The organism is Acidovorax sp. KNOB132 (assembly GCF_057541515.1).
In genome coordinates, this window is the sequence record NZ_BAAJYT010000015.1 from 1 (window position 1) to 50,277 (window position 50,277).

The 50,277-nt window shown below is 63.5% G+C and carries 44 protein-coding genes, 2 tRNA genes and 5 pseudogenes; 30 read left to right on the forward strand and 21 right to left on the reverse strand.

The window, feature by feature from the left end:
• A partial coding sequence (gene putA, locus AC27IO_RS04400; RefSeq protein ID WP_498737504.1) for a trifunctional transcriptional regulator/proline dehydrogenase/L-glutamate gamma-semialdehyde dehydrogenase occupies window positions 1-3,198 on the reverse strand: 3,198 nt, incomplete at its 3' end.
• Window positions 3,199-3,302: 104 nt separating this feature from the next.
• Here putA and AC27IO_RS04405 point away from each other — a divergent pair.
• From AC27IO_RS04405 to rlmD, 3 genes are all read left to right on the forward strand, one after another.
• The gene (locus AC27IO_RS04405) at window positions 3,303-3,779 is read left to right on the forward strand and encodes an Lrp/AsnC ligand binding domain-containing protein (RefSeq protein WP_284430801.1); all 477 of its coding nucleotides are present in this window, start codon (window positions 3,303-3,305) and stop codon (window positions 3,777-3,779) included.
• 111 nt (window positions 3,780-3,890) lie between these two features.
• Window positions 3,891-4,205, forward strand: coding sequence for a hypothetical protein (locus tag AC27IO_RS04410; protein ID WP_498737506.1), 315 nt, complete (start codon window positions 3,891-3,893; stop codon window positions 4,203-4,205).
• Between the two features lie 43 nt (window positions 4,206-4,248).
• Window positions 4,249-5,688, forward strand: a complete 1,440-nt coding sequence (gene rlmD, locus AC27IO_RS04415) for a 23S rRNA (uracil(1939)-C(5))-methyltransferase RlmD (RefSeq protein ID WP_498737508.1) — start codon at window positions 4,249-4,251, stop codon at window positions 5,686-5,688.
• Between the two features lie 34 nt (window positions 5,689-5,722).
• Here rlmD and AC27IO_RS04420 read toward each other — a convergent pair whose 3' ends face one another.
• Window positions 5,723-6,103, reverse strand: a complete 381-nt coding sequence (locus AC27IO_RS04420) for a hypothetical protein (RefSeq protein ID WP_487087859.1) — start codon at window positions 6,101-6,103, stop codon at window positions 5,723-5,725.
• 156 nt (window positions 6,104-6,259) lie between these two features.
• A complete protein-coding gene (locus AC27IO_RS04425; RefSeq protein WP_498737510.1) occupies window positions 6,260-6,952 on the reverse strand; it encodes a Bax inhibitor-1/YccA family protein in 693 nt (230 codons plus the stop codon).
• A gap of 222 nt (window positions 6,953-7,174) precedes the next feature.
• Between AC27IO_RS04425 and AC27IO_RS04430 the strand changes: the two genes are divergently transcribed.
• Complete coding sequence (locus AC27IO_RS04430) at window positions 7,175-7,582, forward strand: GlcG/HbpS family heme-binding protein (protein ID WP_498737512.1); 408 nt, start codon at window positions 7,175-7,177, stop codon at window positions 7,580-7,582.
• A 212-nt stretch (window positions 7,583-7,794) separates the two neighbouring features.
• Here AC27IO_RS04430 and hemP read toward each other — a convergent pair.
• The 8 genes and pseudogenes from hemP to AC27IO_RS04470 all read right to left on the reverse strand — a co-directional run.
• A pseudogene (gene hemP, locus AC27IO_RS04435) lies at window positions 7,795-7,920 on the reverse strand (hemin uptake protein HemP); the annotation flags it as partial.
• A gap of 184 nt (window positions 7,921-8,104) precedes the next feature.
• Window positions 8,105-8,512, reverse strand: coding sequence for an ExbD/TolR family protein (locus AC27IO_RS04440; RefSeq protein WP_284430805.1), 408 nt, complete (start codon window positions 8,510-8,512; stop codon window positions 8,105-8,107).
• A gap of 3 nt (window positions 8,513-8,515) precedes the next feature.
• Window positions 8,516-9,232: a MotA/TolQ/ExbB proton channel family protein gene (locus AC27IO_RS04445; RefSeq protein WP_092745016.1), complete on the reverse strand. Its 717-nt coding sequence runs from the start codon at window positions 9,230-9,232 to the stop codon at window positions 8,516-8,518.
• Between the two features lie 15 nt (window positions 9,233-9,247).
• Window positions 9,248-9,949, reverse strand: coding sequence for an energy transducer TonB (locus tag AC27IO_RS04450; RefSeq protein ID WP_498737515.1), 702 nt, complete (start codon window positions 9,947-9,949; stop codon window positions 9,248-9,250).
• A 97-nt stretch (window positions 9,950-10,046) separates the two neighbouring features.
• On the reverse strand, window positions 10,047-10,319 hold the full coding sequence (locus AC27IO_RS04455; RefSeq protein WP_317358716.1) for a (2Fe-2S)-binding protein: 273 nt from the start codon (window positions 10,317-10,319) through the stop codon (window positions 10,047-10,049).
• Between the two features lie 38 nt (window positions 10,320-10,357).
• Window positions 10,358-10,498 (reverse strand): hypothetical protein, encoded by a 141-nt coding sequence (locus AC27IO_RS04460; protein WP_498737517.1) that lies wholly within the window; start codon window positions 10,496-10,498, stop codon window positions 10,358-10,360.
• A gap of 34 nt (window positions 10,499-10,532) precedes the next feature.
• Entirely contained in the window at window positions 10,533-10,841 is a 309-nt protein-coding gene (locus tag AC27IO_RS04465) for an SWIB/MDM2 domain-containing protein (RefSeq protein WP_272552302.1), read from the reverse strand.
• A gap of 71 nt (window positions 10,842-10,912) precedes the next feature.
• Complete coding sequence (locus tag AC27IO_RS04470; protein WP_498737520.1) at window positions 10,913-12,067, reverse strand: EamA family transporter; 1,155 nt, start codon at window positions 12,065-12,067, stop codon at window positions 10,913-10,915.
• 15 nt (window positions 12,068-12,082) lie between these two features.
• Between AC27IO_RS04470 and AC27IO_RS04475 the strand changes: the two genes are divergently transcribed.
• Window positions 12,083-12,574 carry an Lrp/AsnC family transcriptional regulator gene (locus AC27IO_RS04475; RefSeq protein WP_498737522.1) on the forward strand — a complete coding sequence of 164 codons (492 nt, stop codon included), beginning with the start codon at window positions 12,083-12,085 and terminating at the stop codon, window positions 12,572-12,574.
• Between the two features lie 21 nt (window positions 12,575-12,595).
• Here the strand turns inward: AC27IO_RS04475 and AC27IO_RS04480 are convergent, their stop codons facing one another.
• Entirely contained in the window at window positions 12,596-13,576 is a 981-nt protein-coding gene (locus AC27IO_RS04480; RefSeq protein ID WP_498737524.1) for a DMT family transporter, read from the reverse strand.
• Between the two features lie 49 nt (window positions 13,577-13,625).
• Here AC27IO_RS04480 and AC27IO_RS04485 point away from each other — a divergent pair, with 49 nt between their 5' ends.
• The 15 genes and pseudogenes from AC27IO_RS04485 (at window position 13,626) to AC27IO_RS04555 (ending at window position 27,532) form a co-directional block, all read left to right on the forward strand.
• Window positions 13,626-14,054 (forward strand): gamma-glutamylcyclotransferase family protein, encoded by a 429-nt coding sequence (locus AC27IO_RS04485; RefSeq protein ID WP_284430812.1) that lies wholly within the window; start codon window positions 13,626-13,628, stop codon window positions 14,052-14,054.
• A gap of 249 nt (window positions 14,055-14,303) precedes the next feature.
• Window positions 14,304-15,624: pseudogene (gene aceA / locus AC27IO_RS04490) on the forward strand (isocitrate lyase).
• A 268-nt stretch (window positions 15,625-15,892) separates the two neighbouring features.
• Window positions 15,893-17,812: a threonine--tRNA ligase gene (gene thrS / locus AC27IO_RS04495; protein WP_317358736.1), complete on the forward strand. Its 1,920-nt coding sequence runs from the start codon at window positions 15,893-15,895 to the stop codon at window positions 17,810-17,812.
• 137 nt (window positions 17,813-17,949) lie between these two features.
• A pseudogene (gene infC, locus AC27IO_RS04500) lies at window positions 17,950-18,490 on the forward strand (translation initiation factor IF-3).
• Window positions 18,491-18,678: 188 nt separating this feature from the next.
• Window positions 18,679-18,882: a 50S ribosomal protein L35 gene (gene rpmI, locus AC27IO_RS04505; RefSeq protein ID WP_092745026.1), complete on the forward strand. Its 204-nt coding sequence runs from the start codon at window positions 18,679-18,681 to the stop codon at window positions 18,880-18,882.
• Window positions 18,883-18,906: 24 nt separating this feature from the next.
• Window positions 18,907-19,269, forward strand: coding sequence for a 50S ribosomal protein L20 (gene rplT, locus AC27IO_RS04510; RefSeq protein ID WP_092745027.1), 363 nt, complete (start codon window positions 18,907-18,909; stop codon window positions 19,267-19,269).
• Between the two features lie 111 nt (window positions 19,270-19,380).
• Window positions 19,381-20,434 (forward strand): annotated as a pseudogene (gene pheS / locus AC27IO_RS04515) (phenylalanine--tRNA ligase subunit alpha).
• 74 nt (window positions 20,435-20,508) lie between these two features.
• Entirely contained in the window at window positions 20,509-22,950 is a 2,442-nt protein-coding gene (gene pheT / locus AC27IO_RS04520) for a phenylalanine--tRNA ligase subunit beta (protein ID WP_498737527.1), read from the forward strand.
• A complete protein-coding gene (locus AC27IO_RS04525) occupies window positions 22,950-23,306 on the forward strand; it encodes an integration host factor subunit alpha (RefSeq protein WP_272563834.1) in 357 nt (118 codons plus the stop codon). The genes pheT and AC27IO_RS04525 overlap by 1 nt, the downstream gene beginning before the upstream one ends.
• A gap of 98 nt (window positions 23,307-23,404) precedes the next feature.
• Window positions 23,405-23,824, forward strand: coding sequence for a MerR family transcriptional regulator (locus AC27IO_RS04530; protein WP_284430816.1), 420 nt, complete (start codon window positions 23,405-23,407; stop codon window positions 23,822-23,824).
• A 29-nt stretch (window positions 23,825-23,853) separates the two neighbouring features.
• Window positions 23,854-23,930, forward strand: a tRNA-Pro gene (locus AC27IO_RS04535).
• Window positions 23,931-24,277: 347 nt separating this feature from the next.
• Complete coding sequence (locus AC27IO_RS04540) at window positions 24,278-25,450, forward strand: sedoheptulose 7-phosphate cyclase (RefSeq protein WP_498737529.1); 1,173 nt, start codon at window positions 24,278-24,280, stop codon at window positions 25,448-25,450.
• Window positions 25,437-25,871, forward strand: a complete 435-nt coding sequence (locus tag AC27IO_RS04545; protein ID WP_284430818.1) for a GlcG/HbpS family heme-binding protein — start codon at window positions 25,437-25,439, stop codon at window positions 25,869-25,871. Before AC27IO_RS04540 ends, AC27IO_RS04545 begins: the two co-directional genes overlap by 14 nt.
• Window positions 25,868-26,623, forward strand: coding sequence for an SDR family NAD(P)-dependent oxidoreductase (locus AC27IO_RS04550; protein ID WP_498737532.1), 756 nt, complete (start codon window positions 25,868-25,870; stop codon window positions 26,621-26,623). The genes AC27IO_RS04545 and AC27IO_RS04550 overlap by 4 nt, the downstream gene beginning before the upstream one ends.
• Window positions 26,624-26,632: 9 nt before the next feature.
• Complete coding sequence (locus tag AC27IO_RS04555) at window positions 26,633-27,532, forward strand: DMT family transporter (RefSeq protein ID WP_284430820.1); 900 nt, start codon at window positions 26,633-26,635, stop codon at window positions 27,530-27,532.
• On the opposite strand, the gene AC27IO_RS04560 is transcribed toward AC27IO_RS04555, so the two are convergent.
• Window positions 27,529-28,350 (reverse strand): LysR substrate-binding domain-containing protein, encoded by an 822-nt coding sequence (locus AC27IO_RS04560; RefSeq protein ID WP_498737534.1) that lies wholly within the window; start codon window positions 28,348-28,350, stop codon window positions 27,529-27,531. The genes AC27IO_RS04555 and AC27IO_RS04560 overlap by 4 nt on opposite strands.
• Here AC27IO_RS04560 and AC27IO_RS04565 point away from each other — a divergent pair.
• The gene (locus AC27IO_RS04565) at window positions 28,337-29,317 is read left to right on the forward strand and encodes an ROK family protein (RefSeq protein ID WP_498737536.1); all 981 of its coding nucleotides are present in this window, start codon (window positions 28,337-28,339) and stop codon (window positions 29,315-29,317) included. The genes AC27IO_RS04560 and AC27IO_RS04565 overlap by 14 nt on opposite strands.
• Before the next feature lies 1 nt (window position 29,318).
• Window positions 29,319-30,236, forward strand: coding sequence for a carbohydrate kinase family protein (locus AC27IO_RS04570; protein ID WP_498737538.1), 918 nt, complete (start codon window positions 29,319-29,321; stop codon window positions 30,234-30,236).
• 95 nt (window positions 30,237-30,331) lie between these two features.
• Here the strand turns inward: AC27IO_RS04570 and AC27IO_RS04575 are convergent.
• The 3 genes and pseudogenes from AC27IO_RS04575 to AC27IO_RS04585 form a co-directional block, all read right to left on the reverse strand.
• A tRNA-Ser gene (locus tag AC27IO_RS04575) sits at window positions 30,332-30,421 on the reverse strand.
• A 60-nt stretch (window positions 30,422-30,481) separates the two neighbouring features.
• Window positions 30,482-31,402, reverse strand: a complete 921-nt coding sequence (locus AC27IO_RS04580; RefSeq protein WP_272563823.1) for an SPFH domain-containing protein — start codon at window positions 31,400-31,402, stop codon at window positions 30,482-30,484.
• A gap of 74 nt (window positions 31,403-31,476) precedes the next feature.
• Window positions 31,477-31,902 (reverse strand): annotated as a pseudogene (locus tag AC27IO_RS04585) (NfeD family protein).
• Window positions 31,903-32,036: 134 nt separating this feature from the next.
• On the opposite strand from AC27IO_RS04585, the gene AC27IO_RS04590 reads away from it, so the two are divergent.
• Complete coding sequence (locus AC27IO_RS04590) at window positions 32,037-34,418, forward strand: arginine/lysine/ornithine decarboxylase (protein WP_272563822.1); 2,382 nt, start codon at window positions 32,037-32,039, stop codon at window positions 34,416-34,418.
• 175 nt (window positions 34,419-34,593) lie between these two features.
• Window positions 34,594-35,154 carry a fasciclin domain-containing protein gene (locus tag AC27IO_RS04595; RefSeq protein WP_284406391.1) on the forward strand — a complete coding sequence of 187 codons (561 nt, stop codon included), beginning with the start codon at window positions 34,594-34,596 and terminating at the stop codon, window positions 35,152-35,154.
• Between the two features lie 139 nt (window positions 35,155-35,293).
• Here AC27IO_RS04595 and AC27IO_RS04600 read toward each other — a convergent pair whose 3' ends face one another.
• Complete coding sequence (locus AC27IO_RS04600) at window positions 35,294-36,169, reverse strand: DNA ligase (RefSeq protein WP_498737541.1); 876 nt, start codon at window positions 36,167-36,169, stop codon at window positions 35,294-35,296.
• Between the two features lie 75 nt (window positions 36,170-36,244).
• Window positions 36,245-37,042, reverse strand: a complete 798-nt coding sequence (gene fabI / locus AC27IO_RS04605; RefSeq protein ID WP_498737542.1) for an enoyl-ACP reductase FabI — start codon at window positions 37,040-37,042, stop codon at window positions 36,245-36,247.
• Between the two features lie 125 nt (window positions 37,043-37,167).
• Between fabI and AC27IO_RS04610 the strand changes: the two genes are divergently transcribed.
• From AC27IO_RS04610 to AC27IO_RS04625, 4 genes are all read left to right on the forward strand, one after another.
• A complete protein-coding gene (locus AC27IO_RS04610) occupies window positions 37,168-39,000 on the forward strand; it encodes an extracellular solute-binding protein (protein WP_498737543.1) in 1,833 nt (610 codons plus the stop codon).
• A gap of 61 nt (window positions 39,001-39,061) precedes the next feature.
• Entirely contained in the window at window positions 39,062-40,096 is a 1,035-nt protein-coding gene (locus AC27IO_RS04615) for a microcin C ABC transporter permease YejB (protein ID WP_498737545.1), read from the forward strand.
• The gene (locus AC27IO_RS04620; protein ID WP_372588246.1) at window positions 40,080-41,177 is read left to right on the forward strand and encodes an ABC transporter permease; all 1,098 of its coding nucleotides are present in this window, start codon (window positions 40,080-40,082) and stop codon (window positions 41,175-41,177) included. The genes AC27IO_RS04615 and AC27IO_RS04620 overlap by 17 nt, the downstream gene beginning before the upstream one ends.
• Entirely contained in the window at window positions 41,174-42,877 is a 1,704-nt protein-coding gene (locus AC27IO_RS04625; protein WP_498737547.1) for an ABC transporter ATP-binding protein, read from the forward strand. Before AC27IO_RS04620 ends, AC27IO_RS04625 begins: the two co-directional genes overlap by 4 nt.
• Before the next feature lie 138 nt (window positions 42,878-43,015).
• Here the strand turns inward: AC27IO_RS04625 and AC27IO_RS04630 are convergent, their stop codons facing one another.
• The 3 genes from AC27IO_RS04630 to AC27IO_RS04640 are packed head-to-tail and all read right to left on the reverse strand — an operon-like array spanning window position 43,016 to window position 46,816.
• Window positions 43,016-43,399, reverse strand: coding sequence for a FlxA-like family protein (locus AC27IO_RS04630; protein WP_284430827.1), 384 nt, complete (start codon window positions 43,397-43,399; stop codon window positions 43,016-43,018).
• 57 nt (window positions 43,400-43,456) lie between these two features.
• Window positions 43,457-45,715 (reverse strand): diguanylate cyclase domain-containing protein, encoded by a 2,259-nt coding sequence (locus tag AC27IO_RS04635; RefSeq protein ID WP_498737549.1) that lies wholly within the window; start codon window positions 45,713-45,715, stop codon window positions 43,457-43,459.
• 42 nt (window positions 45,716-45,757) lie between these two features.
• Window positions 45,758-46,816, reverse strand: a complete 1,059-nt coding sequence (locus AC27IO_RS04640; RefSeq protein WP_284430829.1) for an AI-2E family transporter — start codon at window positions 46,814-46,816, stop codon at window positions 45,758-45,760.
• A gap of 232 nt (window positions 46,817-47,048) precedes the next feature.
• On the opposite strand from AC27IO_RS04640, the gene AC27IO_RS04645 reads away from it, so the two are divergent.
• Window positions 47,049-49,928, forward strand: a complete 2,880-nt coding sequence (locus tag AC27IO_RS04645) for a 2-oxoglutarate dehydrogenase E1 component (protein ID WP_284430830.1) — start codon at window positions 47,049-47,051, stop codon at window positions 49,926-49,928.
• Window positions 49,929-49,980: 52 nt separating this feature from the next.
• Window positions 49,981-50,277: biotin/lipoyl-containing protein (locus tag AC27IO_RS04650; RefSeq protein ID WP_498737552.1), on the forward strand; the 297-nt coding region annotated here is incomplete at its 3' end.

The following is a 50,277-nucleotide window of genomic DNA, read 5'->3' on the forward strand; positions in this document are numbered from 1 at the left end:
AGCGGCGTCCGGTGGGGCGGCGGCCGTGCTGCCGATCGCGGCACGCGCGGCGTCGGCCGGGTGCTGGGACAGCAGGCGCAGCAGGTACAGCGGCCCGCCGGCCTTGGGACCCGTGCCCGACAGCCCCTCGCCACCGAAAGGCTGTACGCCCACGACGGCGCCCACCATGTTGCGGTTCACATAGACATTGCCCGCGTGCGCGCGGCGCACCACGCGCTCCACCGTCTCGTCGATGCGCGTGTGCAGTCCCTGCGTGAGGCCGTAGCCCGTCGCGTTGATCTGGTCGAGCAGGGTGTCCAGCCCATCGCTGGCGTAGCGCACCACGTGCAGCACGGGGCCGAACACTTCGCGCTTGAGCTCGCCGATGCTGGACAGCTCGATCAGCGTCGGGACGACGAAGGTGCCGCGCGCCAGCACTTCGGCATCCACCGTTGGGCGGAATACGGCGCGCCCCTGGGCGCGCAGCGTGGCCACATGCTGCTCGATGACGGCGCGGGCCTCTTCGTCGATCACCGGGCCCACGTCCACCGCCAGCAGGCCGGGATCGCCCACGGTCAGTTCGGCCATGGCGCCCTTGAGCATGGTGATCACGCGGTCGGCTGCATCGGTCTGCACGCACAGCACGCGCAGGGCGGAGCAGCGCTGGCCGGCGCTGTCAAAGGCCGAGGCCACCACGTCGCCCACCACCTGCTCCACCAGCGCGGAGGAGTCCACGATCATCGCGTTCTGCCCGCCGGTTTCGGCAATCAGCGGAATCGGGCGGCCCTGCGCGTCGAGCCGTCCGGCCACGCTGCGCTGCAGGATGCGCGCGACTTCGGTGGAACCAGTGAACATCACGCCCATCACACGGGCATCGCCCACCAGCCGGGCGCCCACCGTCTCGCCACGCCCTGGCAGCAGTTGCACCGCACCGTGCGGCACACCTGCTTCATGCAGCAGGCGCACGGCTTCGGCTGCGATCAGCGGGGTTTGCTCCGCCGGTTTGGCCAGCACGGTGTTGCCGGCGGCCAGGGCGGCGGCCACCTGTCCCATGAAGATGGCGAGCGGAAAATTCCATGGGCTGATGCAGACCACGGGGCCGAGCGGGCGGTGGGTTTCGTTGTCGAAATGGCCCTCGGTCTGCACGGCGTAGTAGCGCAGGAAGTCCACCGCCTCGCGCACTTCGGCCACCGCGTTGGCGCAGGTCTTGCCGGCCTCGCGCATCAGCAGGCTCATCAGCTGGGGCAGACCCGCCTCCAGCAGTCCGGCGGTGCGCCGCAGCGCAGCGGCCCGTGCGCCGGGCGCCAGGGCGGCCCAGGCGGGGCCGGCATCGCAGGCAGCCTGCAGCGCGCAGTCCACATCGGCCTCGGTCGCCTCCTGCACGTGGCCCACGACATCGGTGGGGTCTGCAGGGTTGCGCACGGCCAGCGTCGTGCCTGCATCGGCCACTGGCCCGTCGATGAGGGGCTCGGCCTGCCAGAACTGCTGCCTTTCAGCGGCCAGCGCATTCGACAGCCGGGCCAGCACGGATTCGTTGGACAGGTCCACCCCCGCCGAATTGGCGCGGCGGGCCCCGTACAGGTCCTTGGGCAGCGGAATGCGGGGATGGGGCAGGGCGGTGGTGCCTTCCGCCGCCGCGGCGGCATCCACCGTGGCGACAGGGTCGCTCACGAGCGATTCCAGCGCCAGCGTGGTGTCGGCCACGCGGTTCACGAACGAGGTGTTGGCACCGTTTTCCAACAATCGGCGCACGAGGTAGGCGAGCAAGGTTTCGTGCGTGCCCACCGGCGCGTAGATGCGGCAGGGGCGGCCCAGCTTGCCGTCCGATGGTGCGCCCACCACCTGCTCGTACAGCGGCTCGCCCATGCCGTGCAGGCACTGGAACTCGTACTGTCCGGGCTGGTAGCCGGGGCCCGCGAGCTGGTAAATGGCGGCCAGCGTCTGCGCGTTGTGCGTGGCGAACTGGGGGTACACCATGTCGGTGGCGGCGAGCAGCTTGCGTGCGCAGGCGATGTAGGAGACGTCGGTGTGGGCCTTGCGGGTGTACACCGGGTAGTCGGACAGGCCGTCCAGTTGAGCGCGCTTGATCTCGCTGTCCCAGTAGGCGCCCTTGACCAGGCGGATCATCAGGCGGTGCCCGGTGTTGCGGGCCAGGTCGATCACCCAGTCGATCACGTGCGGACAGCGCTTCTGGTAGGCCTGGATGACGAAGCCGATGCCGTTCCAGCCCGCCAGCGACGGGGCGCGGCACAGCCGCTCCAGCAGGTCGAGCGACAGCTCCAGCCGGTCGGCCTCTTCGGCGTCGATGTTCAGTCCGATGTCGTACTGGCGGGCCAGCTCGACCAGTTGCAGTACCTTGGGGTACAGCTCGTCCATCACGCGGGCATATTGCGCCCGGCTGTATCGCGGATGCAGCGCCGACAGCTTGATCGAGATGCCGGGCCCGTCGTACACCCCGCGGCCGGCGGATGCCTTGCCGATGGCATGGATCGCCTCCACGTAGGAACGCAGGTAGCGCGCCGCATCGTCGGCGGTCAGCGCGGCCTCGCCCAGCATGTCGTAGGAGTAGCGAAAGCCCTGTGCCTCCATCGCGCGGGCGTTGGACAGCGCCTGTTCGATCGTTTCGCCCGTGACGAACTGCTCGCCCATCATGCGCATCGCCATATCCACGCCCTTGCGGATGAGGGGCTCGCCGCCCTTGGCGGTCAGGCGACGCAGCGCGGAGGTCAGGCCGCGCTCGCTGTGCGTGGCCACGAGCTTACCGGTGAGCAGCAGCCCCCAGGTGGCGGCATTCACGAACAGCGAGGGGCTTTTGCCCAGGTGGGGCTCCCAGTCGCCCGAGCGGATCTTGTCGCGGATCAACGCGTCGCGCGTTGCGCTGTCGGGAATGCGCAGCAGGGCCTCGGCCAGGCACATGAGTGCAACCCCTTCTTGTGAAGACAGGGCGAACTCCTGCAGCAAGCCCTGCACGATGCCCGCCCGTCCGCCAGCGCTCTTGCGATGGCGCAACGTGTCGGCCAGGCGCAGGGCCAGCGCCTGGATGTCTCCGGACACGCTGCCCGGCAGGCGCGCCAGATCCAGCAAGGGAGCCAGTGCCTGCGGCTCGGGCCGCCGGTATGCGGCGGTGATGGCGTGGCGCAACGGATGGCTGTCCGGTGGGCGGGGCGCAAAGGCGAAATCGTTGGTTTCGGGTGCGGCAGAGTCGGCGGAGAGGGACATGGCGGCGTAGGAGAACCAGTGAGCTGGAGGTCTGTGCATCATGCAAGCGATTAATTTGAATTACTTTCCAAAAAAACCCGATAGAACAGAATAAAAATCCAAAGATGCAAGACTCCGAACCTTCCCTGGATCGCATCGATCGCCGCATCCTCAAAACGCTGCAGGAAGACGGACGCATCGCGAACCTCAAACTGGCCGAGCGCGTGGCCCTGTCGCCCACGGCCGTGCTGTCCCGCGTGCAGCGTCTCACCCGCGACGGATACATCTTGGGTTACGAGGCGCGGCTCAATCCGCTCAAGCTCGGGGCCGGGCTGCTGGTGTTCGTAGAGGTGTTGCTGGATCGCACGACCCCCAATGTGTTCGACCAGTTCAAGGCGGCGGTGCAGGTGCACCCCGAGATCCTGGAGTGCCACATGGTGGCGGGCGGGTTCGACTACCTGCTCAAAACCCGCTCGGCCGACATGACGGCCTACCGCGAATTTGCCGGCCATGTGCTCTGGCAACTGCCCGGCGTGCGCGAGACGCGAACCTACGCCGTCATGGAGGAGGTCAAGCACTCCACCCACCTGAATCTGGGCTGAACGGGGCGCCGTCTGTCGCACCAGGGCTCCCATCGCTGATCCGCCGTGGCATGAAGTCCGCAATAATCGGCGCATTCATCTGCGATAACGCACCGAGGAAGGGATCCCACCATGCCAGCCATCCGCTATGCCGCCGCCGCGCTCCTGGCCGGCTTTTTCTCCCAGGGCGCGTCTGCCGCCTGCTACCTCGTCTATGGCGCCGACCAGCAGGTGATTTACCGCTCGCAACGGCCTCCGGTGGACCTGGCCCGCCAGGTGCACGAAACGCTTCCCCGCGTGGTTCCCGGCGGCACGCTGGTGTTCACGCTGGACAACTACGGCTGCGAATTGGAGATCAACCGGCTTCCCGTGTCTGCATCCATGGGCGGCGCTTCGGTGCAAGCGCTGCCCGCCACGCCGCGCCGCGCGCGCGCCGACCGCAGCTGACGCCTCGCGCCGGGAAGGGCGGCCGGCCTGAGACAATCGGGGGATGAGCGATCCCACAGAAACACCGATCCCCACGAACGAATGGCCGCAAGGCTGGCTGGAAGTCACGTCCATGGACATGGACGCCCAGGGCGTGGCCCGCAAGCCCGACGGCAAGGTCGTCTTCATCGACGGCGCCTTGCCCCTGGAACTCGTCACGGCCAATACCCACCGCAAGAAGAACAACTGGGAGCAGGCCAGCCTCACGGCAATCCACCGCGAATCGTCGCAACGCGTACGCCCGGGCTGCCCGCATTTCGGCCTGCATGCCGGGGCCTGCGGCGGCTGCAAGATGCAGCACCTGCACGTGGCCGCCCAGGTGGCCGTGAAGCAGCGGGTGCTGGAGGACAACCTGTGGCACCTGGGCAAGGTCAAGGCCGAGACCATCATGCGGCCCATCGAAGGCCCGGCCTGGGGATACCGCTACCGTGCGCGCCTCTCGGTCCGTTACGTGATCAAGAAAGGCCAGGTGCTCGTCGGCTTCCACGAGCGCAAGAGCCGCTACGTCGCCGACATGGAGGTCTGCCCCGTGCTGCCGCCCCATGTGAGCGCCATGCTGGTGCCATTGCGCGCCCTGATTGCCTCCATGGAGGCCCGCGACACCTGCCCCCAGATCGAGCTGGCCTGCGGCGACCACGTCACCGCCCTCGTCCTGCGGCACCTGGAACCCCTGAGCGAGGACGACCTGGCCAAGCTGCGTGCCTTTGCGGCCGAGCAGGGCGTGCAGTGGTGGCTGCAGCCCAAGGGGCCCGATACCGTGAAGCTGCTGGATGCCGAGGGCGAGCAGCTGTCCTATGCACTGCCTGACTTCGGCATCACCATGCCGTTCAAGCCCACGGATTTCACCCAGGTGAATCCGCACATCAACCGCGTCCTGGTGTCGCGTGCCTTGCGCCTGCTGGACGCGCGCAAGGAGGAGCGGGTGATCGACTGGTTCTGCGGCCTGGGCAACTTCACGCTGCCCATCGCCACGCAGGCGCGCGAAGTGCTGGGCATCGAAGGCAGCGAGGCCCTCGTGGCCCGTTCGGGCGAGAACTACCGTTACAACCAGGCCCAGGCCGCCGAAGGACAGCCCCTGGCCCCGACGGACTTCGTCGCGAGGAACCTGTTCGAAATGACCCCGGAGATGTTGGTGGCCGATGGCGTGGCGGACAAGTGGCTGGTCGACCCACCCCGCGAAGGGGCCTTCGCCCTTGCCAAAGCCCTGGCGGACATCCACCAGGCACGCCTGGGTGCCGAAGAGGCGCCTGCGCTGCCGGCAGGGGCAGAAGGGTGGGTTCCACCCCAGCGCATCGTGTACGTGAGCTGCAATCCGGCCACGCTGGCACGCGATGCGGGGTTGCTGGTGCACCAGGCGGGCTATCGGTGCGTGGCCGCGGGCGTGGTCAACATGTTTCCCCACACGGCACACGTGGAGAGCATGGCGGTGTTCGAGCGCGCCTGACGGTGCCGTCGATGTGGGCTGACCAGTGTGGCGGTCAGCTGCGGTTGCGGGAGGCGGCGCCGGACTCGCCGGACTCGCCGGCTTCACCGCCGCGGCTGGCGCGATCGGGCTTGGCCTCCAGCTTGCCCAGCACCGAGGGCGAGCCCTCGAGCTTGTTGTCACGCATGTATTGATCCATGTCTTTCCAGCCGGCAAAGACCGAGGCCTTGGCGGCCTTGGGGTTCAGCGTGAAGCAATCCTCCAGGCCGCGCAGCGCATGCCGGCAGGCGCCGCCGATCGCCTTGGCTTCGGCCTCCTTCTGAACCACTCGGGGATCGGGTCCCAGGCCCGGAATCTCGCAGCCGGACAAAAGCACCAATGCCAGGGATGCAGCGGCGTAGCGCGGACGGAGGAGGGGGGCTGGAAAATGAGCCATGTGGTTTGATTATCGGCACGGCGCCTGGAGGATTGAGGGCGAGGCCCTGCTTTTCCGTGGAATATTCCCGAACGCATTGATGCAACACCCCCCGCACCATGAAAAAAGGCCTCTTGCGAGGCCTTTTTTACGTCAACGTTCAATCAGAGCAGCGCATCAATCACGCTCGCCACCCGCGATGCCCAGGAGCGCCAGCAGGCTTTGGAACACGTTGAAGATGTCCAGGTACAGGGCCAGCGTGGCACTGATGTAGTTGGTCTCGCCACCGTCCAGGATCTGCTTGAGGTCATACAGCATGTAGGCGCTGAAGATGCCGATGGCGGCGACCGAGATTGCCATCATGCCGGCCGAAGAGCCGACGAACACGTTGATGACGGCGCCGACCATGAGCACCATCGCACCCACGAACAGCCATTTGCCCATGCCTGACAGATCGCGCTTGATCACGCTGGCCAGGGTGGCCATCACGAAGAACACGCCTGCCGTGCCGGCAAAGGCGGTCATGATCAGATCGGTACCGTTCTTGAAGCCCAGCACCATGCCGATCAGGCGAGACAGCATCAGCCCCATGAAGAACGTGAAGGCCAGCAGCACGGGAACGCCCGCAGCAGAGTGCTTGGTCTTCTCGATCGCATACATGAAGGCGAAAGCGCCACCCAGGAACACGATCAGCCCGACACCGCCACGCAGCGACTGGGTGATGCCGGTTGCGACGCCGACCCACGCGCCCAGCACCGTCGGCAGCATGCTCAGCGCAAGCAGCCAATAGGTATTGCGCAGCACTTTCTGCCGCTGCTCCTGCGAGACCCCATATCCCGCTGAGCCCAGGGTGGTGACTTGGTCGTTCATCTTCTATCTCTCCTTTGAGGCCTGCACAGCGCAGACGTACAAATTCTAGGTGGTGCCGATCTCGGCGCTTTCAAATACCCTCTCTCGATCCCGTACTTTAAGGATGCAGTCTTTTGCCTTGGGCCCGCAGAGCGCCGCCATGGGGAGCCGGTATGCTCGTGGACTTCGTTGGGCCATCGGCCCTGCCTTCCCTGATTTGAACTGGACTGGACTGCTACCGCCATGAAAAACAAACCCGAACTCGAAGCCGCCGATGTCAAGAAGATCGCTGCGGCGGCCGAGGCCGAAGCCCTCAGGAACCAATGGGCGGTCACGATTGCCATCGTGGACGATGGTGGGCATCTGCTGTCCCTTCAGCGCCTGGATGGGGCCGCTCCGGTGTCATCCCACATCGCTCCCGGGAAGGCCCGCACGGCCGCGCTGGGGCGCCGTGAAAGCAAGGTCTACGAAGACATCGTCAACGGTGGCCGTACCGCGTTCCTGAGCGCTCCATTCATCGACGGCCTGCTGGAAGGCGGCGTGCCCATCATGAAGGACGGCCAGTGCCTGGGTGCAGTGGGGGTGAGTGGCGTGAAATCTACGGAAGACGCGCAAATCGCCAAGGCAGGCATCGCCGCATTGGGCCTTTGAATCGGCGGTGGTCGGGATGCCCAGCCAATGCCGTAGTGGACATGACGCGCGGCAGACACCGGATCCGCATGGCATATAAAAAAACCGGCCTGTAGGGCCGGTTTTGTTTTTGGGGTGGTGAGAAAAAAAGCCTGGCTACGCGGGCAACCCGTTGGCTGGCAAATACGACCCTTCAGGCACTGAGGTGCCCTGGAGTCGCCCCACGATGAAACCTATTTGGTCAGAATCAGTTTGCCCAGTTTGGTGGCCTGCAGGCGGTAGACCGAACCGTTGTGGCAGATGGCCACGGTCTTCTGGCCTTTGAGCAACTCCCGGCTATCGACGGCCGGTGCGGAGCTTGCCAGATGCGCGGCGCCGGACGGCTCGCGCTCCTGAAAGACGGCGGAGCCAAAAAAAAGACGAAGAAGGCAGGGCGTTGAGACTGGCGTGCATGAGAAATCCTCTGTGCTGTGCGATTGAGTTAATGATAACCATTCTCAATTGTTAGTCAAGTGACGCGCTCGCCTATCTTGTAAATATTTATCACTGGGGCTCGGTCACGAACCCGATCTTGCGCACGCCCGCCCGCTGGGCGGCAGACATGGCCTGTGCCACGCGCTCATAGCGCACCTCCTTGTCGCCACGGATGTGCAGATCGGGTTGCGGATCCTTGACCGCTTCGGCCTTGAGGCGGGGTTCGAGCTCGTCGTCGCTGATCGTCAGTTCGTTCCAGTGGTATTTGCCATCGGCGGTGACACTCAGGCGGATGGTCTCGGGCTTGACGTCTTCGCGCTGATTGGAGGCACGTGGCAAGTCCACCGGCACGGCGTGCTTCATCACTGGCACCGTGATGATGAAGATGATGAGCAGCACCAGCATGACGTCCACCAGCGGCGTCATGTTGATTTCGTTCATCACCTCGTCGGAGTCGTCCTGGGTTCCGAAAGACATGTTTCAGCCCTTCTTGATCGGCAGCACCTTGGCTTGTTCGCCAGGGGCGCTGACGCGTGCGCCTGTCACGAAGTAGGCGTGCAGGTCATGCGCGAAGCTGTTCAGGTTGTTCAGGATGGACTTGTTTCCCCGCACCAGCGCGTTGTAGCCCAGCACGGCAGGAATCGCCACGGCCAAGCCGAGGGCCGTCATGATCAGTGCCTCGCCGATCGGGCCGGCCACCTTGTCGATGGTCGATTGGCCCGAAGTGCCGATCGCCACCAGCGCGTGGTAGATGCCCCAGACGGTGCCGAACAGGCCGATGAACGGAGCGGTCGAGCCGACCGAGGCCAGCACCGCCAGGCCCGATTGCACGCGGGCCGTGAACTCGTCGATGCAGTTGCGCAGGCTGCGCGTGACCCAGTCGCTTACATCCAGGCTGTCATGCAGATGCGCCTTGGTATTGCGGTGGTGCGCCGTGGCTTCGCGCCCTTCCAGGGCCAGATGGCGGAAGGGGTTGGCAGGGTCGTCGCCGAGCTTGCTCAGGCCGGCGGCGAAGTCTTCGCTATGCCAGAAATCGCGTGCACCACGCGCATGTTTCTTGAAGCGGAAGATGTCCATCGCCTTGATCAGGATGACGATCCAGGAGGCCAGAGACATGCCGAGCAACAGCACGGCAACAGCGCGGGTGACAAAGTCACCCTGGATCCAAACGTTGGCAATGCCGAAATGCGATTCCATGAAAACTCCTGAAAATTATTCGAGAACAAAATTGACGGGGACCAGGTTCCACATGGTCTCGGGCTCGCCGTTGCGTTTGCCCGGCACGAAGCGCCAGCGCATCACGGCTTCCTGTGCCTGGCGGTCCAGCCGGTCGAAGCCGCTGGACTTGTTGATTTCCACCTTCTGCGGAAGCCCGTCCGTGCCGATGAGCACGCGCAACACGACCTTGCCTTGTTCACCCAGCCGCTTGCTGATGGCGGGGTAGGTCGGTCTGGGATTGTTCAGGTAGGCCGCATCGCTGGAAGGCAACTCGATCTTGGGAGGGGCTGGCGGCGCGGGAGGAGCGGGCGGCGGTGCAGGGGGCGCCATGGGTGCCGCGATGGGGGGCGCAGGCGGCTGGGGTTCGGTAATCCCGGTGGGCGCATTGGGCGCAGGCGTGGGGTCGGGAATGGCCACCGGCATAGGCGCCGGACGCGGGGCAGGCGCTTTGGGGGCTGGTTTTGGCGGAGGCGGCGGCGCCGGCTTGGGTGGCGGTGGAACCGGTGGAGCAGGGGGCGTTGGCGGCGTGATGAATTCGCTCAGTACCTCGGCAGGCACGATGACCTCTGCGGCCTTGCGCAGCAGGCCCGACTGCAGTGCCCACAATCCGGCCACATGCAGCAGCACGACGGAGCCTGCGATCACGGCGTTGCGGCTCACACCCCGTGAGGAGCCATATCGATCAAATTGGGACATAAAAATGATAGCTGCCAACGCCCACAGGACAAGCGCCAGAGGCCTAGAAGGCCAAGTTACTTACGGAAGATCCACCACACGGAGCCGATGACGAGAATCAGGCTGCCTGCGAGGGTTGAGAGCAGTTCCATGCTTTGCTTTCCAGGATGGAGTTGGCAAGCTGGATCGTCTGCGAGGCGATCTCTTTGTGCAGCGCGGCGACCGGATGCGAAACGCTGCATTGGGCCACGACATCCCGTGCGCAGCTTTCGCAACGGCCGCATTGGGTGGCCACGCCCAGCTCGAACTGGATCTCGTCGAAACTCATGCCAGCATGTGCATGGCGTGCAATTTCGCGGTCAGAAACCCGGTGGCAGACACAAACGATCATGGTGCAGGCAGTGTTGGCTGGCTGTTGACAATGGGGTATTATAAATGCGAATTCATCGCATTTGCAATCCTTTGGTTTCTTGCTTGTTGAAAAGCAGTGGATTGACACACCGGCAGCACATGGGTTCCCGGTGGCCCAGGCGAAAAAAAGCCGGCAGTGGTGCCGGCTTCGTTTTTCATTCGCCGCCTGCTGAACGTGCAGACGATGGAATGCTTACTTCACGTGTTTGCCGATCAGGCCAGCCATTTCGAACATGGAAACCTGGGGCTTGCCGAACACTTCCTTGAGCTTGGCGTCGGCATTGATCATGCGCTTGTTGCTGGCGTCTTGCAGGTCGTTGGCCTTGATGTAGACCCACAGCTTGCTGATGATCTCGGTACGGGGCAAGGGCGTGGAGCCCACGACGGCAGCCAGGGCAGGGCTGGGCGTAAGGGCTTTCATGAAAGCGGCGTTCGGGGTGCGCTTCTTCGCGGGAGCTGCGGCCTTGGCTTCGGAGGCCGGCGCTTTCTTTGCAGTTGCCATGTTGGGTTTTCCTTGTTGGAAGTGAAATATCGTCACCAGCGAAAACCTGCTTCTCCACTGGCCCGCAGATGCTACTGGGAAAAAAACGCGTTTCCAAGCGAGGCAGGGCTTTTTTTTGCCTCCATTTGTTGCTTGGGTACCGCGCAAGCGCCACGGTGCTGGCGCCCGTCACCGCCATTGCAATGGGATGCGCACGATCTTCGGTGGCGCATCGGCTGCGATCTCAGCGCGATCGCCGCGAGACAAAAAATGGCTGCGACCGCGGACAGGATCAACGCGCAGGCGCCCCATTCGCCGGCGGTCAGATGCTCGCCAGCGATGGCGCTGCCGAGCAGCAAGGCGATGAGCGGGTTGACGAAGGCATAACTCGATGCCAGTGCCGGCGTCGCATGGCGCAGCAGATAAAGGTAGGCGCTGAATCCCACCAGCGAGCCCAGCGTCACCAGGTAGAGCCATGCCAGCAAGGCTTCGGGTCGCGGCGGCCACGCGGGCTTCTCGCCCAGCGCCAGGGAGACGGCCATCAGCACAGCGCCTCCGCACAGCATTTCGCTGGCGAAACCACTGGCTCCGTCGGCCAGCGGAAAGCGCGTGGTGGACAGCACAGACCCCAAAGACCAGCACAAGGTCGCCGCGAGGATGCAGACCATGCTGAGAGGGGATGCGGAAAAGCTGGCACCTTGCACCAGTACCAACACACCCAGGGCCCCCAGCAGCATGCCCACCGTCTCGCCACGGGTCGGACGCCTTCCCCACAATAGTCCCCATGCGGCGATCATCATCGGCACCACGGCCACGCAGGCCGCGATGAGGCCGGAGCCGACGTGCACGCTGGCGGTGGCCGTTAGCCCCATCCCGCCGCCCAGCATCAGAGCGCCGACGATGAGGGCATGCATCCATTGCCGCTTCGTCGGCAGCTTCGGTGCGCTGCCGCTTTGGGGCTTGCGCCACGCCACCCATGCCATCAGCAGTGTGCCTGCAGCGAGAAAGCGGGTTCCCATCTGGAAAAACGGTGGAAAGCTTTGGAGGGCCACCTGGATGGCCAGATAGGTCGAGCCCCAGATGAGGTAGCAGGCCAAAAGGGCCAGGAGCAGCACCGTGGGGAGGCTGTGTGCAGCAGGGCTGGCGGGGGAGGTGGAAAGTGAAGTCATGCCGCAAATGCTATGCAGGCTGAGCGTGCTTTTCCATGGCATTTGAAAGGCTGGAAATATAGATTGCCTTTGTTTCAATGGTTAAATAACGCCATGACCGAAGTTTTTCAATTGGATGCTCACGACGGCAGAATCCTCGCTGAATTGCAGCAGGATGCCCGCATTTCGATGGCCGAACTGGGCCGCCGGGTGCACCTCAGCCAGCCTGCAGTGACCGAGCGGGTTCGCAAACTGGAAGCCTCGGGGGTGATCCGGGGCTACGGCGTTCGTCTGGATTACGCCCGCTTGGGCTATGGCATTCGCGCCATCATCCGCGTAGGCCGGGCGGAATATGCCCGGGTGGTTCGACTGATCGAAGAGACGCCCGAGGTCTTGAATGCCTACAACGTCACGGGGGAAGACAGCTGGGTCCTGGAAATCGCAGTGATCGATGTCAGCCACCTGGATGCCGTGGTCACGGGGTTCTGCCTGCTGGCGGAAACCTCCACGTGCATCGTGCTCAACGCCCCTCGCGAGCATGCGCAGGTGTTGCCGGCGCGGCGCGATAGCATCAAGCCCCCCATCCGCAAAGTGACGGGACGTTAACCCCTGGAGCAGAAGGCGGAATCAATGCCGAGGTGATTGCGAGTCCATCGCTTTGGCATTGGCTTCGGATGAACGCTGGCGCACTGAAGATTTTTCAGGAAGCGTGGCCAGGACGACGCTGGCGATCGCAATACCGAAAGCGATCAGTTGAACCGGTGCAAGACGCTCTCCGAGCACCAGCACCCCCACCAACGCCGCGCTGATGGGAAGCATCACCGTAAAGACGCCGCCTTGTGCGGCAGGCACCGCCTTGAGCCCCGTCATCCAAAGCCACACGGTCCACATGCTCGCGGCCAGTGCGTAGAAGACGAGCAACGTCCAAAGACCGGGTGTGAGGCTAGCAAAGTCAAAATGCCATGCTGCGTACAGTCCCATGGGGGTTGCCAGCGCGAATCCCCAAAGGTTGATCAACGAAGTGATTCGGCGCGGCCCCAGCGTGCCCGTCAGTTTCTTGCCGATGACCGAATAGGCCGCCTCGCACAGAACGGCGCCCAGCAAGAGCAATTGCCCAAGCCAAACCAGATTGGGAGCGTTTTCGCCCTCATGCCGGGAATTTGATTGGGTGTGATGCTCTGAATTTGATAGCGAAAAGAGCGCGATGCCGACGACGGCGCACCCGACCGCGATCCAGGTCCTCATAGAGACCTTTTCCTTCAGGAAGAACCAGCTCATGACTGCCACTGCGGCAGGTATTCCGGCCATCGTCACCCCTGCCGATACGGCGCTGGTGAGACTCACACCCGAGATCATGCAAAGGGTGAAGAGGAAGTTGCCCAGAAAAGACTCGAGAAACAGCAGGCGCCGCACCTGCGGTGTCATCGGGCCCTCATCCGCCGGTTTCTTGAGCCAGTGGAGCATTCCCAATCCCCCAATGCCGAACCGCATCCAGGCCAGTAGGAAGACCGGCAGCGCGGCCGCCAGTGGCTTGGACAAGGCGACATAGCTGCCCACGAGCGACATGCTCAATGCAAGGCAGAGATAGGCGATGGGGCGGCTTGGCATGTTCGCGTGTTGGCTAGACTTTGCGGGTAGTACCCTGGAGCGCGCCATCATGCCCGACGAAACCCTTCATCCTTTTTCACGCTACGTTTTTGTCTATGGCACCTTGCGCCGTGGCGGCAGCAATGACATCACCCGTTTGACGCCCCGCGCGACCTTCCTGGGGGAGGCCACCGTCTGCGGAACGCTGTACGACCTCGGTGCCTATCCCGGCATTGCGCTGCATTTGGCGGACGTGCGGGAGCCGGGCGATTTTTCGGTGCACGGGGAGGTCTATGCGATTTCGCCCGAACTGGAGATCCAGTTGGACGAAATCGAGGGGCTGCTGCCCGAACCCAATGGCGAGTACGAAAAACGGGAGATCTCGGTCTCCGTCGGAGGGCAGGAGCTGGAATGCCTGGTGTATGAAATCAATTCCGAATACTTGCAGAACGCCACCCGGATCGTGCATGGCGACTGGATGACCGATCGCCGAACCTGATTTTTTGTATCGCAAAATTTGATTTTCACATTGCAAAAATACATGATGCTGCGCTGCGGAAAAATTTCTTGATATGAGAAATTAAATTTCGCAATAAAAGATGGTGTGAATAAGTTGTTGATTTAAAACAATAAATTTTATCTCTTATATAAGACATAAGAGCTTGATTAAGTCTTGTACAAGACTTAAAGTGATCTCCAAGGGCGGCCTCTTGCAGCCCGGCTCATCAACCAACCCACGGAGTGACTTATGCCGCAATCCTTCAATGAACAGCTCAGCCGCGAACAGCAAATTGCCGCCCTCGAAAAAAGACTGGGCACAGAACCCGCGTTGGAAGGGCATCAAGCGCGGCTACAGCGCTGCGGATGTTGTTCGTCTTCGGGGCTCCTTCCAGGTGGAATACACGCTGGCACGGCGTGGCGCTGAAAAACTGTGGGGTTTGGTCAACAACGAACCTTATGTGAACTGCCTGGGCGCGCTCACGGGAGGCCAGGCCATGCAGCAAGTCAAGGCCGGCATCAAGGCGATCTACCTGTCGGGCTGGCAGGTCGCGGCAGACAACAATGAATACGCGGCGATGTACCCCGACCAGTCGCTGTATCCCGTCGATTCGGTGCCGAAGGTGGTGGAGCGCATCAACAACGCTTTCACCCGCGCCGATGAAATTCAGTGGTCCAAAGGGGCCAATCCTGGCGACGCAGGCTTTGTCGACTACTACGCGCCCATCGTGGCCGACGCGGAGGCAGGCTTCGGTGGCGTGTTGAACGCTTACGAGTTGATGAAGGCCATGATCCGCGCGGGGGCCGGCGGTGTGCATTTCGAAGATCAGTTGGCGTCTGTGAAGAAGTGTGGCCACATGGGCGGCAAGGTGCTGGTTCCCACCCAGGAGGCAGTGCAGAAGTTGATTGCTGCACGCATGGCTGCAGATGTCTACGGCGTGCCGACCCTGGTGATCGCGCGGACCGATGCGGAGGCCGCCGATCTGATCACCAGCGATTACGACGCCAATGACAAGCCGTTTCTGACAGGTGAGCGCACGGCCGAAGGTTTCTACAAGACCAAGAAGGGCTTGGATCAGGCCATCAGTCGCGCGGTTGCGTATGCGGATTACGCGGATCTGGTGTGGTGCGAGACGGGCACTCCGGACCTGGAGTTCGCGAAGAAGTTTGCGGATGCCGTGCATGCCAAGCATCCCGGCAAACTGTTGGCTTACAACTGTTCGCCATCATTCAACTGGAAGAAGAACCTCGACGATGCCACCATCGCCAAGTTCCAGCGCGAATTGGGCGCCATGGGCTACAAGTACCAGTTCATCACGCTGGCCGGCATCCACAGCATGTGGTTCAACATGTTCGATCTGGCGCAGGATTATGTGAAACGCGGCATGTCGGCCTATGTCGAGAAGGTGCAGGAGCCTGAATTCGCGGCACGCGAGCGTGGCTACACCTTCGTGTCGCACCAGCAAGAAGTGGGCACCGGTTACTTCGACGACGTGACCACGGTGATCCAAGGTGGCAAATCCAGCGTGACGGCACTCACGGGTTCGACCGAAGAAGAGCAGTTCCACTGACCTAGCGCTGTCGATGGGTCTGGGGCGTCAAGGCCCCAGGCTTTTTCCATTGGGGGCAGGTTAGAATCCCGCGACCACCCATCAGCACAAGAGCGAGAAAGGCACATCTGGTTATGACACCGCGAACTACAACGGAGATGTTGACCGGCCTTTAAGGCTGCCTGTTCGCGCCTGCACAGATTTGCACTCTTCTTCCAAAAGCGCGGACTTCGTTCCGCGCTTTTTGCTTTGTGGCACCGCGCGCCACCCCCTCGACAAGGATTCTTCAATGATTCAGATCACGCTTCCCGACAATTCCCAACGCGAATATCCTGGCCCGGTGACGGTGGCAGAGGTGGCCCAGTCCATCGGTCCAGGACTGGCCAAGATGACGGTGGCAGGCAAAGTGGATGGGCGCCTGGTGGATGCCAGCGATGTGATCGACCACGATGCCCGCCTGCAAATCATCACGCCGCGCGATGAGGAAGGCGTGGAGATCATCCGCCACTCCTGCGCTCACTTGGTCGGCCACGCCGTGAAGCAACTCTATCCGACGGCCCGGATGGTCATTGGCCCCGTCATCGACGAAGGCTTTTACTACGACATCGCCTATGAGCGCCCCTTCACGCCCGACGACATCGCTGCCATCGAGCAGCGCATGAAGGAGCTGATTGCGCAGGACTACGACGTGATCAAGAAGATGACCCCGCGGGACGAGGTGATCGAGGTGTTCAAGGCGCGTGGGGAAGACTACAAGCTGCGCCTTGTGGAGGACATGCCCGAAGAGAAGGCCATGGGTCTGTACTACCACCAGGAGTACGTGGACATGTGCCGTGGCCCCCACGTGCCCAACACGCGATTCCTGAAAGTCTTCAAGCTGACCCGGGTGTCCGGTGCGTACTGGCGTGGCGATGCCAAGAACGAGCAATTGCAACGCGTCTACGGTACCGCGTGGGCCGACAAGAAAGACTTGGACGCGTACGTCAAGCGCATCGAAGAGGCCGAAAAGCGCGATCACCGTCGCCTCGGCAGAGAGCTGGACCTGTTCCACATTGACGAGCACTCGCCCGGTACCGTTTTCTGGCACCCCAAAGGTTGGACGATCTGGCAGGGCGTCGAACAGTACATGCGTCAGGTGTATCGCGACAACGGCTATCAGGAGGTGAAAGGCCCGCAAATCCTGGACAAGCACCTGTGGGAAAAAACGGGGCACTGGGACAAGTACCGCGAGAACATGTTCACCACGGAGAGCGAAAAGCACGACTACGCGCTCAAGCCGATGAACTGCCCCGGGCACATCCTGATCTTCAACCAAGGCGTGAAGAGCTATCGCGATCTGCCTTTGCGCTTCGGCGAGTTCGGTCAGTGCCATCGCAATGAGCCGACGGGCGGCTTGCATGGAATCATGCGGGTGCGTGCGTTCACCCAGGATGATGGACACATCTTCTGCACCGAAGAACAGATCCAGCAGGAGTGCATCAACTTCACGACGCTGCTGCAAAAGGTCTATAAAGACTTCGGCTTCACCGACATCATCTACAAAGTCGCCACGCGTCCCGAAAAGCGCATCGGCTCCGAAGAAAGCTGGGACAAGGCAGAGAGTGCACTGATTGAAAGCCTGAAAGCCTCTGGTTGCGACTATCAAATCGCCGTTGGTGACGGCGCTTTCTACGGCCCCAAGCTGGAGTACACCTTGCGCGATGCCATTGGCCGTCACTGGCAATGCGGCACCATTCAGGTCGATCCTTCCATGCCTGAGCGGCTGGGTGCCGAATACGTGGGAGAAGATGGTGCCCGGCATCGCCCCATCGTTTTGCACCGTGCCATCGTTGGCAGCCTGGAACGCTTCATCGGAATTCTGATCGAACAGCACGCAGGCGCATTGCCAGTCTGGTTGGCTCCAGTGCAGGTGGCCGTGCTGAACATCACGGGTGCACAGGACGATTACTGTCGTGAAATCGCCGCAAAGCTTCAAAAAGCACTGCCGAATCAAGACCTTAGGGTGGCGCTTGACCTGCGTAACGAAAAGATTACGTATAAAATACGAGAGCATTCGTTGCAAAAGCTGCCTTACATCATCGTCGCCGGTGAGAAAGAAAAGGCAGCAGGAGCTGTCGCAGTGCGCGCCCGGGGCAATCGAGACCTCGGTGTGATGTCCCTCGAAGCGTTCGTAGCGCTCATCGCCCAGGACATCGCTTCTAAAGCTTGATTTGGTGTCAAACTTGGCTTTAGCCCGCGTGAGCTGTGCGGTACTCGCTACGTTATCCGTAGCATTTTGATTGAAGGAAAATAGCCATCGCTACTGAATTTCGTGATCGTCGCCAGCGCGAAGAGCGCAAGCACCGCCTGAACCGTGAAATCATGGCCCCTGAGGTTCGCCTCTCTGGCCCTGAGAACGAGCCGCTCGGGGTCGTGAGCCTCATGGAAGCCCTCCGCATGGCGGGCGAGCTGGATGTGGACTTGGTGGAGATTGCCGCCACGGCCAACCCTCCCGTGTGTCGCCTGATGGACTATGGCAAGTTCAAGTATCAGGAGCAAAAAACGCGCGGCAGAGGCCAAGGCCAAGCAGACGGTCATCGAGATCAAGGAAATCAAATTCCGTCCCGGTACGGATGATGGTGACTACAACATCAAAATGCGCAACATTCGCCGCTTCCTGGCGGAGGGTGACAAATGCAAGATCACCTTGCGCTTTCGCGGCCGGGAGATCACCCATCAGGAATTGGGCTTGGCCTTGCTCAATCGCATTCGCGATGATTTGGGTGACACCATCCTGATCGAGCAGTTTCCCAAGCTCGAAGGCCGGCAAATGATCATGATGATCGCGCCGGGCAAGAAAAAGCCCGCTGGCAAACCTGCAGCGGAAGGCGCTACCACCACTGCTTGAGGTGGCTGGTGGGCCAAGTGGTTAAGTGAATTGACCGGGCCAGCCTCAAGGCTGGCTCGGGCATAGGGGCCGCGCAAGCGGCACCGAACGGCAGGCCAAGGCTTGTCGTCAAAAAAGTGACTCGGGGCCAACAAGGTTGCGGATCGGTTCGCAAACGCCTCGCGAGCACAAACAAAAGGAGCATTCACATGCCCAAAATGAAGACCAAGAGCAGCGCGAAAAAGCGTTTCCGCGTTCGTCCCGGTGGCACCGTCAAGCGCGGTCAAGCCTTCAAGCGTCACATCTTGACGAAGAAGACCACCAAGAATAAGCGCCATCTGCGTGGTGCAGTTTCTGTGCATGAGACCAATATGGGCTCCATTGCACAAATGCTGCCTGGTGCTGGCCTTTAACAACGACGAACAAGGAGTACTCACATGCCTCGCGTCAAACGTGGTGTAACGGCCCGTGCCCGTCACAAGAAAGTTCTGGCCCTTGCAAAGGGTTTCCGTGGTCGCCGCGGTAATGTTTTCCGTATCGCCAAACAGGCGGTAATGAAGGCTGGGCAGTATGCCTACCGTGACCGCCGCACCAAGAAGCGCGTGTTCCGCCAACTGTGGATCGCCCGTATCAACGCCGCTTCGCGCGAATTGGGTCTGACCTACAGCCAATTCACGAACGGCCTGAAGAAGGCTGCCATTGAGATCGACCGCAAGATGCTGGCCGACCTCGCGGTGCACGACAAGGCTGCCTTCGGCAGCATCGTGGAGCAAGTCAAGGCCAAGCTGGCTGCTGCTTGAGTTCACGACTGGTAGCTATCTTATTGATAGCTGCTTGCGCAATAAACGCAAGGGCTAGGGCTTGAAAAGGCACTAGCCCTTGTTCATTTCCAAGAGACGATGAGAGCTGGTATGAACGAGTTGGACTCCCTGGTCGAAAGCGCGCGGAACCTGTTCGCGCAAGCCGTCACCCCTGCCGATCTGGAAAATGCCAAGGCGCAGTTTCTGGGCAAGTCGGGGCGAGTGACCGAGCTCATGAAAGGCATGGCCCAGCTGTCTGTTGAGGAAAAGAAATCTCGCGGTGCCGCCATCAATGTTGCCAAGCAGGCCATTGAAGCGTCCCTGAACGCAAGCCGAAAAGCGTTGGCAGATGCCGAGCTGGAAGCACAATTGCAGGCGGAATCGTTGGATGTCACCTTGCCCGGTCGTCAACGGGGGCAAGGTGGGTTGCATCCCGTGTCCTTGACCTTGGAGCGCATCGAGGGCATTTTCGGCTCGATGGGTTTTGACGTGGCCGAGGGGCCCGAGATTGAGTCCGACTGGTTCAATTTCACGGCGTTGAATACGCCTGAAGACCATCCGGCGCGCTCCATGCACGACACGTTCTATGTCGAGGGCGGCACAGCCACCGCTCCGAACTTGTTGCGCACCCATACCAGCCCCATGCAGATCCGCCATGCCGTTCAGCATGTCAAAAAAACACCGCGCCTTGATCGACTCGGGCCAGGCCATGCCGGAGATCCGCGTCATTGCCCCGGGCCGTACATACCGGGTGGACAGCGATGCCACGCACTCACCCATGTTCCACCAATGCGAAGGCCTGTGGATCGGCGAGAACGTGAGCTTCAAGGATCTGAAGGTCGTCTTCACCGACTTCTGCCGTACTTTCTTTGAAAGCGATGATTTGGTCTTGCGCTTTCGGCCCAGCTTTTTCCCTTTCACCGAGCCCAGTGCCGAAATAGACATCCAGTTCCAGACGGGCCCTTTGGCCGGGCGTTGGCTTGAAGTGGCGGGCTCCGGACAGGTGCATCCGAACGTGGTCCGGAACATGGGCCTCGATCCAGAAAAATACATCGGCTTTGCGTTCGGCATGGGCCCTGACCGGCTGACGATGCTGCGCTATGGGGTCAATGATTTGCGCCTCTTCTTTGATGGCGACATTCGTTTTCTTTCGCAGTTCCAGTAAACCGCACGCCGCGTTCCACACAGGCGGCCCACCTAACGAGGGCTGCTGCGCTCAAGAATCACCGAAGACTGAATATGCAATTTCCAGAATCCTGGCTGCGCGAGTTCTGCAATCCTCCACTTTCGACCAAAGAATTGGCCGAGACACTGACCATGGCAGGGCTCGAAGTGGAAGAGCTGCAGCCTGTGGCGCCTCCTTTCACGAAGATCGTGGTGGGAGAAATCAAGGAGGCGGTGCAGCATCCAAATGCTGATCGCCTGCGCGTTTGCCAGGTCGATACGGGGCAGGGTGCTTTGCTCAACATCGTGTGTGGTGCGCCCAATGCACGCGTCGGTATCAAAGTGCCTTGCGCGCTTGTCGGTGCGGAGTTGCCTCCCGGGGAGGATGGCAAACCGTTCTTGATCAAGGTGGGCAAGCTTCGCGGTGTGGAAAGCCAGGGCATGCTGTGCTCCGCCAGGGAGTTGAAGCTCTCGGAAGACCATGGAGGCCTTTTGGAATTGGCGGCCGATGCTCCGCTCGGGCAAGACATTCGGACTCATTTGAACCTGGATGACACCCTGTTCACCCTCAAGCTCACGCCCAATCTGGCACATGCCTTGAGCGTTTACGGCATCGCGCGTGAAGTCTCTGCCCTGACTGGAGCGCCGCTGAAGCCGCTGCAGTTTCCGGCGGTACCGGTGGGTCATGGCGACGTTTTGCCAGTCAAGATCAGCGCCTCGGATCTGTGTGGGCGATTCTCGGGACGTATCGTTCGCAACATCAACACGCAGGCTGCGACTCCGCAGTGGATGCTGGACCGGCTCGCACGTTGCGGGCAGCGAAGCGTCTCCCCGTTGGTCGATATTTCCAACTATGTGATGTTCGAGCTGGGCCGCCCCTCTCACATTTTCGATCTGGACAAAATTCACGGCCCCCTGGATGTGCGTTGGGCGCGTGCGGGCGAAGAACTCAAATTGCTGAATGGCAACACCGTCGCCCTCGATGAAAAGGTGGGCGTCATTGCGGATGCAAGCCAGGTCGAATCGTTGGCGGGCATCATGGGGGGCGATGCCACGGCCGTGTCGAACGACACCCGCCATATCTACATCGAAGCGGCTTTCTGGTGGCCCAAGGCCGTGGCTGGCCGCTCGCGCCGCTATAACTTCTCGACCGATGCCGGACATCGTTTCGAACGTGGCGTGGATCCGAGCCAGACCGTGGAACACATTGAGCGCATCACCCAGTTGGTGATTGACATCTGCGGCACGCCTGAGACCGTTTGCGGGCCGATGGACGACCAGTGTCCGAACGTGCCTGAAGCCAAACCCGTCACGCTCCGCGTTGCCAGAGCCGTCAAGGTGATCGGCATGCCATTGACGCAAGAGCAGTGTGCCGATGCGCTGAAGCGCCTGGGCCTGCCGGTGACTTCCGGCGAGGGCACATTGACGGTGCTGCCGCCGCCCTATCGATTCGATCTCGCGATCGAGGAAGATCTCATCGAGGAAGTGGCTCGCATGGTGGGCTACCAGCAATTGCCTACCACGCCGCCGCTGGCGCCCATCACGCCCAAGCTGCGTGCCGAAGAACGTCGGGGGCCTTTTGCCGTGCGTCGTGCATTGGCGGGACTTGGATACCAGGAAACCATCAATTTCAGCTTTGTGGAAGAGCATTGGGAGCACGAACTGGCGGGCAATCCACAGCCCATCCGGTTGTTGAATCCCATTGCCAGCCAGATGAGCGTGATGCGCTCTTCGCTGTTGGGCTCCTTGCTGCAGGTCTTGAAGTTCAACCTGGATCGCAAGGCGTCGCGCGTGCGGGTTTTCGAGTTGGGCCGGGTCTTTCTGCGCGATGCGTCCGTTGCGGAGTCTGATACCACGGTAGAAGGTTTTCATCAGCCCATGCGCGTGGCTGGTCTTGCATACGGCGCATCCGACGTCCTCCAATGGGGACGCAAAGAGCAAGGGGTGGATTTCTTCGATGCCAAAGGCGATGTCGAGGCGCTGCTTGCTCCCCTGAAGCCCGTTTTTGAGCCTGCAACGCACCCTGCCATGCACCCTGGCCGTTGTGCCCGCGTGCTGCTGAATGGCCAAGCCATTGGGTTCATTGGAGAGCTGCATCCTCGGTGGCGCCAGTCCTGGGAGCTTCCCCAGGCCCCAGTCATGTTTGAGCTGGAACTCGATGCGGTCATGCAGCGGCAGGTCCCTCATTTTCATGCAGTGGCCAAGCATCAAGCGGTTGAGCGGGATCTGGCCGTAGTGGTTGCCGAGCGGATCACGCACGCCGATGTGATGGCAGCCATTCAGGCTGCCGTGCCTCCCACACGGCTTCGCGCGGCGGTGCTGTTTGATGTGTTCCGGCCCAAGCCTTTGCGTGATGGCGAAGCCTCTGTTGGTGGTCTCGCCAGCGGTGAAAAGAGCTTGGCCGTGCGCCTGACGCTGGGGGCTGATGGCGCCACGCTGACGGATGCTGAAATCGAAGCGACGATTCAGTCGGTGGTCGAACAACTGTCGAGCCGTACCGGTGCGAGGTTGCGGTGATGACGATGCTGAACGGGAGCGCTGACGTGATGGAATTTGCGGTAGAAAGCCTGGAAACCCCTGCGTTGACGAAGGCGCAGCTGGCGGACCTTCTGTTCGACCACATTGGTCTGAATAAACGCGAATCGAAAGACATGATCGATGCTTTTTTCGATCTGATTGCGCAGCGCCTGGTGGACGGTCAAGACGTGAAGCTGTCGGGCTTCGGTAACTTTCAGATCCGTACCAAAGCCCCGAGGCCGGGGCGAAATCCCCGCACGGGCGAGGCGATTCCGATTCAGGCCCGCCGTGTCGTGACTTTCCATGCCAGCAGCAAGCTCAAGGAGCAGATCCAGAACGCGGGCGCTGCTGGCTGAAGCGCTGTCTCTTTCCCGCCTGCCACTGAACGGAAGTGGCTGGCGCCTTTGTTCCGGCTGCAGTACGCTGCTTGTTTATTCGCTAGAAACCGCGTCCCATGGGCACACCGCTTCCTCCCATCCCGGCCAAACGGTATTTCACCATTGGAGAGGTGGCCGCGCTCTGTGGCGTCAAACCGCACGTACTGCGCTATTGGGAGCAGGAGTTCACGCAGCTTCGGCCCATGAAGCGCAGGGGAAATCGCCGCTACTACCAGCACCACGAGGTGCTCATGATCCGTCGTATCCGGGACCTTCTGTACGAGCAAGGCTTCACGATCAGCGGAGCGCGCAATCGCCTGCAAGAGGGCGATTCGTTGTCGCCGGAGTTGGATGGCAGCTCCTCTTTTGCTCTGCAAGCGTCACATGGGGCCGACTTGTCGAGCCCATCGGCGACTTTGTCCTCGATTGCGCTTTTGGATACACAGATCCTGCGGCGGGAATTATTTGAAATTCGTGCGCTGCTTTCCTTGAACTGAGTTTTTTGTGCATATAATCTAAGTCTTGTCGGCGTGTAGCGCAGCCTGGTAGCGCACTTGCATGGGGTGCAAGGGGTCGCGAGTTCGAATCCCGCCACGCCGACCATTTATAAAAAAAATCAACGGGCTATCGCCAAAAGCGGTAGCCCGTTTTTTCTTTGTCTTGCAGCATGCACTGGCTGCATGGGCTTTGCGGGATCTCACAGCCCCAAAGCCCACCTCTCCATTTTTCCTTTGCACCTGCGTTCACCGTTTCTGATTCAGTAGCCGCTGGAGCGCTCTATGGCCTCATGCGGGCAAAGGGCACGCCAGGAAGCCTGCCTGGGCTTTGAGCCGCTCCCATACCTTTGCGAAGGATTCATCAACCAAGCCGTAGAAAGCTCGCGAAACGTTCAGCAATGCCGGCGTCGCTTCGCAATACGCTTGGCCCCCTACAAAAAAGGGAGGGCATGGATGAACGATCGGGTGATATGGCCGGCGAGCATGGGCGCGCTGAACCGTTTCGAGGCGCATGGCTGGAGGGTGCACGCGACACAGGAGGTTTCATACGAAGTGCGACAGATCGATGGCATCTTCAGGCTCGATGCCCTCGAATTGATCACCTGCGGCAGGGCACAGCCTGGTTTGCGCCAAGCCCTCGTGATCGATGCGCACGTGGACCAACTTTATGGCGAAGAGATGCGCGCCTACTATGCTCACCATGGAGTAGACGTTTCCATCCTGAGCCTTTCCGTTTCGGAAGAAACGAAAGACTTGGAGACGGCCATGACAATCGCTCGCCACCTCGAATCGGCAGGGGTGCTGCGCCGTTCTGAGCCCGTGGTTGCCATTGGCGGTGGTGTGTTGCTGGACCTCGTCGGTTTTGCGGCGGGGCTGTATCGGCGAGGAATTCCCTACGTCAAGGTTCCTACCAACGCGATGGCGCTGTGGGATGCCGCGGTCGGTATCAAGACCGCCGTGAATGCAATGGATCGTCGCAACCGCCTGGGTTCATACCATGCGCCTACCGTTGCCTTGCTGGATCGCAGCTTTTTGTCGACGGTGGAGTCCCGCGAGCTCTCCAATGGGATGGGAGAGTTGCTCAAGCTCGCGGTGATCAAGAGCCCTCGGTTGTTCGACCTGCTGGAGCGGCACTCCGGGATGCTGCTGCTGACCCGCTTTCAGGATGCGATCGTCGCTCCAGAGGTCATCGGTCTGGCGGTGGAGGGCATGCTGGAAGAGTTGGCTCCCAACCTGTGGGAGCTCACGCTGGACCGATGCGTCGATTTCGGACACTCGTTTGCTCCGCTGATCGAGATGAAAGCGCTGCCAGAATTGCTGCATGGCGAGGCGGTCGCTTTGGATGTGCTGTTTTCTTGCCGCCTGGCACGGGCGAGAGGGCTCCTTGCAGACCAGGATGTACGTCGGGTCGTGCGTGTCATGAAGTCCATGCAATTGCCTTTGCGGCATCGCTTTTTCGAGCAGCCTGGCCTGCTGCAGGAGGCGCTGGCCGACACGATGCGTCATCGCGATGGCCGGCAGCGACTGCCACTGCCCGACGGGATCGGCGCATGCCGCTTTGTGAATGATGTGGACGCCGATGCCATCCGCATTGCTGCCGAGGAGATGGCGCATGCAGATGCCTGAAACCGGTCTTTCGCGGCTGAGCGCCAGTCAGGCGCAGCAATTGGTGCAGAGCGCGCTGATCACAGGCCTGGACGAAGGCCTGGCCGTTTCGGCGGCGGCAGTGGACAGCTCGGGACACCTTCTGGCGTTTGCCCGTGCGGACGATGCCTTTCTGGGATCGATCGACGCGTCGATTGCGAAGGCGCGGACAGCGGTTTATTTCCGCAGGGACACCGCCGCGATGCAGCAGGCGCTGGAACAGGGCAAGACCGCCTATCTCGCCCTGGCCGACGTCCTGCCCCTGGAAGGCGGTGTTCCGCTGCTGGTGGGAGGAACCTTGGTGGGCGGACTCGGAATCAGCGGTGCCGCGTCTGCCCAGGATGGCGTGCTGGCCAGGGCCATCGCATCGTTGCTGAACTCGTTGTCAGGTTGGACCCCATGAACGCTTTCAAGGACAGGGTGGTGCTGGTGACAGGCGGAGGCACGGGCATCGGGAGGGCGACGGCGCTTGCTTTCGCCAAGCAGGGCGCCCAGGTGGCCATCGCGGGCCGCACGGTGTCTTCTTGCGGTGAGACCGCCAAGATGATTCTGGACGCCGGCGGCATCGGCTTCGCGGTGGCCTGCGATGTCGGCAGCGAGAACGACGTGATGAACCTGATGGACGAAGTCGAGCGCCGTCTTGGCGTGGTGGATATCGCCTTCCTCAATGCGGGAGTTGGAACGGCATCGGCCATCGTCGACCAAGACATCGACGCGTTTGAAGCAGTGATGCGCACCAATTGCACCGGGCTCATGCTGTGCATGAAGCATTTGCTCAGACCGATGTACGAGCGGCGCTCGGGCTGCATCGTCAACAACCTTTCCGTGCATGCCCATCGCACGATTCTGGAAGGCACGGGCGCGTACACCGCTTCCAAACATGCAGCGCTTGCGCTGACGAAGGCGGCCGCAGTCGAGGCGGCGCCTTATGGCGTGCGCGTGAATGCCGTGTCCCCCGGGCCGATCTCCACGGAGATGCTGGCCCGCTCCAGTGCTGTCTCCGGCGGGCTGGAGGGATGGGCCGAGCGCCTGCCCATGAAGCGCGTCGGCGAGTCGCATGAGGTCGCACAAGCCGTGCTTTGGCTCAGCAGTCCCCAGGCATCATTTTTGACGGGCGCAGTGGTTCCCGTGGACGGCGGCTTTCTCGCACTTTGATGCCCGAACATGACATGGATTGCCTTGGGCCTGCTGGCCGGGTTGGTGCTGGGAACCTACGACTTTTTGACCAAACTCGCCCTCAGGGAAAAAACGGTCCTGGAGGTGGTGCTGTGGTCGTCCGTTCTCGGGGCGCTGATCTGGGCCCCTTTCTTTTTCCTTCCGGCTGCCTGGGCCGACACACTGCAGCCCCTGGGCTTGCACCCTGCAGCGTTGACCCGGGCCGAGCAGCTGGCGTTGCTGCCCAAATCGGCAATGATGGTGGTCACGTGGATTCTTTCGTATTACTCGGTCAAATCCTTGCCGTTATCGATCTCCGCGGGAGTGCGCGCTTCCGGGCCGCTTTGGACGGCGGTCGGCGCCATCGTTTTCCTGTCCGAGCAACTCAACTGGTGGCAATGGATGGGGCTCGCTGTCTCCATGGGTTCCTACTATCTGTTCTCCCTGATCGGGCAAAAAGAGGGCATCCGGTTTCAGCGCAACGGGTGGGTGTTTTGCATGCTCGCGGCCACGTTGCTGTCTTCGGCCAACGCCCTCTACGACAAGCACATTCTGGCAACCCTGCATTTGGATCTGGCCGCCGTCCAGGCGTACTCGGCCATTCAGCGGGGCGGCATGGCGCTGCTTTTACTGCCTTGGGTTTTCGGGGCCATGGAATGCCGAAGCCTGCTGTCCCGAAATTGGGCGGTCCCTGCGATTGCCGCCGCATACGTATTGGCCGAGTTCATTTATCTCACGGCCGTGCAGGCCGAGGGTGCGCTGATCTCGGTGATATCGGTGCTTCGGCGCACCAATCTCATCATGGTGTTCGCCTTGAGCGCGCTGTTCTTTGCAGAGCGATTCATCCGCCAAAAAATGCTGGCGATTTCAGGTGTGTTGATCGGCATCGTGCTCACCATCGTTCATTAGCCGTCTTGCACCAGAGCACGGATCCAATGGATCACCGTGCTGCCGTGGCGAGAGATCAGGGCCCGCTCCGATGCGAGCAGGAAATAAGCTTGCTCCGACGGAATGGCGATGTCGGAAACCCGCACCAAACTGCCGTTTTGCAGAAGGCCTTTCACCAGAGAACGCCGACCCAGTGCGATCCCTTGCAGATTGAGGGCTGCATCCAGCATGAAGCCCGTGTCGGAATAGGTCAGCGTGCGCTGCGCCGGCGAAATCTGTATGCCGGCCTTCTTCAGCCAGGGTTCCCAGGGCTGCCTGCTATGGGACAGGAACACCGCGCGTTTGAACAGAGCCTCGATGCCGGGTGCATTGCACCGTTTCAGATAGGCGGGAGCTGCCACTGGAAACCACTCGTCCTCCAGCAGCGGTTCGCAATGGTGGGCCTGGGGGCGGGCTTTGGCGAACCGGATGGCAATGTCTGCCTCTCCCTGATCGACGTCCACCTTGCATGTCGTTGGCGACACCTCGATGGAGACGGCCGGGTGCAGGCGCTGGAATTCGGTGAGGGCTGGAACCAGCCGAAAGCGCGCAAAAGAAGGCAACACGCTGATCCGGATCACGCTGCGCTCCTGTGTGAAGCCGGAGAAGGCCTCCTCCAGCGTCTCCAATGCGTCTTTCATCTGCTGGTGCAAATACTCGCCTTCAGGGGTCATTGCGACCGAGCGGGTCGTTCGTGTGAACAGGCTATTGCCCAGCAATCGCTCCAGTTCACGAATCCGATGGCTGACGGAACTGTGGGAAATATTCAGCTCGTCTGCCGCTTTGTTGAAGCTGCGCATGCGTGCCACAGCGTCGAACGCAAGAATCAAATGGATGGGGGGTATCTTTCGCATGGACGCGGATAAGGAAAATTCGAAGGAAAGATTCCATATCGGGATCGATCTGGGCGGGACGAAAATCGAAGGCATCGTACTCGACCATCAATATCGAGAATGTCGGCGAATCCGAATGGAGACCCGGGCCAGCGATGGCTATCTTCAGGTGCTGCAGCGCATTATTGAAATGCACTGCCAATTGGCCACTGTGGTTTTGGGGGCAGAAACGACATTGGGAATCTGCACCCCTGGGTCCATTTCGAAAACCACCGGTTTGCTGAAAAATTGCAATGCAACCGAGCTGAACGGCCATCCTCTGCAGGCGGATCTGCGCCAGCGGCTGGGCCGCCCCTTCAACATGGAAAACGATGCCAACTGCTTCGCGATGGCCGAAGCCCGTCATGGCGCAGGCAGCGGGCACGGTTGCGTGCTCGGGCTGGTGCTCGGCACGGGGGTGGGTGCAGGCATCGTGGTGAATGGTCGTTTGTGGGGCGGGCGCCATGGCATCGCCGGTGAATGGGGCCATATGTCCATTGATCCGGACGGGCCTGCCTGCTACTGCGGCCGCCAGGGATGTGTCGAGCGCTACCTGAGCGGAACCGCGCTGGAGGCCCGCTACCAGCAGTCCACCGGGAAGTCTGCCGATGCGGCCCGCATCGTTGAAATGGCGCGCCATGGCGATGGCGCGGCCGTCGAATTGCTGGACCGATTTCTCAGCCAATTTGCCGGCGCGGTCGCCAATGTGGTCGCCGTGCTGGACCCGGATGTGATCGTCATCGGCGGGGGGCTTGCCAGCATGGATGAACTGTATGAGGAGGGCGCTCTTCGGCTGCAGCGCATGGTCTTCAACGATGAGTTCCACACCCCCGTGCTGCGCAACAGGCTGGGCAATTCGGCGGGTGTGATCGGCGCTGCCATGGTCGGGGTCTGACGTGCGTGTCCTGACGATTGGCGGTGCCACGCTCGACATCGTGGTTGCAGGGGTGGACGTGGTGCGAGGCCCCGGAGCCAAACACGACGTGGCCAGCGTGCGATGGTCCAGCGGGGGCGGTGCCGTGAACGCGGCGCTCGGATTTGCGGCCTTTCACGCACAGGTCACGGCCTGCTGCGCTGTCGGCGCGGATGTGGAAGGGCGATGGCTGCGCGACACGTTGGACCGGCAAGGCATCGCGGTGGAACGTGTGCAGACCATCCCCGGATGCCCCACGGGAAAGGCCGTGATCCACCTGGACCCGCAGGGCGATGCCACCGTGTTCGCGCAGCGCGGTGCCAGTACCCGACTGTCGTTGGCGGATGCCTCTGCCATGCTCATGCAAGCCGAGCTTGTCTATGTGTCCGCGTTGTCCGATGCCGCCACCGACGAGTTGAACCACGCGTTGGCGGGCCTGCCGTCCCGGCCTTTCCAACTGGTGGTCAATCCGGGCGCACGTTCACTGCGCCAATCGCCCGACTCCTTGGAACGGTTGCTAAACGCGGCAGACCTGGTCTGCCTGAACGCGATCGAAGCGCAGTGGCTGGCCGCCCACCGAGGCCTGGCCTGCACCCCGGAGCTGGGTGCCGACGAGGCTGTGGCGCTTGCCGCGGCCCTGGCACGTCCACAGGGACAAGGGGTGCTGGTCACCCTCGGCGCTGGCGGTGCGGCGTTCTTCGATGGGCTGCACGGCCACCACCACCCTGCAGAGCGCATCACCGTCGTGTCCACACTGGGTGCAGGGGACGCCTATGCGTCGGCGTTCGCCTTTCACTGGTTTTCGGGGAATGGGGCCCGCGCCTCGCTGGAGGCGGCCAATCGCCGTGCGGTGGAGGTGCTTGGCGTCGCGGCTGCGAATCTCGCCACCTTGGTCATGTAGGGGCCAACGGGGTGTCAGCACTGCGGTGCCGCATGCAATAAAAAAACCACCCGAGGGTGGCTTTTTTATTCCCGACTGGGAATCAGGACTGTCTTTGGCGGAGAGGGCGGGATTCGAACCCGCGGTGGGGATTAGCCCACACACGCTTTCCAGGCGTGCGACTTAAACCGCTCATCCACCTCTCCGAAGCCCGCGATTGTAGCAGTGGTTTTGGCCCGTTTTAGGAAAAACCGTTGAAGCGCCGTTCAAGGCGCGCGTTGGGTCGTTTGAACCATCTTCATGGCGGAGCCGATCAGGGCGGACACTTCGCTCATGTTGCTGGGCACGATCAGCGTGGTGGTCGCATCGGCGGCCACCTTGCCGTACGCGTCCACGGCGCGCTCGGCCACCTTCAGCTGCACGGCCTGTTCGCCGCCCGGCTGCCGGATGGCCGCGGCGACTCGTTCGATGGCCTGGGCAGTGGCTTCGGCCACGGCTGTGATGGAGGCGGCCTCGCCCTGGGCGTTGTTGATCTGCGCCTGCTTTTCGCCCTCCGACCGTGCGATGAACGCTTCGCGCTCGCCGGTGGCGATGTTGATCTGCTCCTGGCGGCGGCCTTCCGAAGCGGCGATCAGGGCGCGCTTTTCGCGCTCGGCCGTGATCTGCGCCTGCATGGAGCGCAGGATTTCGGCCGGCGGCGTGAGGTCCTTGATTTCGTAGCGCAGCACCTTCACGCCCCAGTTCAACGCGGCCTCGTCGATCGCCTGGACCACCTGGGCGTTGATGATGTCGCGCTCTTCGAAGGTCTTGTCGAGTTCGAGCTTGCCGATCACGCTGCGCAGCGACGTTTGGGCCAGTTGGGTGACGGCCATGATGTAGTTGCTGGAGCCGTAGCTGGCGCGCATGGGGTCGGTCACCTGGAAGTAGAGGATGCCGTCCACCTGCAGCTGGGTGTTGTCGCGCGTGATGCAGACCTGGCTGGGCACGTCGAGCGGAATTTCCTTGAGGCTGTGCTTGTAGGCCACGCGGTCGACGAATGGCACGAGGAAGTTCAGCCCCGGCGTGAGGGTGCCGGCATATTTGCCCAGCCGCTCCTTGACCCAGGCGTTCTGTTGGGGAACCACCTTCACCGAGCGAGCGATGAAGATGCCGGCGATGACGACGATGACGAGGGCAATGATTTCCATGGGGTCCTTTGCGATGGTGAAGATTGGGGTGGGTGCTTGGCGTTGCGTTGTGGCGGTGCGTGAGGGGTCCGGCCTCAGAGCTTGTCGACCAGCAGCCGGTTGCCGATGACTTCCGCCACGCGGTGCATGCCGGAGGAGGGGGCATTGCCGGGGCGCAGGACCACCGTCCATTGGGCGCCTCGGTAGCGCACCTGCGCGGTGCCGTCGGCGTTCCAGATCTCCACGTTCACGGACTCGCCCACATCCATGTTCACGTCGCGGTTGCTCGATGCGGGCTGGGCGCCCGGGTTCTTTTTTACGGAACACATAGCAGCCCACCACGCCCGCGGACCCGACCGCGGCTGCGGCCAGCAGCTGCGCCGCGACCGAGCCGCCCGCATGGGCGCAAGGGCGCCGGCGGCCAGGCCGATGGCCAGCATGAGCAGGTAGAACGTGCCCGTGAACAGCTCCACGGCGACGGCCCCTCCCGCCATCAGCCACCAGAGGGTGGATTGCTCTATCACTGCGCGCTCCTCGTTGTGTTTAGTGCACCACATTCTGGGTCAAAAGAGCGGACCGTCAAAGGCGTGACAACGTTATTCCTTACACTTCGCGCCTGTTTCGTTTTTTGGGCCCGCTCGCTCGGAGGCTGCGCATGAAATTCCGCTTTCCCATCGTCATCATCGACGAGGACTATCGTTCCGAGAACACGTCGGGCCTGGGCATCCGCGCGCTGGCGCAGGCCATCGAGTCGGAGGGCTTCGAGGTGCTGGGTGTCACGAGCTACGGCGACCTGTCGCAGTTCGCGCAGCAGCAAAGCCGCGCGAGCGCGTTCATCCTGTCGATCGACGACGAGGAGTTCACCCTCGGCTCGGGCCTGGACCCCATCGTGCTGAGCCTGCGCACCTTCATCGCCGAGGTGCGCCGCAAGAACTCCGACGTGCCGATCTACGTGCACGGCGAGACCAAGACCAGCCGCCACCTGCCCAACGACATCCTGCGGGAACTGCACGGCTTCATCCACATGTTCGAGGACACGCCGGAGTTCGTGGCCCGCCACATCATCCGCGAAGCCAAGAGCTACCTGGAGAGCGTGCAGCCGCCGTTCTTCAAGGCGCTGCTGGACTATGCCGAAGACGGCTCGTACAGCTGGCACTGCCCCGGCCACTCCGGCGGCGTGGCGTTCCTCAAGAGCCCCGTGGGACAGATGTTCCACCAGTTCTTCGGCGAGAACATGCTGCGCGCCGACGTGTGCAATGCGGTCGAGGAACTGGGCCAGCTGCTGGACCACAACGGCGCCATCGGCGAGAGCGAGCGCAATGCCGCGCGCATCTTCAATGCGGACCACTGCTTCTTCGTGACCAATGGCACCAGCACGTCCAACAAGATGGTGTGGCACCACACGGTGGCGCCCGGCGATGTGGTGGTGGTGGACCGCAACTGCCACAAGTCCATCCTGCACAGCATCATCATGACGGGCGCCATTCCGGTGTTCATGAAGCCCACGCGCAACCACTTCGGCATCATCGGCCCGATCCCCCAGTCGGAGTTCGAGCCCGAGGCGATCCAGGCCAAGATCCGCGCCAATCCGCTGCTCAAGGGTGTGGATGCCAAGGCCGTCAAGCCGCGCGTTCTCACCCTCACGCAATCCACCTACGACGGCGTGCTCTACAACACCGAAACCATCAAGGGCATGCTCGACGGCTACGTGGACAACCTGCATTTCGACGAGGCCTGGTTGCCGCACGCGGCGTTCCACCCGTTCTACGGCAGCTACCACGCGATGGGCAAGAAGCGCGCGCGGCCCAAGCACTCGGTGGTGTATGCCACGCAGTCCATCCACAAGCTGCTGGCCGGCATCAGCCAGGCCAGCCATGTGCTGGTGCAGGACTCGCAGACGGTCAAGCTCGACCGGCCGCTGTTCAACGAGGCGTACCTGATGCACACCTCGACCTCGCCGCAGTACAGCATCATCGCCAGCTGCGACGTGGCCGCCGCGATGATGGAGCCGCCCGGCGGCACGGCGCTGGTGGAGGAAAGCCTGCTTGAAGCCCTGGACTTCCGCCGCGCGATGCGCAAGGTGGAAGAGGAGTTCGGCAAGGACGACTGGTGGTTCAAGGTGTGGGGCCCGGACAAGCTCGTGGACGAGGGCCTGGGCCGCGCCGAGGACTGGGTCATCCGCAGCGACGGCAAGGGCAAGAAGAACCACGCCAGCAAGTGGCACGGCTTCGGCCAGCTGGCCGACGGCTTCAACATGCTGGACCCGATCAAGTCCACCATCGTCACGCCCGGCCTGAACCTGGACGGCAAGTTCGACGAGAACGGCATTCCCGCCTCCATCGTGACCAAGTACCTGGCCGAGCACGGCGTGGTGGTGGAGAAGACGGGGCTCTACAGCTTCTTCATCATGTTCACCATCGGCATCACCAAGGGCCGCTGGAACACGCTGCTGACGGCGCTGCAGCAGTTCAAGGACGACTACGAGAAGAACCAGCCGATGTGGCGCATCCTTCCGGAGTTCTGCCAGCAGCACAAGCGCTACGAGCGCATGGGCCTGCGGGACCTGTGCCAGCACGTGCACCAGCTCTATGCCAAGTACGACATCGCGCGCCTGACCACCGAGATGTACCTGTCGGACCTGACGCCGTCGATGAAGCCCAGCGACGCCTATGCGCACATCGCGCACCGCAAGACCGAGCGCGTGGAGATCGATGCGCTGGAAGGCCGCATCACGACCAGCCTGATCACGCCGTACCCACCCGGCATTCCGCTGCTCATTCCGGGCGAGGTCTTCAACAAGAAGATCGTGGACTACCTCAAGTTCTCGCGCGAATTCTCCAAGCTGTGCCCGGGCTTCGAGACCGACATCCACGGCCTGGTGGAGATCGAGGACGACAACGGCAACGTGCGCTACTACGCCGACTGCGTAGCCGCCGCACCGCAGCCGCCGTCCGCTCGCAAGAGCCGCAAGAACGCGCCTGCCGCCGAGGACATCGTGCAGGTGGGCAGCGACGGACCGTTCGGCCGCAAGGTCTGATCGCCGCGCAAGGCCGTGGGCCTTGGCTCCGAAAGCCCGGCTGCGCGACAGCGCCTCCGGGCTTTTTGTATGGGAATGTCACGGGATTGAATCCAGGCGGCTTCCTGCACCGTATCAGTGTTCAGCCGCGCGAATTTTCGGGCGGCATCCACCCACTGACACAACGGAGATTTCCATGACCTTTCGCATGAATGCCCGCCTGGCCGCCGCCAGCCTCACGCTCGCCCTGTCTGCCGCTGCGATGCCCGCTTTCGCGCAGGTGACCGTCGGTGGCGCGCCGATGTATCCGACCAAGGACATCATCGACAACGCGGTGAACTCCAAGGACCACACCACGCTGGTCGCCGCCGTGAAGGCCGCCGGCCTGGTGGATACGCTGAAGGGCCCCGGTCCGTTCACGGTGTTCGCGCCCACCAACGCCGCCTTCGCCGCACTGCCTGCCGGCACGGTGGACACGCTGTTGAAACCCGAGAACAAGGCCACGCTGACCAAGGTGCTGACTTACCACGTGGTGGCGGGCAAGGTCGATGCGGCCGCGCTGTCCAAGATGATTGCCGACGGCAAGGGCTCGGCCAGCCTGAAGACCGTCGCCGGTGGCACGCTGACGGCCAAGGCCAGCGGCTCCTCGATTGCGCTGACGGATGAAAAGGGCGGCATGTCCAACGTGACCATCGCCGACGTGTACCAGTCCAACGGCGTGATCCACGTCGTGGACAAGGTGCTGCTGCCCAAGTAAGCCGCGCCGGGCGGTCCGCATCGCTGGCACCCGATGGCGCCAGCCGATGCGGGCCTTGCCCCAATGCATCCAGGAAAGCCGCAAGGGCACCCCGGAGGGGCCTTGCGGCTTTTTTCGTGGGAGCCCGGCCCCAGGCCTGCTAGGGTGCGGCGGCGTGCATGTCCTCGCGCACGCGCAGGAAGCTGGCGAAGCGCGGCAGGCCGCCCTCGTGCGTGCCGCGAAAGCGGTAGGTCACCCAACTGCCCAGGGGCGGTGGATGCGCCCGGTCCGCATCGGTGAAGCCGGCGCCGAGCCGAAAGCGCTGGCCGCCGGGCATCTCCACCAGCAAGGCGCCCATGCGACCCCGGTGCCGGCCTTTGCCGGGCACATAGCCCACGACCCGCGCCTCGGTGTCTTCATGGGTCTTGAGTTTGATGAGATCGTCGCTGCGGCCGGCCTGGTAGAGCGACGCCCCACGGTGCAGCATCAGCCCTTCGCCCCCGTCGCGCACCGTGCGGTGCAGCAGGGCCTGCAACCGGGCGTCGGTGGCGATGCGCTGCTGGGGCACGGCCTGCACCCAGGGCTGGCCGATGCCGGCCACGGCGGCCTGCAATGCCGGCAGGCGCTTGTCGAACGGGCCGCCCTGCGCGGGCAGGTCGAACACCATGAACTGCAGGTGGCGCCAGGCCGCATCGTCAGGCCGCTGCTGCCGCACGGTGGACTGTGCCTGGGCGAAGCGGCCCCGGCCGGCCCACAGCTCGCCATCCATCGGCATCGCGGGCCAGCCCTGGGTGAACCAGGCGGGCGCATTCACCCGCTCGCCACCGCGCATGCGCAACTGGTGGCCGTCCCAGTAGCCGCGCACCCCGTCGTACTTTTCGCTCACCCAGTAGTCCGCCAGCGGCAGTCCGGTGCGGTAGACGTTGGCCAGCAGCAGGGGCGGCGGCGAGGCGGTCGATACCGTTGCTGGGGGTTGCGCCCAGGCCGGCAGCGCGCCGCAGACCAGCAGGACGGTGATGGCGATGCGGCGAAGCATGGAACTATTTTGCTATTACTTTAATAGCGGAATGCCCTAGGGGAATATGCGCTGGCGGCCGATTCGGCTTGAATCTCAGGACAGCTCGGCACTTTCCCGGCTGATGCCACCCGTCTGGCTGAAGCCGCCGTCCACGTACATGATCTCGGCCGTCACGCCGCTGGCCAGGTCCGACAGCAGGAAGGCGGCGGCATTGCCCACGTCTTCGATGGTCACGTTGCGGCGCAGGGGCGAGGCGCCGGCGACCACGCCCAGCAGCTTGCCGAAGTCCTTGATGCCGCTGGCCGCCAGGGTCTTGATGGGACCGGCGCTGATGCCGTTGGCGCGCATGCCGCGCGGGCCCAGCGAGTCGGCCAGGTAGCGCACGCTGGCCTCCAGGCTGGCCTTGGCCAGGCCCATGGTGTTGTAGTTGGGCACCGTGCGCAACGCGCCCAGGTAGCTCAGGGTGACCACGGACGATTTTTCGTTGAGGTAGGGCAGGGCGGCCTTGGCCATGGCGGGAAAGCTGTAGGCGCTGATGTCGTGCGCGATGCGGAACGATTCGCGCGACAGCCCTTCGAGGAAGTCGCCGGCGATCGCCTCGCGCGGGGCGAAGCCGATGCTGTGCACGAAGCCGTCGAACTTCGGCCAGGCCTGTGACAGGTCGGCGAACATGCGGTCGATCTGCTCGTCGCTGCCCACGTCGCAATCGAAGATGAGCTTGGAGTCGAACTCGGCGGCGAAGTCGGTGATGCGGTCCTTGAAGCGCTCGCCGACGTAACTGAAGGCAAGTTCTGCGCCTTGCGCGTGGCAGGCGCGGGCGATGCCGTAGGCGATCGAGCGGTTGGACAACACGCCGGTGATAAGCAGCTTCTTGCCGGTCAGAAAACCCATGTTTCTTCTCCTGTGGAATGCGGGGGATTGGGGGCGTGGCGGCGGCGCGTGCGCCGCTGATGGCCCACCGGGGCATGTGACATGCGACCCGTCGGGGCGCCGCCAGCGTAGTGCAGAATTGTCGCATGCGTCTTTGGCCGATCTTGTTGCTGTGGGGTAGTGCGATGCCCGTGTGGGCGGGACACGCCTATGCGCTGTGGGGCGAGCCCCGGATGCCTGCGGGCTTCGACCACTTCGGGTACGTCAACCCCGACGCGCCCAAGGGCGGCGAGCTGCGGCTGGTGAGCAACCTGCGCGTTTCCACCTTCGACAAATACAACCCGTTCACCATCAAGGGCAATTCCCCGGCCTACCTGTCGGACCTGATGTTCGATACGTTGCTCACCGGCTCGCTGGACGAGACCGCCACGGGCTACGGCCTGCTGGCGCAGGACGTGGAGGTGGCCGCCGATGGCCTCTCGGTGGTGTTCCGCCTGCGGCCCGAAGCGCGCTTTCACAACGGCAAACCGGTGCTGGCGCAGGATGTGAAGTTCAGCTACGACACGCTGATGGGCCCCTACACCTCGCCGGCCTACAAGACGGCGCTGTTCGACGTGGCGGGCATCGACGTGATCGACGACCGCACGGTGCGCTACCGCTTCAAGCACCCCAACCGCGAGCTGCCGCTCACGGTGGGCGGGCTGCCGGTCTTCAGCCGCGACTGGGGCGTGGAGAACGGCAAGGCCAAGCGCTTCGATCAGGTGGTGATGGACATCCCGATCGGCAGCGGCCCCTACAAGATTGGGCCGGTGCGCTTCGGCAAGGACATCACCTACGTGCGCGATCCCGGCTACTGGGCGCGCGATCTCAACGTGCGCAAGGGCACCGCCAATTTCGACCGCATCCTGGTGAAGATCTACCGCGACAACACCGCGCGGCTGGAGGCGCTCAAGGCGGGCGAGTTCGACCTCATGCGCTTTTTCAGCGCGGGCGACTGGGCGCGCCGCGTCACGGGGCGCAAGTTCGATACCGGCGAGCTGGTCAAGGGCAACTTCGAGCACAAGCTGCCTTCGGGTTTCCAGAGCTACGTGCTCAACACGCGCCGGCCGCTGCTGCAGGATGCCCGCGTGCGCGAAGCGCTGGGACTGGCCTACGACTTCGAGTGGATGAGCCGCCAGCTGTTCTACGGCGCCTACCAGCGCATCAACGGCCTGTTCGGCAACACCCTGTGCGAGACCCGCGGCACACCCACGCCCGAGGAGCTGGCGCTGATGGAGCCCTGGCGCCAGAGCCTTCCCGCCAGCGCCTTCGGCCCCATGACCACGCCGCCGCGCACCGAGGGCGGCACCACGCTGCGCGATAACCTGCGCCGTGCCCAGGCCCTTTTGAAAGAGGCGGGCTGGGAGGTCCGGGACGGCGCGCTGCGCAACGCGCAGGGCCAGGCCATGGTGCTGGAGTATTTGGACAGCAGCGAAGTCGGCGTGCGGTCGCTGTCGTCGTGGATCCGCAACCTGCAAAAGCTCGGCATCACGCTGAACTTCCGGGCGGTGGATTTCGCTCTGTACCAGCAGCGCCTGAGCAAGTTCGACTTCGACATCACCACCATCGCGTACCAGGGCACCAACAATCCGGGCCAGGAGCTGGCCGACATGTTCGGCTCGCAGGCGGCGGACACGGAAGACTCGGGCAACTTCCCCGGCGTGAAGAGCAAGGCCGTGGACGCGATGATCCGCAGCATCGTGTCGGCCAAGACGCTGGACGAACTGCTGCCCGCCTGCCATGCCCTGGAGCGCGTCATCGCGCACGGGCACTACCTGATTCCCCAGTACACCGCGCCTTCGCACCGCATGGTCTACAACGCCTGGCGCCTGGAGCGGCCGGCCACGCTGCCGCCGTATTCCACGGGCGAGGCCTGGGCCATCGACACGTGGTGGGCGCGCATGCCGCCCCAGACGGCGCCGGACCCCGCACGGCGCTGATCCGCACGCACCCCCGGCCCACCGTCCAGACCCCGCTCACTTTCCGAACCCCACCGCCGCCATGTTCGCCTACATCCTCAAGCGCGTGCTGCTCATGCTGCCCACCCTGCTGGGCGTGCTGCTGCTGACCTTCGTGGTGATCCAGTTCGTACCGGGCGGCCCCGTCGAGCAGTACCTGGCCGAGTCCAAGGCCGGGATGGGACGCGGCGGCGGGGCCGAAGGCGGCGGCCTGGCCTACCGGGGCGCGCAGGGCGTGGACCCGAAGCGGCTGGAGCAGATCAAGGCGCTTTACGGCTTCGACAAGCCGGCGCACGAGCGCTTTTTCCAGATGCTCGGACAGTTCGCGCGGTTCGACCTGGGCCGCAGCTTCTTTCAGAACAAGGACGTGTGGCAACTCGTGAAGGAAAAGCTGCCCGTGTCGATCAGCCTGGGCTTGTGGACCTTCTTCATCAGCTACCTCGTGGCCGTGCCGCTCGGCGTGGCCAAGGCGGTGCGGGCGGGCTCGCGCTTCGACTTCGTCACCACGCTCATCGTGCTGGTGGGCTATGCCATCCCGGGCTTCGTGCTGGGCGTGGCGCTGCTGGTGATCTTCGGCGGGCAGCTGCAGTGGTTTCCGCTGCGGGGGCTCACCTCGGCGAACTGGGACGAGATGACCTGGGGCGCGCGCATCGTGGACTACCTTTGGCACATCACGCTGCCGGTCACGGCCATGGTGCTGGGCAGCTTCGCGGTGACGGCCATGCTGACCAAGAACGCCTTTCTCGAAGAGATCCGCAAGCAATACGTGCTCACGGCCCGCGCCAAGGGGCTGTCGGAGCGGCAGGTGCTGTGGAAGCACGTGTTCCGCAATGCCCTCATTCCCATCATCACGGGCTTTCCTGCAGCGTTCATCGGGGCGTTCTTCGCCGGCTCGCTGCTGATCGAGACGCTGTTCTCGCTCGACGGCCTGGGCTTGCTGAGCTACGAAAGCGTGATCCGGCGCGACTACCCCGTGGTGCTGGGCACGCTCTATCTCTTCACCCTCATCGGGCTGGTGACCAAGCTGGTGAGCGATCTTTGCTACGTATGGGTGGACCCGCGTGTCAAGTTTGACTAACCCCCCCGAGCCGGCCGATGGCCGCCCCCCGCGCGGCGCGGTGCCCGTGGCTCCGTCGCTCTCGCCCGGCCGCCGTGCGTGGAGGCGCTTCAAGCGCAATCGGCTGGGCTACTGGAGCCTGATCCTGTTCAGCGCGCTGGTGGCCCTGAGCTTGGTGGCCGAGCTGATCAGCAACGACCGTCCCCTGATCGTGCGCTACGAAGGGCAGACCTACCTGCCCATGCTGCACGACTATTCCGAAAAGACCTTCGGCGGCGATTTCGACACCCCCACCGATTACCTGGACCCGTTCATCCGGGAGCGCCTGCAGCAGGGCAGCAACTGGGCGCTATACACGCTGAACCCCTACGGCCCGGACACGCTGAACTATTTCGCGAAGTCGCCCAACCCGTCCGGCCCCACATCGCAGAACTGGCTGGGCACGGACGACCGGGGCCGCGACCTGCTCGCGCAGCTGATCTACGGCTTTCGCGTGAGCGTGCTGTTCGGCATCGCGCTCACGGTGGTGGGCGTGCTGCTGGGCGTCATCACCGGTGCGATCCAGGGGTTTTTCGGCGGCAAGACCGACCTGGCGTTCCAGCGCTTTATCGAGATCTGGGGTTCGATGCCCGAGCTGTACCTGCTCATCATCTTCAGCGCCGTGTTCGCGCCCAGCGTCGGGCTGCTGCTGGTGCTGCTGTCGCTGTTCGGCTGGATGGGCCTGTCGGACTATGTGCGCGCGGAGTTCCTGCGCAACCGGCAGCTCGACTACGTGAAGGCCGCCCGCGCGCTGGGCGTGCCCAACGGGCAGATCATCTGGCGCCACATCCTGCCCAACAGCATGACGCCGGTGGTGACCTTTCTGCCGTTTCGCATGAGCGCGGCCATCCTGGCGCTCGCCTCGCTCGACTTCCTGGGCCTGGGCGTGCCGCCTGGCACGCCGTCGCTGGGCGAGTTGCTCAACCAGGGCAAGAACAACATCGACGCCTGGTGGATTTCGCTGTTCACGTTCGCGGCGCTGGTGGTCACGCTGCTGCTGCTCACCTTCATGGGCGACGCGCTGCGCGATGCGCTCGACCCCCGCAAGGCAGACCATTCATGAGCGACGCACGCATGCGCGGCACCGCGCCGATTCCACACTCTGCTGCTTCATCGTCTTCGGCCGGCACTTCGCCTGCCGCCTCGTCGGCGCCGCTGCTGCAGGTGCAGGACCTGCACGTGCGCTTCGGCGACAAAGAGGTGGTGCGCGGGGTCGGCTTCGACATCGCGGCGGGCGAGAAGCTCGCGCTGGTGGGTGAATCGGGCTCGGGCAAAACCATCACCGCGCTGTCGATCCTGCGGCTGGCGGGCGATGCGCACATCACCGGCCGGGCGCTGATGGACGGGCAGGACCTGCTGGCCCTGTCCGAGCGCGAGATGCGCGGTGTGCGCGGCGGCGACATCGCCATGGTGTTCCAGGAGCCCATGACGGCGCTCAACCCGCTCATGGCGGTGGGGGACCAGGTGGCCGAGGTGCTGCAGCTCAAGCAGGCGCTCTCGCGCGCCCAGGCCCGCCAGGCGGCCGTCGAACTGCTGGCCAGCACCGGCATTCCCGAGCCGGCCCGGCGTGCGGACGCGTTCCCGCACCAGCTGTCGGGCGGGCAGCGCCAGCGCGCGATGATCGCCATGGCCCTGGCCAGCCGCCCGCGCCTGCTGCTGGCCGACGAGCCCACCACCGCGCTGGACGTGACGCTGCGCGGCCAGATCCTCGATCTGCTGTCCGACCTGCAGCGCCAGACCGGCATGGCCGTGCTGCTCATCACCCACGACCTGCACCTGGTGCGCAAGTTCGCGGACCGCGTGGCGGTCATGGAACACGGGGTGCTGGTGGAGTCCGGCGCCGTGTCGGACGTGTTCCGCGCGCCGCAGCACGCGTACACGCAGCGGCTCATCGGCAGCGTGCCGCGCCGCGACGTGCTGGAGCCGGAGGCCTCGGCCACGGCGGTACCCGCCGCGCAGGCGCACGCGCTGCGCGTGGCCTATGCCACGCCGCTGCCCGGCATCCGCGGCTGGTTCCGCCGCGGGGAGTTCGTGGCGGTGAAGGGGGCCGACTTTTCCATCGCGCCAGCCCGCACGCTCGGCGTGGTGGGCGAATCGGGTTCGGGCAAGTCCACGCTGGCGCAGGCGCTGCTGGGGCTGCTGCCGTACCAGGGCGACCTGCGGATCGCAGGGCAGGGCTGGCAGCTGCCGGCCCAGCGCAATACCCCGGCCAATCAGGCCTTGCGCCGGCAGGTGCAGGTGGTGTTCCAGGACCCGTTTTCGTCGCTGTCGCCGCGCCTGACGGTCGAGGAGATCGTGGGCGAGGGCCTGCGGGTGCACGAGCCCGGACTGCCGCCCGCCGACCGCCGCGCGCGCGTGGAGTCGGCGCTGGAGGACGTGGGACTGACCGACGCGCAGTTCCCGGGTCTGCTGGCGCGCTATCCGCACGAGTTTTCCGGAGGGCAGCGCCAACGGCTGGCAATTGCCCGTGCGCTCATCCTGAGCCCCCGGTTGCTGGTGCTGGACGAGCCCACCAGCGCGCTCGACGTCACCATCCAGCAGCAGGTGCTGGCACTGCTGCAGCGCCTGCAGAAGGAGCGCTCGCTCAGCTACCTGCTCATCACGCACGACGTGGCCGTCATTCGCGCGATGGCGCACGACGTGATCGTGATGAAGGACGGCGAGGTGCTGGAGTCGGGCCCGGTGCAGGCGGTGCTGGATGCGCCCCGGCACCCCTACACCCAGAGGCTGGTGTCCGCGGCCGGGCTGGATGGGGAGGGTTGAGCCGATTTTGGGTGTTTTCGGCCCCATGCCGGCGTATTGATTGTCCTGTTTGCTATCAATTAAATAGCAAATCGCAGGCTTGAGGCATTGGGGCGCGCCGCGCGTTCGTGCGGTCTGTCTGGGCGCCGTGTGTGGCGATCAGGCGAAGGTATCGACCTGCGTGCCCAGCGTGGTGGAGGCGGCGGGCGGCGTCTTCTTCTGGTCGGCCGACTGCTGCTGCTCCATGGCCTTCTCCATGGCCTTTTGCTGCTGCTCCTGTTGCTGGGCCTGCTGGATGGCTGCGATCTGCTGCTGCACGAGCTGGATCTGGTTCTGCAGCGCCTGCAGCCTCTGCTGCTTGGCTTTGGCGTCGTTGGGGTCGGACGCCTGGCTGGCTTCTGCCGACGCCTGCTTGAGGTCGGCCGTGAGGTCCTTGAGCTGCTTTTGAAGCGCCGCGATGTCACCGCTCGATTGGCCCGAAGAGCGGCTCCCCGAAACGCTGGTGGAGGAGGTGCTGGAGGCGGAGGAGATGGACAGGGACATGAAGGAGGTATCGGCTGATTGGGGACGGAACTGTAGGCCTTGCCGGCGTTTATTCCGTCATTTCTTGTCCGCCGGCACGATGGTGGGCTCCTGGTCGGGCCCGGCATACAGCCGGAAATGCCCCCGCCCCGCGCGCTTGGCCGCGTACATCGCCATGTCGGCGCTGCGCGACAGCTCCTCGAAATTGCGGCCATGCTGCGGAAACAGCGCGATGCCGCCGCTCAGGCCGATCTGCCGGACCTCGCCCTGCAGATCGAACGGCGGTTCGCACGCGGCCATGATCTTTTGCGACACCAGGCAGGCCTGGTCGGCGTTGTCCAGCTTGGGCAGCAGCACGACGAACTCGTCGCCCCCCTGGCGGCACACCGTGTCGGAATGCCGCACGGCGCCCTTGAAGCGGCGGGCGACCTGCACCAGCAGCAGGTCGCCGGCATCGTGGCCGAGGGTGTCGTTCACCTGCTTGAACCCGTCCAGGTCGATGTACATCAGCGCGAGGCTGCGGTCATCCCGCAGGGCGTGCGCGATGGCCTGCTGGGCGCGGTCCTGCAGCAGCACGCGGTTGGGCAGGTCGGTCAGCACGTCGTACTGCGCGAGGTGGGCCATACGGCGCGACATCTCCATGGCCTCGGTCACGTCGCGCAGCACCATCACCGTACCGGTGACGTGCCCGTGCCGGTCGGTGATGGGGCTGACCGATTTCTCGATGTCGATGCGCCGTCCGTCGCGGCACTGGAGCACCACGCCGCGTTTCGAGGGCTGGGCCCGGCCTTCGGCCAGCGCCTTGCGGGTGGGGCTCAAGCCGCTGTCGCTGCCGGCCTCGTGCAGCGGCACGACGTCGTCGATGTCCGATCCCGCGGCATGAAAGGCCTGCCAGCCGGTCATCTTTTCGGCCACCGGGTTGATGTAGGTGACGCAGCCCTCGGCATCGGTGCAGATGACCGCATCGCCAATGGACTGCAGCGTCAGGCGGATCAGCTCCTTTTCCTCGAACAGCAGGTCTTCCATGCGCTTTCGGTCGGTGAGGTCGTCGATCTGCACGAAGATGCCCTGCACCTCGTCGCCTTCCTTGTCCGGGATGTACGACACCAGCGTGTGGCGCACCTCGCCGGAGGGCAGGGGCATGGTCCGCTCGAAGACCTGCTTGTGGCCCTTGAGCGCCTGCCGGATGTGCGTCAACGCGTGTTCGTAGGTTCCCCGGTCGAGCACGTCCAGCAGTTTCACGTTGGGCATGCGCTCGCGCGAGACGCCCAGCCAGTCCATGTACGCCTGGTTGGCGAAGCGGTTGTGCTGGTCCTTGTCCCAGTAGCTCACCATGGAAGGCAGGTTGTCCAGGATGGTGCGCGTGTCGTGCTCGGCCTGCTTGAGCTGGGCCGCGATGGCCTGGCGGCGCTGCAACTCCCGCGCGAAGAGGGCGGACAGGCCCAGGCAGGCCGCCATCAACAGCACCGCGAACGCGCCCAGCACCTTGGCGCTGGCGCGCCACTTGGCCAGGATGGTGTCCGCCGACTGCCCGACGCTCACCGCCAGCGGGTAGTTGCCGATGCGGCGGAAGGTGTGCAGCCGCTCGGTGCGGTCCTGCGGGTCCTGCGCCGTGTAGCTGCCGCTGTCGACCGTCTGCAGCCGGGCCAGCAGGCTGGCGTCGTCCATCGGCTGGCCGACATCCCCTTCGGCGTAGGGAAAGCGCGCGACGGTGGTGCCGTCGCGGGTGCTCCACAGCTCCACGCGGCTCATCGGCCCGACGTCGATGGAGGCGAACAGCTCCTTGAAATAGTTGATTCTCACGGTGCCCACCACGACGCCGCCGAAGCTGCCGTCGCTGCGGAAATACGCGCGGCTGATGGGCAGGCTGTACGAGCCCGAGACCCGGCCGCGGATGGGATGCCCGATGTAGAGCCCCTCGCGTTGGCTGGTCTGGTGCACCTGGAAGTAATCGCGGTCGGCCAGGTTGAGGTTCAGGGGCTCCAGGCTGGTGGAGCGCGTTATCAAGTTGCCCTTGTCATCCAGCACCGCGACCGCGCCCAGGCCGGGCGTGTGCAGGGAGTGGTCGAACAGGAAGGTGTTGCGCATCTGCGGGGTCAGGCTCGGAAGGCCGGGGTCCGACAGGCTCTTGGCCACCCCGACCAGCGAGTAGTCGAAGCCGTTCAGGGTGCGCTGGATGTTCTGCTCGATGGTGCGTGCCAGGCTGCTGTTGGTGTGCAGCGCGTACGACCAGGCGTCGTCGCGGATCGTGAGGATCGCCCGCACGAAGAGCGCACCAATGCCTGCCGACAGCACGAGGGCCAGCAGGACGATGCGACGGGGCGAAATCTGGGGCATGGCGCAAGGCGGCCGGCACGCAGGCCGGCGGATGCTGCGCGATTACTTTATCGGGGAATCGGTGGGTTGGGAGAACAAATCCCAGGTGGCGATGAAGAGTGCTGCGATCACCGGGCCGATGACGAAACCGGTCAGCCCGAACAGCGCCATGCCGCCCAGGGTGGAGATGAGGACGATGTAGTCCGGCATCTTCGTGTCCTTGCCCACCAGCACCGGGCGCAGGGCGTTGTCCACCAGCCCGATCACGCAGACGCAGAAGGCCACCAGCACCGAACCCTGCCAGATGGCGCCGGTTGCGAAGAAATAAATGGCCACCGGGCCCCAGATCAGGCCCGCGCCGATGGCTGGCAGCAGCGACAGGAAGGCCATCAGCACGCCCCAGAGGATGGGGCCCTGGATACCGAGGATCCAGAAGATCACCCCGCCCAGCGCACCCTGCACGGCGGCCACCACGATGTTGCCCTTGACGGTGGCGCGGATCACCGTGGTGAACTTGCTGGCCAGTTGCCGCTTGTGTTCCTCGTCGAGGGGCACCGCCTGTCGGATGCGGTTGACCAGCGAACTGCCGTCACGCACCAGGAAGAACAGCAGGTACAGCATGATGCCGAAGCTCACGATGAACTGCAGCGTGTTCTGGCCCACGTCCAGCGCCTTGGTGGCCAGGAACTGGCCGGCCTGCACCGACACGGACGAAAGCTTGGCCTCCACCTCGGCGGCCGAGGTCAGGTTGAAGCGGTCCAGCAGGCCCAGCAGCCAGGAGGGCAGGGCGCTCAGCACCTGCTGCACGTAGGCGCCGAAGTTGAGCTGCCCCGACTTCATGCGTTCGTAGATGAGCCCTGCCTCCTGGACCAGCGAAATGCTGATGAAGGTCATGGGCAGGATCACGATCACCAGGCACAGTCCGAGGGTGCACAGGGCGGCCAGGTTGCGCCGCCCCCGCATGCGCCGCAGCAGCCGCCGGTGCAGCGGCGTGAACAGGATCGCCAGGATGACGCCCCAGAAAACCGCCCCGTGGAACGGCCACAGGATGGCGAAGAACGCGACAGTGACCGCGATGAGAAGAAGCAACAGCGTGCGGCTCTGAAGGGTGGGTGAATTCATAGAGGCGGGGTACGGATAATGACGAAATGTAAGCGACCGCCATGACACGGCGGCGAAGGAACACGCGCTTACGCCGTGTAGGGCTCGCTCCTGGGCGTTCGGTGGCACAATGGCGCCCGCACCCCCGGCCCTTCCCCAGCCACAGTCGCATCCGCCAATCGGTTCAGCCGTGTCGCGGAAGGTTTCACCCACCAGCTAATGCTTCCCTCAGGGAAGCGGAGGTCAGCGGAATATGAGCGATACGACATCCGTATACCAAGCCTACCAAGGCAACACCTATCTTTTCGGCGGCAATGCGCCCTATGTCGAAGAGATGTACGAGAACTATCTCGTCAACCCCGGCAGCGTGCCCGACACGTGGCGCGAATACTTCGATGCCCTGCAGCACGTGCCTGCCGTCGATGGCTCGAACGCCAAGGACGTGCCCCACCTGCCCGTGGTCAATGCCTTCGCCGAGCGCGCCAAGCAAGGCGGCACGAAGGTCGTCGGTGCCACCGGCGCCGACTCCGAAATGGGCCGCAAGCGCACCGCTGTCCAGCAACTGATCTCGGCCTACCGCAATGTCGGCCAGCGCTGGGCCGATCTGGACCCCCTGAAGCGCACCGAGCGCCCTGAGATTCCTGAACTCGAAGCCTCCTTCTACGGCTTCAGCGATGCCGATCAGGAAACGGTGTTCAACACGAGCAACACCTTCTTCGGCAAGGAAGCCATGCCGCTGCGCGAGCTGATCAACGCGCTGCGCGAAACGTACTGCGGCTCGATCGGGGTCGAATACATGTATGCCACCGACCAGAACCAGAAGCGCTGGTGGCAGGAAAAGCTCGAGACCATCCGCAGCAAGCCCAGCTTCGGTCCCGACAAGAAAAAGCACATTCTGGACCGCCTCACGGCCGCTGAAGGCCTGGAGCGCTTCCTGCACACCAAGTACGTCGGCCAAAAGCGCTTCTCGCTCGAAGGCGGCGAAAGCTTCATCGCCGCCATGGATGAACTCATCCAGGCCGCCGGCACCAAGGGCGTGCAGGAAATCGTGATCGGCATGGCCCACCGCGGCCGCCTGAACGTTTTGGTGAACACGCTGGGCAAGATGCCCAAGGACCTGTTCGCCGAGTTCGACCACACCGCTCCGGAAGACCTGCCGGCAGGCGACGTGAAGTACCACCAAGGCTTCAGTTCCGACGTCAGCACCCCTGGCGGCCCGGTGCACCTGTCGCTGGCCTTCAACCCCTCCCACCTGGAAATCGTGAACCCCGTCGTGGAAGGTTCGGTGCGCGCCCGCATGGACCGCCGCGCCGACCCGCATGGCAAGCAGGTGCTGCCCGTGCTGGTGCACGGCGACGCGGCCTTCGCCGGCCAGGGCGTCATCCAGGAAACGCTGGCACTGGCCCAGACCCGTGGCTACTCCACGGGCGGCACGGTGCACATCGTGATCAACAACCAGATCGGCTTCACCACCTCCGATCCGCGCGACAGCCGCTCCACGCTGTATTGCACGGACGTGGTCAAGATGATCGAGTCGCCCGTGCTGCACGTGAACGGCGACGATCCCGAAGCGGTCGTGTTCGCCACGCAGCTCGCCCTCGAATTCCGCATGGAGTTCCAGAAGGACGTGGTGGTGGACATCATCTGCTTCCGCAAGCTGGGCCACAACGAGCAGGACACGCCCGCGCTCACCCAGCCGCTGATGTACAAGAAGATCGGCGCGCACCCCGGCACCCGCAAGCTGTACGCCGACAAGCTGGCCACGCAGGGCCTGGGCGAGACCCTGGGCGACGACATGTCCAAGGCCTACCGCGCCGCCATGGATGCGGGCAAGCACACGGTCGATCCGGTACTGACCAACTTCAAGAGCAAGTATGCGGTGGACTGGAGCCCCTTCCTGGGCAAGAAGTGGACCGATGCCGGCGACACCGCCATCCCGCTGGCCGAGTGGAAGCGCCTGTCCGAAAAGATCACCACCATCCCTGAAGGCGTGACGCCGCACCAACTGGTCAAGAAGGTGTACGACGACCGCGCCGCCATGGGCCGTGGCGACATTCCGGTGGACTGGGGCATGGGCGAGCACATGGCCTTCGCCTCGCTGGTGGCCAGCGGCTTCCCCGTGCGCCTCTCCGGCGAAGACTGCGGCCGCGGCACGTTCACCCACCGCCATTCGGTCATCCATGACCAAAAGCGCGAGAAGTGGGACACGGGCACCTACGTGCCGCTGCAGAACGTCAGCGAGAACCAGGCTCCGTTCGTCGTGATCGACTCCATCCTGTCCGAAGAGGCGGTGCTGGGCTTCGAATACGGCTATGCCTCCAACGACCCCAACACGCTCGTGATCTGGGAAGCGCAGTTCGGCGACTTCGCCAACGGTGCGCAGGTCGTGATCGACCAGTTCATCGCCTCCGGCGAAGTGAAGTGGGGCCGCGTGAACGGCATCACGCTGATGCTGCCGCACGGCTACGAAGGCCAGGGTCCCGAGCACAGCTCGGCCCGCCTGGAGCGCTTCATGCAGTTGTCGGCCGACGCCAACATGCAGGTGGTGCAGCCCACCACCGCCAGCCAGATCTTCCACGTGCTGCGCCGCCAGATGGTCCGCCACCTGCGCAAGCCGCTGATCATCATGACGCCGAAGTCGCTGCTGCGTAACAAGGACGCGACCTCGCCGCTGTCCGAGTTCACCAAGGGCAGCTTCCAGACGGTGATCCCGGAGCAGAACGAAGCCATCGAGAAGAAGGCCGAGAAGGTCAAGCGCGTGATCGCCTGCTCGGGCAAGGTCTACTACGACCTGGTCAAGAAGCGCGAAGAGAAGGAAGCCGACGACGTCGTCATCCTGCGCGTGGAACAGCTCTATCCGTTCCCGCACAAGGCCTTCGCCGCCGAGCTGAAGAAGTACCCGAACGCCACCGACATCGTGTGGTGCCAGGACGAGCCGCAGAACCAGGGCGCCTGGTTCTTCGTGCAGCACTACATCCACGAGAACATGCTCGAAGGCCAGAAGCTGGGTTACTCCGGCCGTGCCGCCTCGGCATCGCCCGCGGTGGGCTATTCGCACCTGCACCAGGAGCAGCAAAAGGCCCTGGTGGACGGCGCGTTCGCCAAGCTCAAGGGGTTTGTCCTGACCAAGTAAGGCCGGAAACCCGAACACACAAAAAGCAGAAACAAACCCCGAAAGAATTCCCATGGCTATCGTTGAAGTCAAAGTCCCCCAACTGTCCGAATCCGTGGCGGAAGCCACGATGCTCACGTGGAAGAAGAAGGCCGGCGAGGCTGTCGCCGTCGATGAGATCCTGATCGAAATCGAGACCGACAAGGTCGTGCTCGAAGTGCCTGCTCCCTCGGCCGGCGTGCTGGCGGAAATCGTGCAAGGCGACGGCGCCACCGTGGTGGCCGACCAGCTGATCGCCAAGATCGACACCGAAGGCAAGGCCGGCGCAGCCGCCGCTGCAGCTGCCCCTGCCGCCGCGCCCGCAGCCGCG

Excerpts from the sequence above, each read along its gene's own strand:
- AC27IO_RS04405 (WP_284430801.1), top strand. The coding sequence starts at position 3,303 with ATGCAAGACTCCGAACCTTCCCTGGATCGCATCGATCGCCGCATCCTC.
- AC27IO_RS04410 (WP_498737506.1), top strand. The coding sequence starts at position 3,891 with ATGCCAGCCATCCGCTATGCCGCCGCCGCGCTCCTGGCCGGCTTTTTC.
- rlmD (WP_498737508.1), top strand. The coding sequence starts at position 4,249 with ATGAGCGATCCCACAGAAACACCGATCCCCACGAACGAATGGCCGCAA.
- AC27IO_RS04420 (WP_487087859.1), bottom strand. The coding sequence starts at position 6,103 with ATGGCTCATTTTCCAGCCCCCCTCCTCCGTCCGCGCTACGCCGCTGCA.
- AC27IO_RS04425 (WP_498737510.1), bottom strand. The coding sequence starts at position 6,952 with ATGAACGACCAAGTCACCACCCTGGGCTCAGCGGGATATGGGGTCTCG.
- AC27IO_RS04430 (WP_498737512.1), top strand. The coding sequence starts at position 7,175 with ATGAAAAACAAACCCGAACTCGAAGCCGCCGATGTCAAGAAGATCGCT.
- AC27IO_RS04440 (WP_284430805.1), bottom strand. The coding sequence starts at position 8,512 with ATGTCTTTCGGAACCCAGGACGACTCCGACGAGGTGATGAACGAAATC.
- AC27IO_RS04445 (WP_092745016.1), bottom strand. The coding sequence starts at position 9,232 with ATGGAATCGCATTTCGGCATTGCCAACGTTTGGATCCAGGGTGACTTT.
- AC27IO_RS04450 (WP_498737515.1), bottom strand. The coding sequence starts at position 9,949 with ATGTCCCAATTTGATCGATATGGCTCCTCACGGGGTGTGAGCCGCAAC.
- AC27IO_RS04455 (WP_317358716.1), bottom strand. The coding sequence starts at position 10,319 with ATGATCGTTTGTGTCTGCCACCGGGTTTCTGACCGCGAAATTGCACGC.
- AC27IO_RS04460 (WP_498737517.1), bottom strand. The coding sequence starts at position 10,498 with ATGAAAAACGAAGCCGGCACCACTGCCGGCTTTTTTTCGCCTGGGCCA.
- AC27IO_RS04465 (WP_272552302.1), bottom strand. The coding sequence starts at position 10,841 with ATGGCAACTGCAAAGAAAGCGCCGGCCTCCGAAGCCAAGGCCGCAGCT.
- AC27IO_RS04475 (WP_498737522.1), top strand. The coding sequence starts at position 12,083 with ATGACCGAAGTTTTTCAATTGGATGCTCACGACGGCAGAATCCTCGCT.
- AC27IO_RS04480 (WP_498737524.1), bottom strand. The coding sequence starts at position 13,576 with ATGCCAAGCCGCCCCATCGCCTATCTCTGCCTTGCATTGAGCATGTCG.
- AC27IO_RS04485 (WP_284430812.1), top strand. The coding sequence starts at position 13,626 with ATGCCCGACGAAACCCTTCATCCTTTTTCACGCTACGTTTTTGTCTAT.
- thrS (WP_317358736.1), top strand. The coding sequence starts at position 15,893 with ATGATTCAGATCACGCTTCCCGACAATTCCCAACGCGAATATCCTGGC.
- rpmI (WP_092745026.1), top strand. The coding sequence starts at position 18,679 with ATGCCCAAAATGAAGACCAAGAGCAGCGCGAAAAAGCGTTTCCGCGTT.
- rplT (WP_092745027.1), top strand. The coding sequence starts at position 18,907 with ATGCCTCGCGTCAAACGTGGTGTAACGGCCCGTGCCCGTCACAAGAAA.
- pheT (WP_498737527.1), top strand. The coding sequence starts at position 20,509 with ATGCAATTTCCAGAATCCTGGCTGCGCGAGTTCTGCAATCCTCCACTT.
- AC27IO_RS04525 (WP_272563834.1), top strand. The coding sequence starts at position 22,950 with ATGACGATGCTGAACGGGAGCGCTGACGTGATGGAATTTGCGGTAGAA.
- AC27IO_RS04530 (WP_284430816.1), top strand. The coding sequence starts at position 23,405 with ATGGGCACACCGCTTCCTCCCATCCCGGCCAAACGGTATTTCACCATT.
- AC27IO_RS04540 (WP_498737529.1), top strand. The coding sequence starts at position 24,278 with ATGAACGATCGGGTGATATGGCCGGCGAGCATGGGCGCGCTGAACCGT.
- AC27IO_RS04545 (WP_284430818.1), top strand. The coding sequence starts at position 25,437 with ATGCAGATGCCTGAAACCGGTCTTTCGCGGCTGAGCGCCAGTCAGGCG.
- AC27IO_RS04550 (WP_498737532.1), top strand. The coding sequence starts at position 25,868 with ATGAACGCTTTCAAGGACAGGGTGGTGCTGGTGACAGGCGGAGGCACG.
- AC27IO_RS04555 (WP_284430820.1), top strand. The coding sequence starts at position 26,633 with ATGACATGGATTGCCTTGGGCCTGCTGGCCGGGTTGGTGCTGGGAACC.
- AC27IO_RS04560 (WP_498737534.1), bottom strand. The coding sequence starts at position 28,350 with ATGCGCAGCTTCAACAAAGCGGCAGACGAGCTGAATATTTCCCACAGT.
- AC27IO_RS04580 (WP_272563823.1), bottom strand. The coding sequence starts at position 31,402 with ATGGAAATCATTGCCCTCGTCATCGTCGTCATCGCCGGCATCTTCATC.
- AC27IO_RS04590 (WP_272563822.1), top strand. The coding sequence starts at position 32,037 with ATGAAATTCCGCTTTCCCATCGTCATCATCGACGAGGACTATCGTTCC.
- AC27IO_RS04595 (WP_284406391.1), top strand. The coding sequence starts at position 34,594 with ATGACCTTTCGCATGAATGCCCGCCTGGCCGCCGCCAGCCTCACGCTC.
- AC27IO_RS04600 (WP_498737541.1), bottom strand. The coding sequence starts at position 36,169 with ATGCTTCGCCGCATCGCCATCACCGTCCTGCTGGTCTGCGGCGCGCTG.
- fabI (WP_498737542.1), bottom strand. The coding sequence starts at position 37,042 with ATGGGTTTTCTGACCGGCAAGAAGCTGCTTATCACCGGCGTGTTGTCC.
- AC27IO_RS04610 (WP_498737543.1), top strand. The coding sequence starts at position 37,168 with ATGCGTCTTTGGCCGATCTTGTTGCTGTGGGGTAGTGCGATGCCCGTG.
- AC27IO_RS04615 (WP_498737545.1), top strand. The coding sequence starts at position 39,062 with ATGTTCGCCTACATCCTCAAGCGCGTGCTGCTCATGCTGCCCACCCTG.
- AC27IO_RS04625 (WP_498737547.1), top strand. The coding sequence starts at position 41,174 with ATGAGCGACGCACGCATGCGCGGCACCGCGCCGATTCCACACTCTGCT.
- AC27IO_RS04630 (WP_284430827.1), bottom strand. The coding sequence starts at position 43,399 with ATGTCCCTGTCCATCTCCTCCGCCTCCAGCACCTCCTCCACCAGCGTT.
- AC27IO_RS04635 (WP_498737549.1), bottom strand. The coding sequence starts at position 45,715 with ATGCCCCAGATTTCGCCCCGTCGCATCGTCCTGCTGGCCCTCGTGCTG.
- AC27IO_RS04640 (WP_284430829.1), bottom strand. The coding sequence starts at position 46,816 with ATGAATTCACCCACCCTTCAGAGCCGCACGCTGTTGCTTCTTCTCATC.
- AC27IO_RS04645 (WP_284430830.1), top strand. The coding sequence starts at position 47,049 with ATGAGCGATACGACATCCGTATACCAAGCCTACCAAGGCAACACCTAT.